Annotated in this window: 51 protein-coding genes and 1 other RNA gene (2 of these 52 running past the window's edge); 41 read left to right on the top strand and 11 right to left on the bottom strand. The window is 63.4% G+C overall.

From position 1 onward, the window contains the following. Positions 1–549, top strand: the 3' portion of a protein-coding gene (locus OQE56_RS08100; RefSeq protein WP_267223247.1) for a DUF899 family protein. It extends 162 nt beyond the left edge of the window; 549 of the gene's 711 nt are visible here — the last part of the coding sequence; its start codon lies off the left edge, out of view; its stop codon occupies positions 547–549. A 47-nt stretch (positions 550–596) separates the two neighbouring features. Here the strand turns inward: OQE56_RS08100 and OQE56_RS08095 are convergent, their stop codons facing one another. Beyond that, on the bottom strand, positions 597–1,007 hold the full coding sequence (locus OQE56_RS08095) for a VOC family protein (RefSeq protein ID WP_267223244.1): 411 nt from the start codon (positions 1,005–1,007) through the stop codon (positions 597–599). 415 nt (positions 1,008–1,422) lie between these two features. On the opposite strand from OQE56_RS08095, the gene OQE56_RS08090 reads away from it, so the two are divergent. From OQE56_RS08090 to OQE56_RS08080, 3 genes are all read left to right on the top strand, one after another. Then, positions 1,423–2,232: a class I SAM-dependent methyltransferase gene (locus OQE56_RS08090; RefSeq protein WP_267223243.1), complete on the top strand. Its 810-nt coding sequence runs from the start codon at positions 1,423–1,425 to the stop codon at positions 2,230–2,232. 156 nt (positions 2,233–2,388) lie between these two features. After that, a complete protein-coding gene (locus OQE56_RS08085; RefSeq protein ID WP_267223240.1) occupies positions 2,389–3,231 on the top strand; it encodes a class I SAM-dependent methyltransferase in 843 nt (280 codons plus the stop codon). 92 nt (positions 3,232–3,323) lie between these two features. After that, positions 3,324–3,605, top strand: a complete 282-nt coding sequence (locus OQE56_RS08080; RefSeq protein WP_267223238.1) for a hypothetical protein — start codon at positions 3,324–3,326, stop codon at positions 3,603–3,605. Between the two features lie 194 nt (positions 3,606–3,799). On the opposite strand, the gene OQE56_RS08075 is transcribed toward OQE56_RS08080, so the two are convergent. The 3 genes from OQE56_RS08075 to OQE56_RS08065 all read right to left on the bottom strand — a co-directional run bounded on the left by OQE56_RS08075 (position 3,800) and on the right by OQE56_RS08065 (position 9,966). Further along, positions 3,800–4,168 (bottom strand): HigA family addiction module antitoxin, encoded by a 369-nt coding sequence (locus tag OQE56_RS08075; RefSeq protein ID WP_267223235.1) that lies wholly within the window; start codon positions 4,166–4,168, stop codon positions 3,800–3,802. A gap of 471 nt (positions 4,169–4,639) precedes the next feature. Next, positions 4,640–8,797 carry a response regulator gene (locus OQE56_RS08070; protein ID WP_267223234.1) on the bottom strand — a complete coding sequence of 1,386 codons (4,158 nt, stop codon included), beginning with the start codon at positions 8,795–8,797 and terminating at the stop codon, positions 4,640–4,642. Positions 8,798–8,832: 35 nt separating this feature from the next. After that, entirely contained in the window at positions 8,833–9,966 is a 1,134-nt protein-coding gene (locus tag OQE56_RS08065; protein WP_267223232.1) for a response regulator, read from the bottom strand. Between the two features lie 437 nt (positions 9,967–10,403). Between OQE56_RS08065 and OQE56_RS08060 the strand changes: the two genes are divergently transcribed. The 4 genes from OQE56_RS08060 (at position 10,404) to OQE56_RS08045 (ending at position 15,819) form a co-directional block, all read left to right on the top strand. Next, positions 10,404–11,321, top strand: coding sequence for a LysR family transcriptional regulator (locus OQE56_RS08060; RefSeq protein WP_267223230.1), 918 nt, complete (start codon positions 10,404–10,406; stop codon positions 11,319–11,321). A 155-nt stretch (positions 11,322–11,476) separates the two neighbouring features. Beyond that, the gene (locus OQE56_RS08055; protein WP_267223228.1) at positions 11,477–12,241 is read left to right on the top strand and encodes an SDR family oxidoreductase; all 765 of its coding nucleotides are present in this window, start codon (positions 11,477–11,479) and stop codon (positions 12,239–12,241) included. A gap of 228 nt (positions 12,242–12,469) precedes the next feature. Beyond that, positions 12,470–13,849, top strand: a complete 1,380-nt coding sequence (locus OQE56_RS08050) for an Hsp70 family protein (protein WP_267223227.1) — start codon at positions 12,470–12,472, stop codon at positions 13,847–13,849. Between the two features lie 404 nt (positions 13,850–14,253). After that, a complete protein-coding gene (locus OQE56_RS08045; protein WP_267223225.1) occupies positions 14,254–15,819 on the top strand; it encodes an MBL fold metallo-hydrolase in 1,566 nt (521 codons plus the stop codon). Between the two features lie 19 nt (positions 15,820–15,838). On the opposite strand, the gene OQE56_RS08040 is transcribed toward OQE56_RS08045, so the two are convergent. The 6 genes from OQE56_RS08040 to OQE56_RS08015 form a co-directional block, all read right to left on the bottom strand. After that, the gene (locus tag OQE56_RS08040; protein ID WP_267223224.1) at positions 15,839–16,951 is read right to left on the bottom strand and encodes a glycosyltransferase family 4 protein; all 1,113 of its coding nucleotides are present in this window, start codon (positions 16,949–16,951) and stop codon (positions 15,839–15,841) included. Further along, on the bottom strand, positions 16,948–17,655 hold the full coding sequence (locus tag OQE56_RS08035; RefSeq protein WP_267223421.1) for a polysaccharide deacetylase family protein: 708 nt from the start codon (positions 17,653–17,655) through the stop codon (positions 16,948–16,950). Before OQE56_RS08035 ends, OQE56_RS08040 begins: the two co-directional genes overlap by 4 nt. 832 nt (positions 17,656–18,487) lie before the next feature. Continuing rightward, positions 18,488–19,159, bottom strand: coding sequence for a glutathione S-transferase (locus OQE56_RS08030; protein ID WP_267223223.1), 672 nt, complete (start codon positions 19,157–19,159; stop codon positions 18,488–18,490). Between the two features lie 649 nt (positions 19,160–19,808). After that, on the bottom strand, positions 19,809–23,276 hold the full coding sequence (locus OQE56_RS08025) for a methylmalonyl-CoA mutase family protein (protein ID WP_267223221.1): 3,468 nt from the start codon (positions 23,274–23,276) through the stop codon (positions 19,809–19,811). Between the two features lie 231 nt (positions 23,277–23,507). Continuing rightward, complete coding sequence (locus tag OQE56_RS08020) at positions 23,508–24,443, bottom strand: alpha/beta hydrolase (protein WP_267223219.1); 936 nt, start codon at positions 24,441–24,443, stop codon at positions 23,508–23,510. Next, positions 24,440–25,069 (bottom strand): TetR/AcrR family transcriptional regulator, encoded by a 630-nt coding sequence (locus OQE56_RS08015; protein WP_267223217.1) that lies wholly within the window; start codon positions 25,067–25,069, stop codon positions 24,440–24,442. The genes OQE56_RS08020 and OQE56_RS08015 overlap by 4 nt, the downstream gene beginning before the upstream one ends. Positions 25,070–25,241: 172 nt before the next feature. Here OQE56_RS08015 and OQE56_RS08010 point away from each other — a divergent pair, with 172 nt between their 5' ends. Next, positions 25,242–25,565: a YXWGXW repeat-containing protein gene (locus OQE56_RS08010; protein WP_267223215.1), complete on the top strand. Its 324-nt coding sequence runs from the start codon at positions 25,242–25,244 to the stop codon at positions 25,563–25,565. 247 nt (positions 25,566–25,812) lie between these two features. Beyond that, positions 25,813–26,175, top strand: coding sequence for a hypothetical protein (locus tag OQE56_RS08005; protein WP_267223214.1), 363 nt, complete (start codon positions 25,813–25,815; stop codon positions 26,173–26,175). A gap of 59 nt (positions 26,176–26,234) precedes the next feature. Here OQE56_RS08005 and OQE56_RS08000 read toward each other — a convergent pair whose 3' ends face one another. Continuing rightward, the gene (locus OQE56_RS08000) at positions 26,235–26,981 is read right to left on the bottom strand and encodes an AraC family transcriptional regulator (RefSeq protein WP_267223212.1); all 747 of its coding nucleotides are present in this window, start codon (positions 26,979–26,981) and stop codon (positions 26,235–26,237) included. 141 nt (positions 26,982–27,122) lie between these two features. On the opposite strand from OQE56_RS08000, the gene OQE56_RS07995 reads away from it, so the two are divergent. The 31 genes from OQE56_RS07995 to OQE56_RS07845 form a co-directional block, all read left to right on the top strand. Next, positions 27,123–28,064 carry a 4-hydroxyproline epimerase gene (locus OQE56_RS07995; RefSeq protein ID WP_267223419.1) on the top strand — a complete coding sequence of 314 codons (942 nt, stop codon included), beginning with the start codon at positions 27,123–27,125 and terminating at the stop codon, positions 28,062–28,064. An 8-nt stretch (positions 28,065–28,072) separates the two neighbouring features. After that, positions 28,073–29,173 carry an NAD(P)/FAD-dependent oxidoreductase gene (locus OQE56_RS07990; RefSeq protein WP_267223210.1) on the top strand — a complete coding sequence of 367 codons (1,101 nt, stop codon included), beginning with the start codon at positions 28,073–28,075 and terminating at the stop codon, positions 29,171–29,173. Further along, positions 29,170–29,415, top strand: coding sequence for a (2Fe-2S)-binding protein (locus OQE56_RS07985; protein WP_267223209.1), 246 nt, complete (start codon positions 29,170–29,172; stop codon positions 29,413–29,415). The genes OQE56_RS07990 and OQE56_RS07985 overlap by 4 nt, the downstream gene beginning before the upstream one ends. Beyond that, positions 29,408–30,685, top strand: coding sequence for an FAD-dependent oxidoreductase (locus tag OQE56_RS07980; protein WP_267223206.1), 1,278 nt, complete (start codon positions 29,408–29,410; stop codon positions 30,683–30,685). The genes OQE56_RS07985 and OQE56_RS07980 overlap by 8 nt, the downstream gene beginning before the upstream one ends. An 11-nt stretch (positions 30,686–30,696) precedes the next feature. Beyond that, positions 30,697–31,602, top strand: coding sequence for a dihydrodipicolinate synthase family protein (locus OQE56_RS07975; RefSeq protein WP_267223204.1), 906 nt, complete (start codon positions 30,697–30,699; stop codon positions 31,600–31,602). Between the two features lies 1 nt (position 31,603). Next, positions 31,604–33,202, top strand: coding sequence for an aldehyde dehydrogenase family protein (locus tag OQE56_RS07970; protein WP_267223203.1), 1,599 nt, complete (start codon positions 31,604–31,606; stop codon positions 33,200–33,202). A 2-nt stretch (positions 33,203–33,204) separates the two neighbouring features. Further along, positions 33,205–34,407 carry a M24 family metallopeptidase gene (locus tag OQE56_RS07965; RefSeq protein WP_267223418.1) on the top strand — a complete coding sequence of 401 codons (1,203 nt, stop codon included), beginning with the start codon at positions 33,205–33,207 and terminating at the stop codon, positions 34,405–34,407. A gap of 40 nt (positions 34,408–34,447) precedes the next feature. Then, a complete protein-coding gene (locus tag OQE56_RS07960) occupies positions 34,448–36,199 on the top strand; it encodes a DUF885 domain-containing protein (RefSeq protein WP_267223201.1) in 1,752 nt (583 codons plus the stop codon). 65 nt (positions 36,200–36,264) lie between these two features. Continuing rightward, a complete protein-coding gene (locus OQE56_RS07955) occupies positions 36,265–37,671 on the top strand; it encodes an amino acid permease (protein WP_267223198.1) in 1,407 nt (468 codons plus the stop codon). A 225-nt stretch (positions 37,672–37,896) separates the two neighbouring features. Then, on the top strand, positions 37,897–39,000 hold the full coding sequence (locus tag OQE56_RS07950) for a Glu/Leu/Phe/Val dehydrogenase dimerization domain-containing protein (RefSeq protein ID WP_267223196.1): 1,104 nt from the start codon (positions 37,897–37,899) through the stop codon (positions 38,998–39,000). A gap of 395 nt (positions 39,001–39,395) precedes the next feature. Further along, positions 39,396–39,665, top strand: a complete 270-nt coding sequence (locus OQE56_RS07945; protein ID WP_267223194.1) for an acyl carrier protein — start codon at positions 39,396–39,398, stop codon at positions 39,663–39,665. A 16-nt stretch (positions 39,666–39,681) separates the two neighbouring features. Next, positions 39,682–40,470: a glycosyltransferase family 2 protein gene (locus tag OQE56_RS07940; protein ID WP_267223192.1), complete on the top strand. Its 789-nt coding sequence runs from the start codon at positions 39,682–39,684 to the stop codon at positions 40,468–40,470. After that, on the top strand, positions 40,458–41,066 hold the full coding sequence (locus tag OQE56_RS07935; RefSeq protein WP_267223191.1) for an outer membrane lipoprotein carrier protein LolA: 609 nt from the start codon (positions 40,458–40,460) through the stop codon (positions 41,064–41,066). Before OQE56_RS07940 ends, OQE56_RS07935 begins: the two co-directional genes overlap by 13 nt. Beyond that, entirely contained in the window at positions 41,063–43,423 is a 2,361-nt protein-coding gene (locus OQE56_RS07930; protein ID WP_267223189.1) for an MMPL family transporter, read from the top strand. The genes OQE56_RS07935 and OQE56_RS07930 overlap by 4 nt, the downstream gene beginning before the upstream one ends. 31 nt (positions 43,424–43,454) lie before the next feature. Further along, on the top strand, positions 43,455–44,681 hold the full coding sequence (locus OQE56_RS07925) for a beta-ketoacyl-ACP synthase (protein ID WP_323748568.1): 1,227 nt from the start codon (positions 43,455–43,457) through the stop codon (positions 44,679–44,681). Then, positions 44,678–45,934, top strand: coding sequence for a beta-ketoacyl-[acyl-carrier-protein] synthase family protein (locus OQE56_RS07920; protein ID WP_267223187.1), 1,257 nt, complete (start codon positions 44,678–44,680; stop codon positions 45,932–45,934). Before OQE56_RS07925 ends, OQE56_RS07920 begins: the two co-directional genes overlap by 4 nt. Continuing rightward, on the top strand, positions 45,931–46,671 hold the full coding sequence (locus OQE56_RS07915) for a beta-ketoacyl synthase chain length factor (RefSeq protein WP_267223185.1): 741 nt from the start codon (positions 45,931–45,933) through the stop codon (positions 46,669–46,671). The genes OQE56_RS07920 and OQE56_RS07915 overlap by 4 nt, the downstream gene beginning before the upstream one ends. Then, on the top strand, positions 46,632–47,441 hold the full coding sequence (locus tag OQE56_RS07910; protein WP_267223183.1) for a lysophospholipid acyltransferase family protein: 810 nt from the start codon (positions 46,632–46,634) through the stop codon (positions 47,439–47,441). Before OQE56_RS07915 ends, OQE56_RS07910 begins: the two co-directional genes overlap by 40 nt. After that, positions 47,438–47,707, top strand: coding sequence for a phosphopantetheine-binding protein (locus OQE56_RS07905; RefSeq protein ID WP_267223181.1), 270 nt, complete (start codon positions 47,438–47,440; stop codon positions 47,705–47,707). Before OQE56_RS07910 ends, OQE56_RS07905 begins: the two co-directional genes overlap by 4 nt. Further along, positions 47,695–48,240 carry a COG4648 family protein gene (locus OQE56_RS07900; protein ID WP_267223179.1) on the top strand — a complete coding sequence of 182 codons (546 nt, stop codon included), beginning with the start codon at positions 47,695–47,697 and terminating at the stop codon, positions 48,238–48,240. Before OQE56_RS07905 ends, OQE56_RS07900 begins: the two co-directional genes overlap by 13 nt. Then, positions 48,237–48,857 (top strand): ApeI family dehydratase, encoded by a 621-nt coding sequence (locus tag OQE56_RS07895; RefSeq protein ID WP_267223177.1) that lies wholly within the window; start codon positions 48,237–48,239, stop codon positions 48,855–48,857. Before OQE56_RS07900 ends, OQE56_RS07895 begins: the two co-directional genes overlap by 4 nt. Then, positions 48,850–49,818, top strand: coding sequence for a lysophospholipid acyltransferase family protein (locus OQE56_RS07890; RefSeq protein ID WP_267223174.1), 969 nt, complete (start codon positions 48,850–48,852; stop codon positions 49,816–49,818). The genes OQE56_RS07895 and OQE56_RS07890 overlap by 8 nt, the downstream gene beginning before the upstream one ends. Next, positions 49,808–50,275 (top strand): acyl-CoA thioesterase, encoded by a 468-nt coding sequence (locus OQE56_RS07885; protein WP_267223172.1) that lies wholly within the window; start codon positions 49,808–49,810, stop codon positions 50,273–50,275. Before OQE56_RS07890 ends, OQE56_RS07885 begins: the two co-directional genes overlap by 11 nt. Beyond that, entirely contained in the window at positions 50,272–50,994 is a 723-nt protein-coding gene (locus tag OQE56_RS07880) for a class I SAM-dependent methyltransferase (protein WP_267223169.1), read from the top strand. Before OQE56_RS07885 ends, OQE56_RS07880 begins: the two co-directional genes overlap by 4 nt. Further along, positions 50,991–52,181: a beta-ketoacyl-ACP synthase gene (locus tag OQE56_RS07875; RefSeq protein ID WP_267223168.1), complete on the top strand. Its 1,191-nt coding sequence runs from the start codon at positions 50,991–50,993 to the stop codon at positions 52,179–52,181. The genes OQE56_RS07880 and OQE56_RS07875 overlap by 4 nt, the downstream gene beginning before the upstream one ends. Further along, a complete protein-coding gene (locus OQE56_RS07870; RefSeq protein ID WP_267223167.1) occupies positions 52,178–52,627 on the top strand; it encodes a hotdog family protein in 450 nt (149 codons plus the stop codon). The genes OQE56_RS07875 and OQE56_RS07870 overlap by 4 nt, the downstream gene beginning before the upstream one ends. A 12-nt stretch (positions 52,628–52,639) precedes the next feature. Continuing rightward, positions 52,640–53,368 carry a 3-oxoacyl-ACP reductase FabG gene (fabG, locus tag OQE56_RS07865; RefSeq protein WP_267223166.1) on the top strand — a complete coding sequence of 243 codons (729 nt, stop codon included), beginning with the start codon at positions 52,640–52,642 and terminating at the stop codon, positions 53,366–53,368. Positions 53,369–53,439: 71 nt separating this feature from the next. Beyond that, the gene (locus OQE56_RS07860; RefSeq protein ID WP_267223165.1) at positions 53,440–53,883 is read left to right on the top strand and encodes an excinuclease; all 444 of its coding nucleotides are present in this window, start codon (positions 53,440–53,442) and stop codon (positions 53,881–53,883) included. Positions 53,884–54,007: 124 nt separating this feature from the next. Then, positions 54,008–56,158, top strand: a complete 2,151-nt coding sequence (gene yccS / locus OQE56_RS07855) for a YccS family putative transporter (RefSeq protein ID WP_267223164.1) — start codon at positions 54,008–54,010, stop codon at positions 56,156–56,158. A 61-nt stretch (positions 56,159–56,219) separates the two neighbouring features. Continuing rightward, a non-coding RNA gene (locus tag OQE56_RS07850) (sX9 sRNA) lies at positions 56,220–56,295 on the top strand. A 95-nt stretch (positions 56,296–56,390) separates the two neighbouring features. Continuing rightward, positions 56,391–57,325 carry the 5' portion of an isovaleryl-CoA dehydrogenase gene (locus tag OQE56_RS07845; protein ID WP_267223163.1) on the top strand. The gene runs 223 nt beyond the window's last position, so only the first 935 of its 1,158 coding nucleotides appear in the window; its start codon is at positions 56,391–56,393; the stop codon falls past the right edge of the window.

Here is a 57,325-nt window from a genome sequence, read left to right as displayed (position 1 = left end):
GCGTTACCACCCGGCCCCACCGTGGAAGGCGACTACCGCTTCATGGGCGAAGACGGCCCGGTGGATTTTGCGGGACTGTTTGGCGATAAGCAGTCACTGGTCACCTACAGTTACATGTTCGGCCCGCAGCGCGAACGGCCTTGCCCCATGTGCACTTCGTTGCTCAGTGCGTGGGATGGCGAAGCACGGGACATCGAGCAGCGCGTGGCGCTGGCTGTCATCGCCCGCTCGCCCATCGAAAAACTGGTGGCCTTCAAGAAAGAACGCGGCTGGCGTCACCTCAAGCTGTATTCGGATCTCAACGGCCACTTCAGCCGCGACTATCACGCCACCGATGGCAACGGCAGTGATGACCCCGCGTTCAATGTATTCACCCGTCGTGATGGCGTCGCTCGCTTGTTCTGGGCAGGCGAAATGGGTTTCGCCACCGCCGACCCGGGACAGGATCCGCGCGGCGCGCCAGACCTCATGCCCATCTGGACCATTCTGGATTGCGTCCCCGAAGGGCGCGGCACCGACTGGTATCCCAGGCTCGACTACGGCCACTGACACCGGGTGGACTGGCGGGCTGCGTTACACGCAGCCCGCCATCACCATCACTCGCCCATCGTCTTAAGGCAATTGACCATCCAAGGCTTGCCGTAACGATCAGTCAGCATGCCGAAGCGATGCGCCCAGAACGTTTCGGCGATAGGCATCTGCACGCTGCCACCTTCGGCGAGTGCCTTGAAGATGCGATCGGCTTCGTCCGGCGTGGCGACATCCACGTTGACCATGCCGTTGTCGGTGCGTGTGTGCGGCGGGCCGTCTGCTCCCATCAAAATGCCCTGCCGTGTTTCCAGCTGTGAATGCATCACACGGTCACGCGCATCAGGCGGTGTGTCATTGGCCAAGGGGGATTCGCCAAAGGTCATACGCATGGTGACCTTGCCATGGAAAGCCCCGGCATAGAAGTCAAAGGCCTCCCTGCAGTTGCCATTGAAATTGAGGTACGGAATAAACCGCATAGCAGTGCTCCTCCAGAGTAAGAACAACGGGTAACCCAGGTCATCCATGACAACACGCCATGGACGTAACGCTTCGTGATAACGACGTACAGATGGCTTAAGGAAGCTCTGATCTATTCCCCATACCCGTCACCGCACGGTATGCGCGCATAGCGTGCGGCCCCAACGTTTTGAATTTAGATGCTGGGGTGACGCCCAGAAGGCCCGCAGGGCGTGCCACGCGGCTTGAACAGACGGCCAGTCTGCCCTGCGCCACGCAGCACACCCTGCGGGCCTTCTGGACGTCATGCCGGGTATGGGGAATAGATCAGAGCTTCCTTAAAAATCGACCCCGATGCCCGCATTCATCAGCAGTTTTTCTCCGGACCCGTTTTCGGCGTAGGCTTAAAGTCCTCATCGCCAGGAGGGTCGAACCATGTTCAAGCGCACGTGCAAGTCGCTAGTCCTGCTCCCTGCCCTGCTTTTATTTGCTGCCGCCGCTCAGGCGGCCGACACCAAGCCTCCTGCTGCGGAGGTTTCGCTGCAGCAGGCCGTCAACGGCAGCTGGCGCTCCGATGCCAACAAGGCGCGCGATGTGTACCGGCACCCCGTGGAAACCCTGCAATTTTTCGGCATCCAGCCGGGTATGACCGTCATCGAGCTGTCGCCGGGCGGTGGCTGGTATACCGAAATACTGGCACCTTACCTTGCAGCGCATGGCCAACTGATCGAAGCGGCGTCACCCAAAGCCGAAAAATTCAACGCCAAGCTCAAGAGCAATCCGGCGGTATTCGGCCACATCACCAAGGTCATTCCGTTCGCGCCACCTGACCAGGTAAATCTGGGCCCTGGCGGATCGGCCGATATGGTGCTGACCTTCCGCAACACCCACGACTGGCTGATCAACAGCCCGGACACACTCGCAGCCGTATTCAAGGCGTCCTACGACGTGCTCAAACCAGGCGGCGTTCTCGGCATTGAAGAACACCGTGCCAAACCCTTCTCCGACGGTCAGGCCACCGCCGGCGCACTGCACCGCATCTCCGAGGACTACATGATTTCGCAGGCGATCAAGGCGGGCTTCCGTCTGGCCGACGTCTCGCAGATCAACGCCAATCCGAAAGACCCTGAGGACATCAACATCCATCGCTTGCCGCCGGATTTATCAGGGCCTGAGAGCGAACATGCAGGGATGAAAGCGATCGGCGAGTCGGATCGCATGACCTTGAAATTCGTCAAACCCTAGTGCGATAGCTCCGCCGTCCAGCCATCCAAACCAAACGCCCGGTGACGAATCGGGCGTTGTTTTACGTGGATTTTCGGAAAATCGCGCCAGGCTCAGGTATCAATCCGTTTCCGGTTGTACAAGAATCCCCACCCGCTCACCCCCAAGATCCCGCTCATGTCGCATTACTCTGGCCCGCTACTCACCCGCCCTGTCGCCGATACGTTGCTGGCCAGGCGTGATGCCGGTGCGAGTGAATGGACGGGATCGCTGGATCTGGCCCGCACTCAAGGCAGCGCACTGCTTCACGCCGATAGCTGGGAGTGGAACGGACAGCACTATCCGTACCCTCACAAGCTGAAAGATCGCACGATCTACTATTGGGACGGCGACGAGTTCGTGGTGGTGTCGCGCTTTTCCGGATCCCTGATCAAGCTGGTGCCTACGGAATGGGGCGCTCCGACATTTGAGATCGACGGCATCAAGATGCTGCCGACGGCGAAGGAGTCGCCGTTTGAGGACGCGCGCCGCAAAGTGGCATTGGTGGAACCGCGCGGCAAGGTGCTGCTCGATACCTGCGGTGGCCTGGGCTACTTTGCTGCCTGCTGTCTGGAGGCGGGTGTGGGCCGCATCCACTCGTTCGAGAAGAATCCCGACGTGTTGTGGTTGCGTACGCTCAACCCATGGTCGCCGGATCCGGATGCACCTGATAGTGGCGGACGGCTGCAGCTGACGCATGCCGACGTGTCGGAGGCTATCGCGCAAATTCCTGACGCTTCAGTGGACGCTTTGCTGCACGATCCGCCGCGTTTTGGCATTGCCGGCGAGCTCTATTCGCAAGTGTTCTACAACCAGCTTGCGCGCGTGCTGCGTCGCGGCGGCCGCTTGTTCCATTACACCGGCAGCCCCAACAAACTCACCAGCGACCGCGACGTGCCCCGCGAAGTAGCCAGGCGGCTGGAAAAAGCGGGCTTCAAGGCAGAACTGGCGCTCGACGGGGTACTGGCGATACGCCGCTGACCGAAAGGTGTGTGAACCACCCCGCAACGAACCCGCTTGCAGTCCCCTTGGGCGCCGGGCAAGCTTCGCTGTTTAACCAACGCGGAGCGGTCATGTCCAAGCAAGAAACCATCATCCAGATCATGCCGGCTACCGGCTGGGTTGCCGTCTACGACGAAGCCGGCGAAGAAACCGCCGAGTCGCTGGTCTGCTTTGCCCTGGTGGAATCCGACGAAGCGGGCGGCAAGCGCCGCGACGTTCGTCCGATGCGCGCCGATGGCAAGCGCATCAGCTTTGCCGACGAAGCGGCCAACTTCCAACGCGTGGAAGAGCTTGCCGAATTCGAAGAGGACGAAGAAGAGGAAGACGAGGAAGAGGAAGACGGCGAGGAGTAATCTCGCTTCATCCCTTGAACTTGTTTGCCGCAGGCGGGTGCATTCGTGCCCCGCTTGCCGCACCGGCCAGGCACGATGCCCGCCACTTCATAACGCCATGTCTTCAATCGTCAGCCAGGATCTCTGGGTGATACCGATCAAGGCAGGCTCTTCGCGAGACGCCACCGGCTGAGTGGTGCTATGCCACGCTCGCACTATCGCGCGTGGTCAATCTCAGTCCGGCCAGCGCCACCTTGCATCGCCTCGTCGGGCAACCACACTCTTTCTCGCTCGGAGTGCTTGCGGTCAAGGTCATAACGGGCCTGTAGCGCCAGCCAGTACAGTGCACTGGTGCCAAATACGGCAGCCAGGCGCAGCGCGATCCCCGGGCTGATGGGACTTACGCGTTGACCTGATGCAATACGCCTGACACTGGCGATGGGGATGCCCGACATCCGCGCCAGTTGCGCGAGCGAAATGCCGCGCGCCCGAAGATAGTCCTGTTGAAGTACCTCGGCGGGCGAACGCACGGGGAGTGTACGTGTCACTTCCATCTGCGGATGCAGGGGTATCCATACGATCATGCAACTGATTTCCCTGTAAGTCGTGCTAAAGCCAGGGATCGGCGCCGATAGTGATCCCTATCGGCATATGCCCTGGCGATATGTCAGCCCATATCGGGTTGCGGCGCACGGCCGGAATGACCGTTACGCCATGCGGCGGTCACCGGGAAGGCGGCGGCGCGGGAGAGACCCTGAGGGTGCCTCCGTGGGAATTCGGCGAGCGCGTGGGTGCCGTATGATCCGGTGTAGCCATGATCAACTCCTAGCAAGCTGCTTATGGTCAGCGGGTCGCGTGAGCTGCAACTCACGCGATCCGCGTTACTTCACTGCGGTGCTGCAATGACCACCGGAAAGTAACCAGCCATCCCTCCGCTGTCTGTCAGAGGATGCCGCGCCACTTCATGCGCCGCCGTCCCGATTCGGGTCGCCTTTTCGAAAGTGGTCTCCGTTCCATGAGACGGTCACTCCTTGTACGTGTGGAAGCAACATCGACTAAATCGGCGTAGCTTCGAGCGTCCTCAGACCATCGATCACGGGCTGCAGCGCCGCACTGACGGCAGCGAGCAAACGATCGATGTCTTCCCGCGGCGCGTTGGCGTTGCAGGCCTGTTCAAGCTCGGCAGCAGACGCAGCCACATGCAAGGCGCCGATATTGCCCGCGGCGCCCCGCAGCGTGTGTGCGAGCCGCGATGCCGCCTTCTCGTCAGTGGCCTGCCTGGCCTCGTTGAACGCATTCGCGAAGTCGGCATACGTGTGCAAAAACATCGACAACAGACGCCCGTACAACGGCTCGATGTTGCCGCAAGTGGCCAACCCTGCTCGCTGGTCGATGCCCGGCAACTCGGGCATGCCAGTAGCTTTCGTGAGCTCCGTTGAAGGTAGCCCTTCACCCTGACGCTTCTTCGGATGGATCCAGCGCGCCATGGTGGCAAACATCGCATCCACATCCAGCGGTTTGGATATGTGGTCGTTCATGCCTGCCGCGATGGCTTTATCGCGATCGCCGGCCATGGCATCCGCCGTCATCGCAATGATCGGCAGATCAACCAGTGCCAGCTGATCCCGGATTGCGCGCGCGGCCGTGTAGCCATCCATGACCGGCATCTGGCCATCCATCAACACGCCATCGAAATGCGAATCTCGCATCAGCAGGTCCAGTGCCTCCTGCCCATCGCGCGCCAACACCGTCTCGATACCGGCACGACGCAACAGCTCAATGGCGAGCTCCTGATTCAGCTCGTTGTCCTCCACGAGCAACACGCGGCAGCCTACCAGCGATGCGACCACCCGATCGCGTTCGGCACGCTGAGGCGCCATCGATAGCGATGGCGCGCCTTCCTCGCTCAATGCCTGCCATACCGCTGTCGACAAGACATAAGGCGTCACTGGCTTGGCGAGCACACCATCGAGCCGCACGCCTTGCCGGTGCGCTTCTTCCAGCGCCTGCTCCCGGCCATAGGCGGTCACCATGATCACCGCTGGAATAGGTGCGCGTGGACTGGATTGAAGACGCCCCACGGTTTCGACACCATCCAGGCCAGCCATTTTCCAGTCCATCAGAAGGAGCTGGTACGGGTGACCCGCGCGCTGAGCATCGTCGATGCGCCGCAGTGCTTCTTCTCCGCCAGGGGCTACGTCCGCCTGAAGCCCGAGGCTGGCGATCATGAATGAAAGTATTTCGCGAGCCTCCGCACTGTCGTCAACCACCAGAACGCGCAATCCGCCAAGCCCTTCAAGATGCGCGAGGCGCGGCTGCCGATCACCCGGCTGCAGACCGAAGCGGGCGTGAAAGTGGAAAGTAGAACCTTGCTCTGGTTCGCTCTCTACCCAGAGTCGGCCGTCCATCAATTCGACCAGCCGCCGGGATATGGCCAGACCAAGCCCGGTGCCACCGTAACGCCGCGTGGTAGACGAGTCCGCCTGCACGAAGGATTCAAAGATGCGGCTGCACTGATCCTTGGTCATGCCGATGCCGGTGTCTTTCACCCAGAAGTGGAGTTCCGCGCCATCGTGCGTTACAGGCACGCGTTCGACGCCCACCACAATCGAGCCATGCTCGGTGAACTTCACCGCGTTGTTGCACAGGTTGAGCAAGATCTGGCCCAGGCGCAGCGGATCGCCGATGAGCCCCGCCGGCGTGTCGGAAGCCAGCCGGAACAGCAGCTCCAGCCCCTTCTCCTCCGCCTTGAAGCCCACCATGCTTGCCAGCTGATCGAGCACGTCCTCCAGCCAGAAATCGACACGCTCCATATGCATCTGGCCTGCCTCGATCTTCGAAAAATCGAGGATGTCGTTGATGATTCCCAACAGGTTGCCCGCCGAGCGATGAATTTTCTCAAGGTAACCGCGCTGTTTCGCCTCCGGCCCGGACTCCAGCGCAAGCTGGCTGATGCCAATGATGGCGTTCATGGGCGTGCGGATTTCGTGGCTCATGTTGGCCAGAAAATCACTCTTTGCCCTGGTGGCTTCTTCGGCAACGTCTCTGGCCCGTTGCACGGCATCTGCCGCCGCCTTGCGATCGGTCATGTCCACGGCCCAGGCAAGTGCACCCGATTCGCCGTCGTAATTGATCGGCAGATAAGTCACCAGCATGTCCCGCTCGCGGCCAGCCCGGTCGTACATCCTGACTTCGCGTTCGGCAACGATGCCGTCGGCTTCAAGGCTCGCCCAGATCTGTTCGCGCTCGCCCCGGTTGACGTACAAGTCGGTGGTCTCTTGCCCGGCACCGACGCCAAACATCTCGACAAATTTCGGATTGGCGAACCGCAGCCGCCCGCCGGTAGACACCGCAATGCCGATGGGACCGCTATCCAGAATGTACTGAAGCCGCTCTTCGCTCTTGAGGATGGCAGCCTCCAGGGCGCGCCGCTCACTGATGTCGCGCACCGATGCACACACGCATCGTCCGCGCCCTTCCAGATCGGGCAGAAACGACAGGCCGATTTCCACGGAAAACTCCCGGCCATCTTTTCGCACGCCATGCAGATCGGCGTTGCCACTGCCCATCTGCCGGCTGATGTCATGGTCGAAGAACTCACGGCGAAACAAAACGTGGCTGGCGCCAGCGGCGTACGGCACGAGACGCTCGACCGGCGTGCCGATCAGCTCGCCGCTTGCGTAACCGAAAATGGCCTCCAGCTTGGGGTTCACCAGCAGAATGCGGCCATCCTTGTCGACGATCAGGATGCCATCTGGCGCCGAGTCAATAATGCCCCGGTACCAGGCTTTGGCCGCAGCGATGGTTTCTTTTTGGGCTTCCAGCTCGATGGTCTGCTCTTTCAGATCGACCGCCTGTTGCGCGGTCAGTTCGGCCTGCCGGCTGGTCTCATGCAGAAGCTGCTGCGTGCACATGGCCCGCTCGAGAATCTCCATATTCATCGCCAACAACGGCACGAGTTCATCCAGCAACTCACGTTCACCTTCGGAGAGCGGCGCCAGCGTGGCCAGCTCCATCACGCCATACAGGCGATGGCCTCTCGCTACAGGCAACACCATGATCTCGGCCGGGGCACCCTCCCCCAGACCTGTGGTCACCCTCAGAAAGTCGGTAGCCGGTTGTTTCACCGACACGGCCAGGCGATCCACCGCACACTGCCCCACCAACCCCTCTCCCAATGAAATGGTGGCCTTTGCACCGCTGGCGGCATAGCCGCCACACCATTGCAATTGCTTTGCTGACTCCTCGTAGACATAGAAAACGCCCTGCCCCAATTGAATGAGTAGCGCCAGGGCCGAGAGGAAGCGCTGGGTCAGCTGGTCGGCGTCGCTCGCGGACTGCAGCGCGGCGGAGATGGACGCCACGTGGGTCTTCACCCAACGCTGCCTTGCCATATTTCTGGCTTCGTTCTGCAGGGTCACGATGCTACGGGCGAGCTCACCGGCTTCGTTCGGATAGTTGGTAAATGGCACGGTCGTATCGAGCGCGCCGGAGCTCAGCGCATCGAGTGCATGGCGCAGGTCCTCCGTCGGTCGCCTGATGGATTGACTGACCAGGCGCGCGAACAGCACACCCCCCATAACACCCAACACCAGCAGCCATATCGTGAGCTGCACGCCATGATGAAAGCGCACGGTTGCCGCTACGACTTCCTGATCAGCGCCGTCACGCTTCATCTGCTCCACACTGGCCAGCAGACCTTTCGCTGCCGCATCACTTCGCCGGAAGGCCGGCGAGGTCATGCTTGCGATGGCCGCATCCTGGGCGGCCGCCGATCCTGCGGCATTTCTGAGCTGCGTCTCGATGTCTTGCACCTGTTGCCAGTAACCGGCAAAGGCGAGCTCGAACGCCGCGAGTTTCTGCTCGATGTCGTCGCGGTAGATGAGAGGCCTCGCCTGCGCGATCTCCTGGTGCAGCACCGCTTCCGACGCCGCCAACTGACGCAATGCTTCGGCACGTTCGTCCAGACGATCGACCAGTACGGCCTCCCGCAGGTTTTGTCCGATATCGCCCAGCGCTGTCCTGGCCTCCTCCAGATGCACCAGCCCCAGCATGTCCTTCTGGTACAGGCTGTCCATCCGCTCCTTCTGCAGCCGCTGAACATTCAGGCCATACGCACCCAACAGCACCGCCAACAGCAACGCGCCGCCAAAGCCGATCTGGATTCGGCGGCGCAGCGGTAGTCGCACCAATCGCTCGAACAGGGCATTCATGCCAACAAGGCTCACCCGTCAGGAGGAACGAGACGCTACACGCCCAACCGTTCGTCTTGCGCGTGTACGTCAGCATCGGCAAAGCGCCTGGCAATCGCCTGAAACTCGCCCTGCAGCACCAGAAAGGCGTCGACAATATCGGGATCAAAGTCGATACCTCGCCCGTTCTTGATCAGCTGCATGGCCTGCTCGTGCGGCATGCCCTTCTTGTAGACCCTTCGGCTGATCAAGGCGTCGTAGACGTCAGCCACCGCCATCAAGCGGGCGGAAAGCGGAATGTCTTCTCCGGCTCGCCCCTCGGGATAACCCGTTCCGTTCCATCGTTCCTGATGGCAATAGGCCATTTCCTTGGCGAGCCGCAGGAAGGGAACATTGATGCCCAAATGATCCTCCGCATTCTGGATCGCATCACGGCCTATCGTGGTATGGGTCTTCATCACCTCAAACTCTTCCGGCGTCAGGCGCCCCTGCTTCAGAAGAATGCTGTCGGGAATACCGACCTTGCCGATATCGTGTAACGGTGCCGACTGGTACAGCAGGCGCCGCTTCTCCTCATCCAGCTCGCCCGCGAACCTGGGGTGATCCTTGAGATGATCCGCCAACACTTTCACGTAGTGCTGTGTGCGACGTATGTGATTGCCGGTCTCGTTATCCCGCGCCTCGGCCAGTGACGTCAGCGCGAGAATGGTCACTTCCTGCACGACCATCACCTCGTGCGTGCGGCGCGCCACTTCCTGTTCCAGATATTCGTTTTTGTCCCGGAGGAAATCCGAGACCGCTTTCAAACGAAGATGGGTGGCGACGCGCGCCATCAGCACAGGAGGATTGATGGGTTTGGTGACGTAGTCGACCGCACCAAGCACCAGCCCTCGCGTCTCGTCTTCTGTCGCGTTCAATGTGGTCAAAAAGATGACCGGGATGGCACGGGTTTCGAGTCGCGACTTGAGTTGCCTGCAGACCTCAAAACCCGAGATGCCTGGCATCACGACATCCAGCAGAATCAGATCGATCTTTTCAGGTGCCAGCGCGATGCGCAGCCCTTCTTCGCCGTCGGAAGCCGTCAGGACGTTATAGAGCGGCTTGAGCAACTCCGACAGAAGCATCCGGTTATCCGGACCATCGTCCACCACAAGTATCGTGGGACGCTTTGTAACGTCATTCGCCACCATGCCCACTCTCCTCGCGTGTCGCGTGCGTGAGTCGTGCTATCTGGAGCGCTGCGGATGTGATTGCTCCCAACAGTATATAAAGCGAATGACAAAGCGATACGGCTATGCGCGATACGGATTCAATCGTTCACGCGGAATTGACGTTTGTTCACTGGCCAGTCCCTGGCAACCCTGTGCCTCAAGCACGCTGTCTGAGCGAAACCTATGTTTCGCCGATGGCTCCATGACGCCTCACACAACTCCGCGCCCATCGGCATCGTTACCGTCTTCAGCGGTGTGGTGCATGAAGCGATTGCCGCCCACCTCAACGCCGCCGAGGCGGTTGTCCGCCTTGGGCAAGAACGGCGCACCGGGTCAGTCTGTGAAAGCGCGATCTTGGTGAGATGCAGGGATACGCCCTACCATGCCTGCCACGCCATCGTTGGAAAGGATCACCTATGTTGTCCGAGGACGAACTGGCCCTGCTCGCAGCGATTCGCGATAGCGGAAGTCTCTCCGGTGCAGCGGCACGTCTGGGCAAGGCGCCATCGACTATTTCGCATGCGGCACGTCAGTTAGAGGCACGGTTCGATGCCCTGCTGTTCGATCGCCGTCGCTACCGTCTGCAACTCACACCCGCTGGCCAGTTGCTGACCAAGGAAGCCATGCGGCTCAGCATGGACCTTGAGCGACTGACCCAACGCGTCAAGCAAGTAGCCAGTGGCTGGGAAGATCGTCTGTGGATCGTGACGGATGAAATCATTGAGTATGAGCTGCTGATGCCGGTGATCCGTGCCTTTGATGCGCTCCATTCCGGCGTCGCGCTACGCATCACGCATGAAGTACTGGGCGGCACATGGGAGGCACTACGCGACGGACGCGCGGACCTGGTGATCGGCGCGACCAACGAGCCACCCTCTACACCCAATCTTCGCTGGTTTGAACTGGGTGTTATCGAATGGGTTTTCGCTATCTCGCCGCGCCACCCGCTCGCCAAGGTCAAAGAGCCGCTGACGCGCGAGATGATTGCCGCCCACCGTTCGGTGGTGGTGGCGGACACCTCCCACCGGAACGAAGGCCGGGCCTATGGCGTCATCGGCGGCCAGACCACGCTCGCGGTGCCAAGCATCCGGGCCAAGGCGTTGACCCAGCGCGATGGACTCGGCGTTGGTTGGCTACCCCGCCAACGCGTCAGCGCCATGCTTGCCAGCGGTGAGCTGGTGCAACGCCGTGTGGCCGACCCCCGCGAGCCTAATGTTCTCTATGTGGCATGGCGCGGTGACCAGGAAGGGCGTGCACTTGCCTGGTGGCTCGAGCAATTGCGTCAACCGCGGCTGGCGAAACGCTTTATCCAGGGGCGAAACATCGTTGAGTAGCCGGGGGTGAGCCCTCCCGAACGACTGGCGCCAACACGTTCGATGAATTCGAACGTGAGCGCCAACGCGGTGGTAAGTCATTTCAGTGGCGAGGGATCAAGGTATGTCCATCACATGCCGCGGGCATGTGTCCCAACCTATCTGGAGATACCAACATGACACGTCTGACCAACAAAGTGGCGCTGGTGACCGGCGCCAGCTCGGGCATCGGCCGGGCAACCGCAAAGCTCTTCGCGAAAGAGGGTGCCAAGGTCGTTGTGGGTGCACGCCGCGAGTCTGAACTCCAAACGCTGGTGAAGGAAATTGAAGCGGACGGTGGCGTGGCCGTAGCGCTGGCGGGCGATGTCCGTTCGGAGGCTTACGCCAAAGCCCTGGTCGATCTTGCCGTGGCAAAGTTCGGGCAACTGGATGTGGCGTTCAACAACGCAGGCACCTTGGGCGAAGGTGGCGCCAGCACCGACGTCAGCGAAGAGGGCTGGAACCAGACGCTGGCCATCAACCTCACCGGCCCGTTTCTGGGCGCGAAGCACCAGATTGCCCAAATGCTCAAGAACGGCGGCGGCTCGGTGATCTTCACCTCCACCTTTGTCGGCTACTCCTTTGCCTTTCCCGGCACGGCAGCCTACGCAGCAAGCAAGGCTGGTCTGATCGGCCTTACCCAGGCGCTGGCTTCGGAGTTTGGCCCTCAGGGCGTGCGCGTCAATGCGGTGCTTCCCGGCGCCGTCGATACGGAGATGTACCGGGACAAGAACGACACGGAAGAGACCCGCACGTTCATCACCAACCTTCATGCGCTCAAGCGCGTCGCCACGCCCGAGGAACTTGCGCGCTCGGTACTCTACCTGGCATCCGACGATTCAGCGTTTGTGACCGGCACGGCCTCGCTTGTCGATGGCGGTGTCTCGATCACGCGAACCTGACGGCTATTGAGTGAACCCGCCCCTGGCCGCCTCGGCTGCCAGGGGATTCGATCCAGCGACGGGTGACCCCACCCTTCACGTCACGCGGAACGATGGAATCAAGGGCACGGATGACGAAGGGTGCCTGCTACTCGGGTTCATCCATCTCAATGCAGCGCGCGATTTTCCGGGCAGTCAGCGGCAGGACCTGAGATAATGGCTGATTGCCCATCCGCGCGCGGCCTCTTTATGCATATCGGCATCGACTTCGGCACCAGCTATTCGGCGGCGGCTGCCATCATCGACGGTGAACTCACCCTGGTTCGTTTCGGCGAGGCGGAGCAGTTCCGCACGGCCGTGTACTTTCCCGAACTCGTGCCCGACCCGAACGATTTCGAGCTGACGCCCGAGCTCGAGGCTCAGCTGGAGGCGCACATCCGCTCGGCCCGCACGGAATTACGCCGGCAGGCGGCGACAGGCGTGACGACTTCCCGTTCCGACGAGGAGCTGCGCCGCGACGCGTTGCGCGTGGTACGGCGCCAGTGGATGGAAGAACAGGCGCGCGCCGCCACCTCATCGGTCGCCAGCTTCCAGCACGCGCTGTTCGGCGAAGAAGCGGTGGAGGGTTATCTGGAAAGCGGCGGCGGCAACCTGATCGAATCGCCCAAATCCATGTTCGGCTATCGCCTGGATCCACAGGTGCGCAAGGTCATCGTGCATATCGCCACGCACATTCTTGAGCACATCCGCCTTACGGCGAGCCGCCAGTTCGGCCAGCCGGTGCGTGGCGCGGTGATTGGCCGCCCGGTCGAGTTTCGCAGCTCGATGGGGGCTGCCGGTTCCGAACAAGCGATCGAGATTCTGCGCGAAGCCGCGTCCGCTGCAGGTTTCGATGAAGTCAGCTTTCTGGAAGAACCCGCTGCCGCCGCGATGCACTATCACAAGAGTCTCGACGACCGGCAGCATGCGCTGATCGTGGACATTGGCGGCGGCACCACCGACGTCACTCACGCGGAACTGGGTGGCGATGCGTCGCCGCTGATCGCGCGCAACTGGGGCCTGCCCAAGGGCGGCACGGATCTGGATGTGGGCGTGAGCCTGCACAGTTTCATGCCGCTGATGGGCAAGGACATCGTGCGCATACCGCAGCATCAATTTGTAGAAGCAGCCAGCGTGCACAACCTGCCCAAGCAGCGCGAGTTCCGCAAACAGAACTATCGCCTCGTTGCAGCACCTTATGGCCCGCGACTGCGCGCCCTGCAGGAGCTGGGCGCGACCACGCGCCTTAACCAGGCCGCCGAACGCACCAAGATCAGGCTGAGCGCTGACGCAATCCATCGCGCCGAGCTGAATTTCATCGAGCACGGTCTGGTAGTGGATGCGAGCCGCGATGATCTCGACACAGCGATTGAGCCGTTTCTCACGCAATTGGAGCGCACGCTGACCGTGGTGCGCGACGACCTGCCTGCCCTGCCCGCCAGCGTGTTCCTTACCGGCGGCACATCACGCTCACCGCAAGTAAAGGCCCGGGTGGCCGCCTGTTTCCCGGAGATTCCTCTGGTCCATGGCGATCCTTCGCTGGGCGTGGTGTCCGGCCTGGCGGTCGCGGCGAGCGAGACGGTCTACTAGGGCCTGTTCACACTATCCGTGTAGCCCGCGTTGCTTGTGCGTGGCCGTCAGGTGGTAGTGCGTGGCGCAGGCCTGGCTGGCTGCCAGGTCAAGCCGCGCGCTGCCGCATGGCGGCCACGCACAAGCAACCCGTAGGGCCGGGTCTTTTTGCCCGCCATCCCGCGTCATCGCTCGGTCGTGTATCGACATACAGTCCCTCACTCTTCCTTGTCTGGCGGGCAAAAAGCTCCCGGCGCGGGCCACACGGATAGTGTGAACAGGCCCCAATCACTACGAACGATCCAAACCCGCCGCACAGAGCGAGTGGGCCAAAAGTCACCCCATGACTTCTCACAGGCGGCACCCCTGCAACGGCCCCGTAGGCTGCGCGACACCTCACTTCACGCGCGATAGGGTGACCTCACATGGATCGTCGCAAGCGCAGTCGCAGCACCGCCTTCGTATTGAGCAGCCTGGCATTCGCCATAGCCACATCGGCCCTCGCCACGGATGTACCTCGTGATGGTGAGACCATACCCGGAAGCGCGCATGAAGGATGCGCCAACCTGGATGTTCACGCCTGCGTCGAACAGGCCATGGCAGCCATGGGCGGCCATCAGCAGCTGACCAGCATCGCCAACGTGCATTACCAGACCACCGGACACGTGGCACTCACAGAGCAGTCGTACCGGCAGCAGCCTTTCATCACCGCGTATGAGCGCGATGAGCTAACCCTGGATTTCGCGAGGCAACGCCTGCTGAGCTTCGCGACCGTCACCTGGCCCGAATCCGATCCGCACCAGTTTGAATCAACGCAAACATTGGTCGCCACACCACAGGGCGGCGTCAATCGTGCGGAGAAGGCTGACCGCCCCTGCTCACTGGCAGATCTGGACGCCACCCGCGACGCATTGGCCCTTGGGCCCGAACGATTGCTTCTCACGGCAGCGGCCGCACCTGATCTGCACTATGCGCCCTCGCAATGGCTGCGCGGTACACCGCACGCGGTAGTGGCATTCACATGGCAAGGTGTACCCATCCGCGTGCTGCTCAATGGCTATAACCATTTACCCGATGCCATGGAGAGCACGCGCACGTTCAACGACTTTTGGTTTGCCTGGGGCGATGTCCACCAGCGCGTGTATTTTGACAACTGGCATCTGTTCCAGGGCCTGTTGTTGCCGACCACCATCGTCGAGCAACGTAATGGCATCGACTGGCGTTCGACTCAACTACTTGACGCCACGTTCAACGACAAACTGGATGATCAGCGATTCGCCATGGATGCGGACGCAGCATCCAAAAGCGCGCAATCCAAGGGGTGGAACCGCAGTTTTAGCGACAAGGCCCGCTCGGAACTGGCGCCAGGCGTGCAGCTCTACCAAGGTGCGTGGAACACCACGCTGATCAAGCAGGATGATGGCGTACTGGTGCTCGAGGCCCCGATTTCGCCTTCCTACACACAGGGCATTCTCACCAAGGCGCGCAGCGAATACCCCAACCAGCCGATCAAGGGCGTACTCACTACCTCCGACTCCTGGCCACATCTGGCCGGCGTGCGCGAGGCAGTCGCCGAAGGCATGACGGTGTACGCACTCGACCTTAACCGGCCGCTGCTTGAGCGCCAGATATCAGCGCCACACCACTTGCGCCCCGATGCGTTGCAACAGCATCCGAAAGCACCGCACTGGATCGACGTGGCCGGCAAACTGGAAGTGGGCCATGGCAGCAATCGCGTCGTGCTCTATCCGCTGCGCGGCGCCTCTACCGAGCGCCAGTACATGGTGTATTTCCCTGAGCACCACCTGCTTTATGCCAGCGATACGCTCGCCCTGAACCCCGACCACAGCCTGTACGACCCGCAACTCATGCACGAAGTCGTGCAGGCGGTGGAACGCGAACAGCTGAAGGTGGACACGGTGTACGCCATGCACGAGGGTCCCACGCCATGGAGTGACGTGGTGAAGCTCGTCGACGCGGCAGGCCGGTAGCACGCCCTGGCGATTGCTGTCAGGTGGCAGCGTGATGGTAGTGATGCATATGAGCGCTACCCTCACGCAGCAGCTGCTCGAAATCACGTGCCACGGCGGCATTACTGAAATGCTCCGCGATATAGGTGCGCGCCGCCGAACCCATCGAATTGCAGCGCGCTTCATCGCACAGGGCCAGGATGCGATCGCGCCAGGCGGGGATATTGCCGGGCTCGATCAAATAACCCGTCACGCCATCCAACATGGTTTCAGGGATACCACCGATATTGCTGCCAAGTACCGGCACGCCGCAGGCTTCGGCCTCGATGGCGACGCGACCAAACGTCTCCGGCTCCACGGACGGAAACGCAAGGAATGAGAACGCGCAGTGGTAGCGGGCGGTATCGGCCACCCAGCCCGTGAAATGATGACGGGTGGACATGCCACTCCGGTCCGCCATCCCATGCAATACATGCTCTTCGGGGCCATTGCCCACCCAGAGCGCCTGCAGTTTCGGTTGCACCGCCATGGCCTCATTCACGGCTTCCATCAATTGAGTGACGCCCTTGCCGCCATGCATGCGCCCTACAAAGCCCATGACCACAGCGTCATCGTCGATACCGAACTCGCGCCTTACCTGGGCGCGGCGTTGCGGGTCAGGCCTGAAGGCCGCCATGTCGACCGGGTTATAAGAAATGCTGACGCGTTCCGCTGGAACACCCCACGCCAGATAGGTATTACGTGCATATTCGGACACGGCAATAAAGCGCTGCGCCAGGCGAGGCACGCCGTACTCGGACAGCTTGCTCATGCGTGGATGGCGATGCCGAAACAGCGCCACAGGCGTGTGCGTAAGACGGCTACACGCGATAAGCGGCCAGTACTCTTTTCCGAAATTGCCGACCAGCCAGTCGGGGGAAAATCTCCCAATACGCTGCAACACCGTCTTGTAGCCGCGCACATCGTAGACATTGCGAAAGGTGCTGTAGTACGCAGGAAGGTGGGCCGCTTCTACGCCTTTGCCAATCAACCCTTTCCTGGACACCACGCACTCGACCTGGTGACCGGCCTCCGCCATGGCACGCGCCAGTGCGACGAAGTGCGTGGCAGCGCCCGTGTTTTCCGGATTGGTACCGACAAAGAGTAGCTTCATGACCGCTGATCTTCGTAACCGGTGAGTACCTTGGCCGCCACCTGCGGCAACAGGTGATGGCGCGCCACCTGGATGCGCGGAAGCCGCCAGAAATCGGTAGCGGGACCCGCGGAGGCGCGGCCTCGATGCGTTGTGGTCGCCGCTGCGAAGCCAGCGTTACGCGTCGCCTCGACGGCACGCTCATCGCAATCACCGTACGGATAGCAGAACTGCGTGACGGCGATGCCGAGGCGATCTTCCAGCTCCGCCCGGGAGCCGCCAATTTCATCAACCTGCTGCTGATCGGTACATTGACTAAGGCGCACGTGCGTACGCGTGTGCGCACCAATTTCCATACCGGCGTCGTGCCACGACCGCAACTGCTCGGTCGTCATCAGCGGTTTGCGTATACCGAGTTTCTCGTCATCCCACGCGTTGTACTGACCGATGCGGCCACTGACGACATAGCATGTCGCCGTGAAGCCATAGCGCTGCAGAATGGGCGCCGCCGATTCCAGGTTATCGACATAACCATCGTCAAGCGTAACCACCGCGACCTTGCCCTGCTGTTCACCCCGTAGATAAGGCATGGCATCGCCCATCGATACGCCGCGATAGCCCAATGTGCGCAGCAAGCCCATCTGCCGCGCAAACGACGCAGGCGACACATAGAGGCTGCGATAGACGCTGATGCCAGACGGCACTCGAGCGATGTTGTGATACATCAAAATCGGTATCTTCACGAAGCGCCCCAAAACCCTGATCGCGACCCGGATGCCAACCATCGTACGCCGCCATAGCTTGCGCAAAGATGCATGCAGCGCCGTTTCACCACGTTTTTTCCTATCTCTTCACGCTTTATTGAACAAACACGGCGCGAAGCTGACGCACGACTTACATCGTGGTGCGTACCTGACGCACTCCTGACGTAAAGATGGGCGCGAAGCGCCGGATAGCCATCCAAAAGTGGCGGACGTATGTCGCCCAAGAAGCGCCTTCAAAGACGTCCGGAGGGGCGGTTCGCGCTGAAGTTTTTACACGTTCTATATGGCGAAGCCGATCCGCCGCATCGCTTCTTTACGTGGGCGCTCCGCACAATGGCGGCATGAAGACGATGACAAGCACCCTATGGCGCCCACTGCCTGTGCGGGGCCTCTGCATGGTGGCGGCGGCCCTGCTGTTTGCATTCTCGGTGTACGAGCTCTTGCTCCATCCCCATGCTGATAACGGCACATGGCGAGGGCTGGCACTAAGTTCGCTCTATCTCGTGATGTGCCTGACGCAACGACGCCTGTTCGCCATGAGCAAGCGCTCACATCTACGCATCGGGCCGCGGTAGCCGCAATGCGGCATCCCCTGATGACCCGACGCGCATAGCGGGGACCACGATGTCCAGAAGGCTTGCAGCCGGAGACCGCAGGTCGGATAAGCGGGCAGCGATCGCGTGCCTGCGGCTCCGGTTGCAAACCTTCTGGACAACGAAGTCCACAGCTTTTCCAAGGGGCGCATCATGGGCGCCTGGGCGATGAAACACTGCCCTAGCACTGTGTTGTCCCGTCAGTCGAGCAATGTGTACGGGCCGCCGCGTTCAAGCGCACGGCGATACGCAGGCCGTTTGTGAATGCGCTCCACAAAGGCAGCAATGTGCGGCAGCTTCGCATTCATGCCGCTGCGGGCCATGGCCGCTTCCAGCGGAAAACTCATCTGGATATCCGCAGCGCTGAATTCGCCACCGACGAACCAGCCGGTAGCGGCCAGTTCGTTGTTGATATAACCAAGGTGCAAGGCCAGCTGAGGATCGACAAAGCTCCGCTGAAGCGTCGTCGCAATCTTGCGTGCAATCGGCTTGGCGAAGAACGGCATCGGCGCATTGGCGATGCGCGACGCCACCAGCTTCAGCAACAGCGGCGGCATGGCAGAGCCTTCCGCGTAATGGAGCCAGTACGTGAAGCGCTGCCGCTCAGGCATGCCGGACAACGGCGCGAGGCGCCCGGTGTCGTAGCGATCCACCAGGTATTCGATGATGGCGCCAGACTCCGCCAGCACCTGCCCCTCGTCCTCGACCACTGGCGACTTGCCCAGCGGATGGATCGCCCGCAACTCCGGCGGCGCCAGCAGGGTCTTCGGGTCGCGCTGGTATCGACGGATCCCGTACGGCACACCGAGCTCTTCCAGCAACCAGAGCACACGCTGGGATCGCGAGTTGTTGAGGTGGTGGACGATAAGCATGCGGCACCGGGTCGGCAGGAGTCAGCCGAGGCTAGCACGGTGCGGTGCTGGCGAGGTTTCAGCGGGATGCGTGGATAGGCAGGGTAGCGGCGAGCACCCGCCCCTCACCCCAGCCCTCTCCCCGGAGGGGAGAGGGAGAAGTGGAGTGCCTCGCAAAATACCCAAAGCGCCAGCAAAGAGGACGCGAAGCGACGTTCGGCTTTAAGCCCTCTACGCGAAGGCGCGTTGCGAAGCGCCTGGAAGTACCCGCTGTGTAGCGGCGGAGGTTGCCAAGCAACAACGCGCCTCGAGCGTTCGGGCTTATTCCTGCGCAATGCTGCCAGCTCCTAAGGCCATTTTCTTTGGGTTACTTTTCTTTTGGGCCAGCAAAAGAAAAGTGACTCGAGCGTCGGCAGACGATCGAAACGCCCGCCGCGTAGGCGGCACGCTGGCAGGAACGCCAAATCAAGAGCGAAAGTCACTGGATGACTCGCTACGCTCGCCCCTTCGGGGCCGCCCTACGGGCGTTCTGCGCGCTTCGCGCTTGTCCTGCCTTCGCAGGGATGACGGTGAGGGGATTGAACGCTACCGCGAGCACCCACCCCTCACCCCAACCCTCTCCCCGAAGGGGAGAGGGAGAAAACGCGCGAGCGCTTTGGGTGGAGAGGTATTACATGTTCCGGCGATACTCGCCGCCCACCTCGTACAACGCATGGCTGATCTGCCCAAGCGAGTTGTACTTCACCGCTTCCATCAGCTGCTCGAAAACATTCTTGCGGTCGCGAGCGGTGTTCTGCAGCACCTTGAGGCTCTCCGGTGCCAGGCTATTGCGCATCTTGCCGAAGGCCTGCACGTTGTCGATCTGCTGACCCTTTTCGCCTTCAGTCGAACGGATGAGTTCAATCTCCGTAGCGATTTCGCCGCCATGATCCTTCGGCAGGAAGGTATTCACGCCGATCAGCGGGAGGCTGCCGTCGTGCTTCTTCTGCTCGTAGTACATCGACTCTTCCTGAATCTTGCCGCGCTGGTACATGGTGTCCATCGCGCCGAGCACGCCACCGCGTTCGCTGATCGCCTCGAACTCCTTGTACACCGCCTCTTCGACGATATCGGTGAGCGCTTCAACGATGTGGCTGCCCTGCCACGGGTTTTCGTTGAAGTTGAGGCCAAGCTCTTTGTTGATGATCATCTGGATCGCCACGGCGCGGCGCACGCTTTCTTCGGTCGGCGTGGTGATGGCTTCGTCGTACGCATTGGTGTGCAGGCTGTTGCAGTTGTCGAACAATGCATACAGCGCCTGCAGCGTGGTGCGGATGTCGTTGAACTGGATTTCCTGCGCGTGCAGCGAGCGGCCGGACGTCTGAATGTGGTACTTCATCATCTGGCTGCGTGCGCTGGCACCGTAGCGCTCACGCATCGCGCGCGCCCAGATGCGGCGGGCCACACGACCGATCACGGTGTATTCCGGGTCCATGCCGTTGGAGAAGAAGAACGACAGGTTCGGCGCGAAGTCGTCGATGTTCATGCCTCGGGCGAGGTAGTACTCGACGATGGTGAAGCCGTTGCTGAGCGTGAAGGCCAACTGGCTGATCGGGTTCGCACCGGCTTCGGCGATGTGGTAGCCGGAGATGGACACCGAGTAGAAGTTGCGCACCTTGTGGTCGACGAAGTACTGCTGGATATCGCCCATCATGCGCAGTGCGAATTCCGTCGAGAAGATGCAGGTGTTCTGTGCTTGATCTTCCTTCAGGATGTCCGCCTGCACTGTGCCGCGCACGGTCTGCAGCGTTTCTTCCTTGATGCGCGCGTAGGTGTCGGCGTCCACCAGCTGATCGCCGGTGACGCCGAGCAGGCCGAGGCCCAGACCTTCATTACCCTTCGGCAAATCGCCCGAGTACTGCGGGCGACCGTTCGGGAACATCGTGGCGATCTTCTTTTCGGCCGCGGCCCAGCGCGCCGGATCTTCTTTCAGGTGCTTCTCGACGTTCTGGTCGATCGCGGTGTTCATGAACATCGCGAGGATGATCGGCGCGGGACCGTTGATGGTCATCGACACGGAGCTGCTCGGCGCACTGAGGTCGAAGCCGGAGTACAGCTTCTTCATGTCGTCCAGCGTGGCGATGTTGACGCCGGAATTACCGATCTTGCCGTAGATGTCCGGGCGCGGCGCCGGATCTTCACCGTACAGCGTCACCGAGTCGAACGCGGTGGACAGGCGCGTGGCCGCGCCGCCCTGGCTCAGGTAGTGGAAGCGGCGGTTGGTGCGCTCCGGCGTGCCCTCGCCCGCGAACATGCGGGTGGGATCTTCACCGGTGCGGCGATACGGATACACGCCACCGGTGTACGGGTAATGGCCCGGCAGGTTCTCGCGCTGCAGGAAGCGCAGCAGGTCGCCCCAGTCCTTGGTCTTGGGCGGCGCCACCTTCGGGATCTTCTGGTGGCTCAGCGATTCGCGGTAGTTCTCCACGCGGATCACCTTGTCGCGCACTTTGTATTCGTTGACCTCATCGGTCACCGACTTGTAGCGCGCCGGCCATTCGTGCAGAAGGTGGATGGCGTGGTGGCTGAGTTCCTTGATGGCTTCGTTGTAGCGCTGACGCAAGGTGAGCAGCGTGCGGTCCACGCCCTCTTCGTGCAGCGCGGACGATTCGTAGCGGGCCAGCGGACGCGGCAGATGGGCGTCGCCCAGATCCTTCAGCGACTCGTAGTAGTGCTGCGCCTTGCTGGCGAACTCGGCCTCGTGCTCGATTTCCTTGTTGATGCCGCGCCCCTGCTCGGCGATCTCGGCGAGATAGCGTACGCGGCTGCCCGGGATCAGCACCGTGGCGCGCGGCTCCTTCAGCGTGGTGTCGAGGCTGGGCGTCCACTTCTCCGCCTGCAGGCCAAGCTTGTCGCGCAGCAGACGGCACAGGTTGGTGAACATCCAGGTGACACCCGGATCGTTGAACTGGCTGGCAATGGTGGGATACACCGGCACCTGCTCGTCGGTGAGCGAGAAGGCGGTGCGGTTGCGCTTCCACTGCTTGCGCACGTCGCGCAGTGCGTCTTCCGCGCCACGCTTGTCGAACTTGTTGAGCACGACCAGCTCGGCGAAGTCGATCATGTCGATCTTTTCGAGCTGGCTGGCGGCGCCGTAGTCGCTGGTCATCACATAGGTGGGGAAATCCACCAGATCGACGATCTCCGAATCGCTCTGGCCGATGCCGGCGGTTTCGACAATCACCAGGTCGTACGGCTGGGCTTTGAGGAAATCGATGCAATCGCGCAGCACGGCACTGGTCGCGGCGTGCTGGCGGCGCGTCGCCATCGAGCGCATGTACACGCGATGGCTGCGCAGCGAATTCATGCGGATGCGGTCGCCCAACAGGGCACCGCCGCTGCGGCGGCGGGTCGGATCGACAGCAAGCACGGCAATGCGCATCTCGGGGAACGCGTGCAGGAAACGCAGCAACAGCTCGTCCACCACGGACGACTTACCCGCGCCGCCGGTACCGGTGACGCCGAGCACGGGCGTCTGCTTGCCGGCCATCTTCCATTGCTTGCGCAGATGATCGAGCTCGGCCTCGGCGATACCGCCTTCCTCAATGGCAGAGAGCACCTGGCCCACGGCAATCTCGTTGCCGATATCGACCAGCGGCGTCACGGTGGAAGACGGCTCTTCCTTCGCGCGCTTCACTGCCGCGGCGCGCGTGCGATGCATCACGTCCTCGATCATCTCGGTGAGGCCGAGCTTCATGCCGTCATTGGGGTGATAGATGCGCTCGACGCCGTAAGCCTGCAGCTCGCGGATTTCCTCCGGCGTGATGGTGCCGCCGCCACCGCCGAACACCCGGATATGGGAAGCGCCATGCTGCTTGAGCATGTCGACCATGTACTTGAAGTACTCGACGTGACCGCCCTGGTAGGACGACAGCGCGATGGCATCTGCGTCTTCCTGCAGCGCGGCGCGCACCACGTCTTCCACGGAACGGTTATGGCCGAGGTGAATCACCTCGGCGCCCTGCGACTGGATGATGCGCCGCATGATGTTGATGGCGGCGTCGTGGCCGTCGAACAGGCTGGCGGCGGTGACAAAGCGCAGGGGGCGGGTCTCCGCCTGGGCGGCGCTGGCGGGAACGTGCTGGGCGGGGGAACTCATGGGGACTCCGAAACTGCGTAAGCGTCGAACTCCCGATTTTAATGGATGGTTACGTTCGGAACATGTTGCGGCGCGATCTCAATGTGGTTTTTCGCCGAAACCGTGCGCGGCAGTACTGTCTGTCCCGTCGCGTGCACTGCCATCTGGCGCACGGATTTCGGCAGGAGCGCACCCTGTGGGCGGCCGTAGCGCACAGGGCGCGCTCCCACAGGGAAGTCCGCTCGCTGTCGGTCAGCTGTCGCCAAACGGCAAGTTCGGCGAAGACACCACCCGCTCGCCCACCAGATCCCCGCGCAGGAATGCCAGCGACGCCTCGATCACTTCTGGCGCGTCGAGCACACGGTGATGCCCCAGCCCCTGCGTGCTCAGCAGGCGGGCACCGCTCCAGTGCCGCGCATAACGCTCGCCCTCGCTCCAGGGCACGTCGCGGTCGTCCACGTCGTGCACGATCAGGGCCGGTTGCCCCAGGCTGTGCAGGTGGCGATGCACCTGCAGGTCGTGGATGTTCACACCGGTCATCGACTGCAGACTCTCGTGAAGCCGGCCGAAGAGATGCTGGCCAAGGCGCACGAAACGGCTGAACCGGCGGGTGGCGTCGACCGGATCAGCAGCCGGCGCAATCAGGATGAGCTTCTGCGCATGCCACGCCTCACCCTGCGCAAGCGCAGCGGCCGCGCCGCCCAACGAGTGGGCAACGGTGAGCGCAGCGTCGCCGAAGTGGCGGCCCACCTCACGCACAGTGTCGATGAAGTCGGGCAAGGTGCAGAAGCGCCCTTCGCTGTTGCCATGGCCCGGCTGGTCGAACGACACCAGCGCATAGCCCATCTTGCGCAGCGAATCGACCCAGGGCAGATATCGAAGACCGAAGCTGGACCAGCCATGCACCAGCAACACATATGGCTGGCGCGAGGGGTCGCCCCAGACATAAGTGGCAATGCGCCGGCCGTGGATGGTGAGCTCGCCACGCTGCATGGCCGCATCGGGTTGTGCACGTTGTGCACGCGTACGACTGCTGGCGAATGGCGTGACGAACAGGCGCACGGCCTGATTGACCGCTCGCGTCGGCACCAGCCGGCTGGCGAGCGCGAAGCCGGCGCGCACAGCGCCAATCTTGAAGGCGCCATGGCGGTGATGTTGTTGCACAGCAGGCGTGGCGTAAGCGGTCATGGCGCGGTCCTCTGGCCCGATTCCGGGCGATAGCTGACGAGCAGACGGTCAAAGGCGGCCAGCGCGTGCTGACTCGCTTCTTCAAAACCAAACAGGCCCGCGTCGTGATGCAGGGCCAGCATCAATGCGTAAATCTCAAAGGCGAGCAGCGCCGGCTTGGTGGTCTCGCTCAACTCGCCGTTCTCGATGGCGTGGCCGATGGCGCGGCACATTTCCTGTCGCCAGCCCGCCTGCTGCCGGGTCACGGCGTCGTGCAACGGGCCTTCGCGGCCGTCGTACTCGCTGGCAGCGGTAACCAGCACGCAGCCGCTCTGATACTCGCGTCCCCACTCCACCCAGTTGGCGACGATGGCACGCACACGCGGCAAACCACGCGGCAGCTTCAGGGCGGGCCACTTCACCCGCTGCAGAAATCGCAGCTGTGCGGCGTCCAGCACCGCTAGCTGCAGATCTTCGCGGGAGCCGAAGTGCGCGAACAAGCCACTCTTGGACATGCCCACGTCCAGCGCCAACGAGCCGATGGAAAGGCCTTCCAGCCCATCACGCCGAGCCAGCTCGAAAGCGTGGTCAAGGATCAGTTCGCGGGTGGCCGCGCGCTTGCCGGTAACGGTCGGTGTGCTGTTCATGGGGCATAAAATAGCACGACCGTTCGTTCTTTTGTCGTCAAAGAAAGCTGAACAAATGGCGGTGGTTAGCCCAAACGAACCTGAACAAGCCCGCGTGTAGGCGTCAACACGTGCCAGAACGACCCGTTCACCGACACAAGGCCGCCTGGTGCGACCACAGGAGGAGAACCCCATGCTGCACACCACCCGTAGGCTCGCCCTGCTAGCGGCACTCGGCATCGCCAGTGCTGGTGCGGTCTACGCCCCATCCGCGGCAGCCCAGGTATCGGTCTCGGTGGGCATCAACGTGGCCCCGCCTCCGCCGCAGTACGAAGTGGTGCCGCCGGCGCGCGAAGGCTTCGTGTGGGCACCGGGCTACTGGCGCTGGGAAGGCCATCGCCATGTCTGGGTCGACGGCTACTGGGTTCCGGCCCGGCCCGGCTACGTCTACCACCCGACGCGTTGGGAGCATGAGCACGACGGCTGGCGGCTTCATGAGGGTCACTGGGAGCGCTGAGGCAACAACTTGCGACCGCGGTGGCCATCGCCGGCAGACGCCGGTGGCCACTCCCCCAGCCAGGTCAATCACATAGCGTCGACATCGGCGAAAGAGCCACCGAAGGAGGCCCAAGGGGCATCGCAAGTCCTTGCCATCAAAGAAAAAATAGATGGAAAAAAGGTCAGTAATAGAAAGGTACGCCTAAGCCAGGCACGTCATCGTTCCTCCGTCACACTCACATTTCTTTCACAAAGGCACTTCATCTATGTCGATCCGTTTCCGTCTCATCGCTCTGTCTGGTTTGACCCTGCTTGCCAGCGGCTGCGTCGTGGAGCAGCCGGCTCCCCGTCCGCGCCCGGTGGTGGTCGAGCGTGAGCAGGTGGTGCAGCGCGAATACGTCGAAGTGATCGCTCCGCAGCCGCCGCCGACCGTGCTGGTCGAGGAAGAACCGCCGCATCGTCCGGGCTATGTCTGGGCTCGCGGCTACTGGCACTGGAATGGCCACCAGTACGTCGCGGTCCACGGCCACTGGGAAGGCGAGCGCGAGGGCTATCACTATGTGCACCCGCACTATGAGCACCGCAATGACGGCTGGCACCTCAATGTAGGTGTGTGGGTGGCCGGCTGATCGCCCCCTATCCAGCCATACGGAAAAAGCCCTGCGTTCGCAGGGCTTTTTTTATGGGCTCATGTCGCAGCGTCAATGGACGGCATGCGCCGCCCCTCTGACGATGCCGCGGCCATGGCCCGATAGTCCCGCGGAGTCATGCCCACCGTGGCTTTGAACTGCCGGGCGAATGCGCTCTGATCGGCAAAACCGCAGGCCAGGCCAATCGCCGCCACGCTCTCGTCACCGTGCAGGCGACGCATGGCTTCCTCGATGCGCAACTTGGTCTGCAGCTGCTGTGGCGTGAGCTGGAACACCTTGCGGAAATGACGCTCGAGCTGCGCCACCGAAAGATCGGCAAGCCCGGCCAGCGTGCCAACACGAACGTTCTCGGCGTAGTGCTCCTGCAGGTACGCGAGTACGCGGCCAAGCCGCAGATAGGTGGGATGTCTGCCGTCTGGCTTGCCCAGATCACGCGAGATGCCTACGACGCCGCGCACTTTGCCGCGCACCACCAGCGGCCGCTTGCAGGTAAGACACCAACCCGGCGCGCGATTGGGCGAAATATGGACTTCCAATTGGTTGTCGATGACCTCGCCTGACAGCACGCGGCGGTCCTGGGTGGCATAGGAGCCGCCCATTGCGGCGGGAAACAGCTCGGTCACGCTGCGGCCGATGACGTCGCTGCGCTGCTTGAGCCCCAGGCGCCGCACCAGTGTCTGATTGGCGTGGGTGTAGCGGCCGTCGCTGTCTTTCACGAAGAACACCACGTCCGGCAACGCGTCGAAAAGCACTTCCAGTTCGTCGGCTGAAATCTTCATATCCATCGATAGTACTGGTAACGGGCAAGTCCTTGCTGCACCTGCAGCAAGGATGGCAACCGGTGTCTTCCATTGTGCCGAATTCCGCATCGAACCCGGGCAAGGATCTCTAGACCGTTGACGGCTCCCGGCGCGAGCATGACCACCATGCACACCATCGACGTCATCGACTCCCATACCGGCGGCGAACCCACCCGGGTCGTCGTCTCTGGCTTCCCCGACCTCGGCCACGGTACGCCGATGGACAAGCGCGAGCGCTTCCGTCACCAGTTCGATCGATGGCGCAGCGCCATCGCCTGCGAGCCGCGCGGCTCCAGCACCGTGGTCGGCGCTCTGCTGCTGCCGCCGCAAAGCGAGCAGGCCTGCGCCGGCGTGATCTTCTTCAACAACGTCGGCTATCTCGGCATGTGCGGCCACGGCACCATCGGCCTGGTACGCACGCTGCAACACATGGGCCGCATCGCCCCGGGTCACCACTGGATCGAAACGCCGGTGGGCATGGTGGGCGCACAGCTCCACGAGGATGGACGTGTTTCCATCGACAACGTGGAGAGTTATCGCCACGCCAAAGACGTGCGCGTCGACGTGCCGGGCTATGGCGAAGTCACCGGCGATATCGCGTGGGGCGGCAACTGGTTCTACATCACCAAACACACGCCTGTGCCGCTGGTGATCGAGAATCACCGCGAACTGACCTCGTTTACCGAAGCTATCCGCCGGGCTCTGGAGGCCAACCGCATCACCGGCGCCGAGGGCGGCGAGATCGACCATATCGAGATCAACGCCGATTCGCCGGTCAACGGCATGCATGGCCGCAACTACGTACTGTGCCCCGGCTTCGCCTACGACCGCTCGCCTTGCGGCACGGGCACCAGCGCCAAGCTGGCCTGCCTTGCCGCCGATGGCAAGCTGGCCCCGGGTGACGTGTGGCGGCAGGAAAGCATTCTCGGCAGCGTGTTCGAGGGTCAGTATCAGCCCGGCACGCACGGTGTACTGCCGCGCATTACCGGCACCGCGCACGTCGTGGCGCGCGCCACGCTGTTGATTGACGAAGCCGACGAATTCACCTGGGGCAGCGGCGCGGAATGAGTGGCCCGATGGCCCACTATGACCTGATCGTGATCGGCGCCGGCATGATCGGCGCCAGTTGCGCTGACGCGGCCAGCGCCGAAGGCATGCGTGTCGCCTTGATCGAACCCGGCCCGATCGGCGGCGGCGCGACCGCCGCCGCGATGGGGCATCTGGTGGCGATGGATGACGATCCGGCCGAGCTGGCGCTGGCGCGCTACTCACTGCATCACTGGGAAGCGTTTGCGGATCTGAAAGAAGCGGAATTCAGCCGCTGCGGCACCTTGTGGGTGGCACGCAGCGATGCCGATCGCAACGCCGCCGCAGCGCGTGCTGCGCGACTCGGCGCCGCGGGCGTCGAAGCCCACCTGATCGATGCGGCGACCCTCTACGAACTGGAGCCTGCGCTGACACCGGGTTTGAGCGGCGGCATGCTCGTGCCTCGCGAGGCCGTGGTGTATCCGCCACGCATGGCGCGCTATCTGGTGCAGCGCGCGCAATCGCGCGGCGCACGCCTTTATGCGGGCCGCCGCGCACAGGCATTGCTGAGCAGTGGCGTGCAACTGGATGACCGCACACGATTGAGCGGCCCCGTGCTGGTGGCGACCGGCTGTGCCATACCGGAATTGCTGCCGATGTTGCCGATGCGTGCGCGCAAGGGGCATCTGATCATCACGGAACGCTATCCGAACTTGTTGCGCCACCAATTGTTGGAACTGGGCTATGCCGACAGCGCGCATGGCGATGCCGACAGCAGCGTCGCTTTCAATGTGCAGCCACGTCCCACAGGGCAAATCCTGATCGGCTCGTCGCGCGAGTTCAGCGCGATCGACGCCTCTGTTTCGCCTGCCATGGTGCAACGCATGCTGGAGCGCAGCTTTGCATTTGTGCCCGCGCTTCGCCGCCTGCAGGCGCTGCGCATCTGGACCGGCTTTCGCCCGACCACGCCCGACGGCCGCCCGTACCTTGGCGCCGTGCCCGGTGCGACGAATCAATGGGTGGCGGCAGGTCACGAAGGCCTTGGCATCACCACCGCGTTGGGCAGCGCGCGCTTGTTGATGGATCTGATCCACGGCCGCACGCCGGCCATCGATCCCGCGCCTTATGCCCCATCGAGGATGGCGGCATGAGTGCCACCGTCCGACTCAGCGTGAACGGGCAGCCGGTGGAAGTCCCGGCGGGCGCCAGCGTCGCGGCGGCCATGGCACATGTCACGCTGCACTTTCGTCGTTCGGTCAGCGGCACCGCGCGTGCGCCACTGTGCGGCATGGGCGTCTGCTTCGAGTGCAGGGTGAACATCGATGGCGTACCGCACGTACGTGCGTGCATGACGCCGGTGATCGAAGGCATGCAGGTGCGCACCGATGACTGAGCGCTATGACATTCTCGTGGTGGGTGCAGGTCCCGCAGGTTTGACTGCCGCGCGTACTGCCGCCGCGCATGGCGCACGCGTCGGCCTGATCGACGCGCAGGCGCAACCCGGTGGACAAGTGTGGCGCCATGACGTGCGCCACCATGCCCCACGCGAAGCACGCGCCGCCATCAGCGGCCTGGGCCAGGTAGAACTGCTTTCGCAACATACCGTGGTGGCGGTGGAGCCTTCCGCGTTGCGCGTTGAGATGCCACGTGGCGCCAGCGAGTTGCGCTACGACGCGCTGGTGCTTGCCACGGGCGCACGCGAATTGCTGCTGCCCTTCCCCGGCTGGACTTTACCGGGCGTCACCGGCGCTGGCGGCCTGCAGGCCCTGGCGAAACAAGGCTGGCCTGTCGCAGGCAAGCGCGTCGTCATTGCTGGCAGCGGACCGTTACTGCTTGCCGCCGCCGCCACGCTACGCGCGCACGGTGCCCATGTTCTTGGCATCTACGAACAGGCAGCCGCGGCCAGCGTGCATGCGTTTGCGCGTCAGCTGGTGCATTGGCCTGCCAAGGCGATGCAGGCGTTGGGCCTGCGCACACGCCTGGCGGGTGTGCCGTATCACTTCGGCAGTTTTATTCGCGGTGCGTCCGGCGATGACACCCTGAGTCGAGTGGACATCGAAGGCCCACGCGGCAGCCAGAGTATCGAGTGCGACATGCTCGGCGTGGGTTACGGGTTGGTGCCCAACGTCGAACTGGCGCAACTGCTCGGCTGTGCGCTGGTGCATCAGGGAGCGCACCCGCGCGTTCAGGTGGACGCGCTGTTGAGAACCAGTGTTTCCGGTATCTACGCCGCCGGCGAAGCGGGCGGCATCGGTGGTCTTGCCGTAGCACGTATCGAAGGCGAGATCGCGGGACACATGGCGGCTGGACAGACGCAAGCCGCTACCGCACTACTTCCAATGCGCGGCAAAGAGCGGCGCTTCGGCGCACTGCTCTCGCACCACTTTGCGCTCGACCCGCGCCTGCTCTCGCTGGCCAACGCACAAACGCTGATCTGCCGTTGCGAAGACGTCACGCTCGGCGAACTGGACGGCTTCAGCGATGCACGCTCCGCCAAGCTCGTCACACGCTGCGGCATGGGCGCCTGTCAGGGGCGCATCTGCGGTACCGCACTGGCGGAGCTTGGGCGCTTTCCGCGCAACGGCGCGCGCCCGCCTGTCTTTCCCACCCGGCTGGCCACCTTGGCCGGTCTCACGACGTTTCCTTCTTCCGACGATTATTGAGGTAGCTGATCATGAGTAACGCATCCATCTGGCGCGGCGTGATTCCCGCCATCACCACGCCCTTCACTGCCGATGGCCAGGTCGACCACAGCTTTCTCGCGCAGCATGCACGCACACTGATCGACAGCGGTTGCAAAGGCATCGTGCCGCTGGGCTCGCTGGGCGAGGCCGCCACGCTGAGTTTCGATGAGAAGCTCGCGATCATCCGCACTTTGGTGAAGGCGCTCGAAGGCCGCGCTCCGGTGATTCCCGGTATTGCAGCGCTTTCCACCGACGAGGCCGTGCGCCTGGCGCGCGAGGCGAAGGCGTTGGGCGCATCGGGCCTGATGGTGCTGCCGCCGTATGTGTATTCCACCGACTGGCGCGAGATGGGCGCGCATCTGCGTGCGGTGATCGCTGCGACCGATCTGCCGTGCATGCTTTACAACAACCCCATTGCGTACAAGACGGACTTCTCGCCCGAGCAGATTGCCGAGCTGGCGCATGAATTCCCGAACGTGCAGGCGGTGAAGGAATCCTCCGGCGACGTGCGCCGCTTTGCCGCGTTGCGTTCACTGCTCGGCAACCGCCTGGAACTACTGGTGGGCATGGACGATGCCATCGTCGAAGGCGTGGCCATGGGTGCACGCGGCTGGATCGCCGGACTGGTCAACGCGTACCCCAAGGAGTCGGTGAAGCTGTTCGAGCTGGCACGCGATGGTGGTGCGGATGCCGCCGCCGAACTGTACGCGTGGTTCCTGCCGCTGCTTCGTCTCGACACCGTGCCCAAGTTCGTCCAGCTGATCAAACTGGTGCAGGAAAAGGTGGGTCTGGGCAGCGAACGTGTGCGCGCACCGCGTTTGCTCATCACGGGCACCGAGCGTGAGGCCGCCATGCGCGTGATCGATCACGCCATCGCCAACGCGCCGGTGATCTGACATGGCCACGCAGCCTCTGTTGATCAACGGCGAGTGGCGCGCGGCGCGGCAGCCGGTGGGCGAGTTCCGCGCGGAAGACCCCACCACCGGCGAACCGATCGGCCCCGCGTTTCCCATCTGCGGCGAGGCCGATGTGGAGGCCGCGCTCGCTGCCGCAACAGCGGCTGCCGCTGCCTTGGCGGACACACCTCCCGAACGCATCGCCGCTTTTCTGGAGGCCTATGCCGCCGCCATTGAAGCGGACGCGGAAACGCTGGTAGCGCTGGCCAACGCCGAGACCGCGCTGCCCAAGCAACCGCGTCTTTCGGCGGTGGAATTGCCACGCACCACCAACCAGCTGCGCTTGGCCGCCAAGGCCGTGCGCAGCTACGCGTGGACGCAACCGGTGATCGACACGGCTGCGAATCTGCGCGCGCATCGCGCTCCTTTGTCCAAGCCGGTGCTGGTGTTTGGGCCTAACAACTTCCCCTTCGCCTTCAACGCCATCGCGGGCAGCGACTTCGCGTCGGCGATCGCTGCGCGCAATCCGGTGATTGCGAAAGCTCACCCTTCGCATCCCGCCACCAGCGAGCGGCTGGCTCAACTGGCGCTGACGGCCTTGCAACAAGCCGGGCTTCCACCGGCTTCCGTGCAAATGCTCTATCACTTCGACCATGCCATCGGTGCCCGACTGGCGGGTGACGCACGCCTGGGCGCGATCGGCTTCACCGGCAGCCGCGCTGGCGGCCTCGCCCTGAAGGCCGCCGCCGATGCCGCTGGTATTCCGGCTTATATGGAACTGTCCAGCGTCAATCCGGTGTTTCTGCTGCCAGGCGCGCTGGCGGAGCGTGGCGCGGCGTTGGCACAGGAGTTCTTCGCATCCTGCACGATGGGCAGCGGCCAGTTCTGCACCAACCCCGGCGTGGTGATCGTTCCGCGTGATGCCGCTGGCGATGCGTTCGTTGAAGCGGCAACCGCGCATTTCGCGGGCGCGGCACCCGGCGTACTGTTCTCGCGGGGTGTGCTTGACCATTTGCAGCATGGTGTTGCCACGTTGCGTTCCGCGGGTGCCGCATTGTTGGCGGGTGGCGATGCCGGTGCGCCCGGCTATCGTCATGCGCCGACCTTGCTCAGCGTCGATGCATCGCAGTTCCTGAGTCAGCCGAACGCACTGCAAACCGAAGCGTTTGGTCCGGTCAGCCTGTTGGTGCGAGCGGATGATGTGGCGCAGATGGTTGCCGTAGCCGCAGCGTTCGAAGGCAATCTCACCGGCACGCTCTATACCGCAGCTGATGGCAGCGATGACGATGCGTGGTCAAAGGTCGCCTCCGCCTTGCGCTCACGCGTCGGACGTCTGATCGGCAATCGCATGCCCACTGGCGTGGCGGTGAGTCCGGCCATGAATCACGGCGGTCCCTATCCAAGCACCAGCCATCCGGGCTTTACTGCGGTGGGCATGCCGGCGGCCATGCAACGTTTCACCGCCCTGCACTGCTACGACAACGTACCGGAACATCAGCTGCCGGCGGAATTGCGCGACCGCAACCCCGGCGGCGTGGCACGCTGCATAGATGGTGTCTGGTGTATCGACGATATCGATCTCGGAGCGCAACGCGGATGAGTTTGAACGGACAGATTGGCGGACTGGACCTCGCCCAGGCACGTGCTTCCCTCGCGCCATGGTCGACTCCCGCACGCCCGATCGGTGCAGGCGAGTATCAGCAGCGACTGGAGCGCGCCCGTTCCCTGCTGCGCAACCTCGGTGCCGATGCAGTGCTGATCACGGCGGGCACGTCGCTGCGCTATTTCAGCGGTGTGCCGTGGGGTGCCAGCGAGCGTCTGGTAGCTCTGCTGATCACGCAGCGTGGCGCACCGATCGTCATCTGTCCGGCCTTCGAAGCCGGCTCGCTGGAACGCGTATTGCTGGTTCCCGCGGACGTGCGCCTGTGGGAAGAGCACGAAGATCCGCAGCAGCTGGTCGCCGATGCGCTGCGTGAGCGTGGCGCCGGCAATCTCGCGCTGGATCCTGCGGCACCGTTTGTCGTCGCCGAACGCCTGCGCGCGGTGCTGGGCGGCAAACCCCTGATGGATGCCAGCGCCATCGTCGATGGTTGCCGTATCTGCAAATCACCCGCCGAACTGGCGCTGATGAAGCAGGCCACCGCGATGACGCTGCAGGTGCATCGACTTGCGGCCGGTCTCATGCGCGAGGGCATCAGCCGTAGCGAACTGGTGCGATTTATCGATGAGGCGCATCGCACCATGGGCGCGGACAACGGCTCCACCTTCTGCATCGTGCAGTTCGGCCAGGTCACCGCCTACCCGCACGGCGTACCCGGTGAGCAGTATCTCGCGCAGGACGAGCTGGTGCTGATCGATACCGGCTGCACCGTGCAGGGTTACCACTCCGACATCACCCGCACTTACATCTACGGCAACCCCACCGCCGAGCAGGCGCGAATCTGGGAGCTGGAACAGGCAGCGCAACAAGCCGCCTTCGATGCTGTTCGACCGGGTGTGACCTGTGAGTCGGTGGATAGCGCCGCGCGCGCCGTGGTGGAAAAGGCAGGCCTTGGCCCCGACTATCGCCTGCCCGGCATCCCGCATCGCACGGGTCACGGCTGTGGCATGAGCATCCACGAAACGCCTTATCTCGTGCGCGGCGACCAGACCGCGCTGGCGCCCGGCATGTGCGCCAGCAACGAACCGATGATCGTGGTGCCGGATCGTTTTGGCGTGCGGCTGGAAGACCACTTCTACGTGACCGAAGAAGGCGCCGCGTGGTTCACCCCACCCTCGCCGGCGATCGATCGACCCTTCGCATGACTTTGCTTTCTTTCTGTGAGAGCGCACCCGGGACAACTGCATGAAGCCACTCTTCCTCGCCCTCGCCTGCACGCTCTGCCTCGCGGCTTTGCCGGCACACGCAGAAGACGACGCCACCACCCGCTTCCACGCGATCTACACCAAGGAATGGGCATGGCGGCAAGCGCAGTTCAAGGGCGAGGATGATGAGGACAGCCACGACCAGGCATTAGCCGATCACCTGCCCAAGGTTGATGCGGACACCCAGGCCCTGCGCGAGCGCTACTGGGCTGATGTACTCAAGCAGCTCGACGCGATCTCGCCCCGTCAGTTGCGCGGCGACGATCCGGTGAACTACGCGGTCTATCGCCATCAGATCCAGACGTTGTTGGCCGATCAACAGTTCCACACCTGGGAAATGCCCTTCAACAGCGACACGGCGTTCTGGACCAATCTCGGCTTCACCGCACGCCGGACGCTGCGCACGGCAGAGGATTACCGCCACTACATCCTCCAGCTGCAGGACATGCCACGCTACTTCGACGAACAGACCGCAAACATGCGCGCGGGACTAGCTCGTGGCTTCAGCGTACCGCGCGTGACATTGACCGGGCGCGATCAATCCATCGCCGACGTGGTGAACGCCAAAGGCGACGACAATCTGTTCTACACGCCGTTCCGCAAGATGCCTGCCACCATCCCTGCGAGCGTGCAGGCGCAGTTGCGTGAGCAGGGACGCGACGCCATTCAGCACTCAGTGATGCCTGCCTACGCGAAGCTGCTGGACTTCATGCGCAACACCTATATGCCGCAGGCGCGCAGCACGCTGGCGGCGGAAGCCATGCCCCAAGGCAAGGCGTTCTATCAATCGCAAATTCGCGAATTCACCACGCTGGACATGACGCCAGACGCCATCCACCAGCTGGGTCTCAAGGAAGTGGCACGCATTCGCAAGGAGATGGATGCGGCCATTCACGACAGCGGCTTCAAGGGCAGCTTCCCTGAATTTCTGCACTACTTGCGTACCGATCCGAAGTTCTACCCCAAGACGCCGGATGAACTGTTGAAGGACGCGGCGTGGATCGCCAAGCGCGTCGACGGCAAGATCGGCAACTATATCGGCCGCCTGCCGCGCCAACGCTTTGCCATCGAACCAGTACCGGCGGATCTGGCGCCCTTCTATACCGGTGGCCGCGGCGGCCCTGGCATCTATCTGGTCAATACCTACGACCTACCATCGCGCCCGCTGTATTCGCTGACAGCCTTGACTCTGCATGAGTCCGCACCCGGCCATGCCATGCAGATGCCACTGGCCGCCGAACATGAAGGGCTGCCCGATTTCCGCCGCTACACCTATATCTCGGCCTACGGTGAGGGTTGGGCTTTGTACGCCGAGCGGCTGGGCGTGGACATGGACATGTACGACACGCCGTACGACCGCTTCGGCTACCTCAGCTACCAGATGTGGCGTGCGTGCCGTCTGGTGGTGGATACCGGCCTTCATCACCAGGGTTGGACGCGCGAGCAGGCGCAAGCCTTTATGCGCGACAACACCGCGCTGAGCGAGCACGAAATCGAGACGGAAGTGGATCGCTATATCGCCTGGCCGGGACAGGCGCTGTCCTACTACCTGGGCGAACTGGCCATCGTCGATGCACGCGCGAAAGCCGAGAAAGCGCTGGGCGAACGTTTCGATCTGCGCGCCTTCCACGACACCGTATTGTCGCTTGGCTCCGTGCCGCTACCGGTGCTGCAGCAGCAGGTGGACAAGTTCATTGCGGACGGCGGCAAATCGCCCTACGCCAAGGAGTGATGCACTCATCCGCCGGGACGCGGACAACACCATGAAATGACACGCTGCACGAGGGGGAGAAACCGATGAGTCTGATCAACGACATGCTGCGGCGAAAGCCGGTGGAGGCCTTGCAGAGCGAAGCGGCCAAGGGCGGCAGCGGCCTGCGGCGCGTGCTGGGGCTCTGGCAGCTCACCGCCATCGGCCTTGGCGGCATCATCGGCGTAGGCATCTTCGTGCTCACCGGTACGGTGGCCGCTACTCAGGCCGGCCCCGCCGTGCTGCTGTCCTTCATCATCGCGGGCATCGCCAGCGCCGCCGCCGCGCTGTGCTATGCCGAGTTCGCCGGGCTGATTCCCGTTTCCGGCAGCGCGTACACCTACGGTTATGCGGTGCTGGGCGAGTTTGCGGGCTGGATCATCGGCTGGGATCTGTTGCTGGAATACGCGCTGATCGCCGCCGTGGTCGCGGTGGGCTGGTCGGGCTATATGCAGGCCTTGCTGGACGCCGCGGGGCTGCCGCTGCCCGTGTGGGCGCAAGGTGCATGGGGCAGCGCGCCGGGCTGCGTGGTGAATCTGCCGGCCATCCTTATCTCGCTGGCCATCACCGCCCTGCTCGCCGTCCGGATGGAATGGGGCGCACGGTTCAATACGCTGATCGTCGCGATCAAGATCGCCGGCGCCGCGCTCATCGTGATTGCCGGGGCCGCCTACGTGAAGCCGGAACGCTGGCATCCGTTCATGCCGTTTGGCATGCATGGCGTGGTCACTGGCGCCGCCGTCGTGTTCTTCGCCGTGTTTGGCTACGACATGCTGACTACCGCGGCGGAGGAATCCCGCAACCCGCAGCGCGACCTCCCCCGCGCGGTGCTGCTGTCACTGGGCATCGCGATGCTGCTCTATATCGCCATCTGCCTGGTGCTGACCGGTATCGTGCCCTATACCACGCTGGATAACGCCGCACCGGTGGCTGGCGCGTTCATACGCATCGGCCTGCCGTGGGCCATGGTGGTGATTTCGCTGGCCTCGGTGTGCGGCATCACCAGCGTGATCTTCGCCAACCTGATGGCCGGGGCCCGCATCGGCTTCAGCCTGGGCCGCGACGGCCTGCTGCCCGGGTGGTTCGCCGGTATCCACCCCCGCTGGCGTACGCCACACCGCTCCACCCTGCTGCTGGGTACCGTCACCACGGTGGCGGCCGGCCTGTTTCCGCTGGATGAGTTGGCCAAGCTGGTGAACATTGGTGTGCTGGGCGCCTTCATCGTGATCTGCAGCGCGGTGACGGTGCTGCGCTGGCGCCAGCCGGAGCTGCATCGCCCGTTCCGCACCCCGCTGGTGCCGCTGGTTCCGCTGATCGGGGTGGGCTTTTCCTGCTGGCTGATCTGGGGCCTGCCCACCATTACCTACCTGCGTTTCACCATCTGGCTGCTGCTGGGCTGCGCCCTCTACCTGACCTACGGGCGGCGCAACAGCCGGCTCGCCGCCCCGGCGTGACCGGCAAATCCTCCATACGTCAACGACTTGCGGCGACGCAGCAAGCGCCATTCCGGGGACGTACTAAACTATCCAACTAAATTCACCGCCCCGACCACTCGTCGGGGCTTTGACTTTAAGGCTTTAGTTAGTACGCCCTGGCGGGGCCGCACTGGATCGAACCCCGCCTCCATCCTGCGGATGCCCGTCCCCAACGGCACCGCCAAACGTGGAGTCTCCGTTCCAATGATTTTCGAAACCATCGCCAAAACGGGTCACGAAGAAGTCGTCTTCTGCCACAACAAGGACGCTGGCCTCAAGGCCATCATCGCGATCCACAACACGGTGCTGGGCCCTGCGCTCGGCGGCCTGCGCATGTGGCCGTACAAGAGCGAGCAGGACGCGGTGAACGACGTGCTGCGTCTGTCCCGCGGCATGACCTACAAGAACGCCGTGGCCGGCCTGAACCTGGGCGGCGGCAAGGCGGTGATCATCGGCGATCCGAGCAAGGACAAGTCCGAGGCGCTGTTCCGCGCGTTCGGCCGCTTCGTCAACTCGCTCAACGGTCGCTACATCACGGCTGAAGACGTCGGCATCGACGTCAACGACATGGAATACGTGTTCCGTGAAACCGAATACGTGACCGGCGTGCACCAGGTGCACGGTGGCTCGGGCGACCCGTCGCCGTTCACCGCATTCGGCACCCTGCAGGGCCTGATGGCCGCGCTGCAGGTCAAGCACGGCAACGAAGACGTGGGCAAGTACAGCTACGCCGTGCAGGGCTGCGGCCACGTGGGCAGCGAGTTCATCAAGCTGCTGCGTGAGCAGGGCGCCAAGGTGTTCGTCACCGACATCAACAAGGATGCCGTGCAGCGCTGCGTGGACGAGCTGGGCTGCGAAGCCGTGGGCCTGGACGAGATCTACGACGTCGACGCCGACGTGTACTCGCCGTGCGCGCTGGGTGGCACGCTCAACGAGCAGACCATCGACCGCATCAAGGCGAAGATCATCTGCGGCGCCGCCAACAACCAGCTGGCCACCGACGCCATCGGCGACGAGCTGCAGCGCCGCGGCGTGCTGTACGCGCCGGACTACGCGGTGAACGCAGGCGGCGTGATGAACGTGTCGCTGGAAATCGACGGCTACAACCGCGAGCGCGCCATGCGCATGATGCGCACGATCTACTACAACCTGGGCCGCATCTTCGAAATCTCCAAGAACGATGGCGTGCCGACCTACAAGGCGGCCGATCGTCTGGCCGAAGAGCGCATCGAGGCCATCGGCAAGATCAAGCTGCCGACCATGGGTGACCACGGTCCGCGCTTTGCTGGCCGCATGCGCGGTCAGTAAGCCTTGCGACCGGTTGCTTACCGGTTGCGGTGAAAACGAGGCCGCCAGCTTTGCTGGCGGCCTCGTTTTTTTATGGAGTCTCGCTGTGGGCGGTCGGCTTACGATCGAAAGAACAGCTCACTGACACCTTCTTCTGCTACACTCCCTCAGCCTCAATGCTCTTGTGTAAGGCATTGCCTACAAACGCAATTGAGGCATATCAAGGGGGCCGGTATCGCCGGCGCATCACAATATATGGAACGCTCCAGCCACGGTGACGTGGCTCGCTGTCGTCGTCGTTTGTTGCGCGGTGTCGCGTCAACAGCGGCGACAGTAGGTTGCCGAGTTCTTGTATCGCAAAAACATGCGATACACAACGACTCGCCAGGGCGCAGGAATTAAGGATTTCAGGATTTATGAGCACCATCTTGGCCAATGGCATCAGTGACGAGGACATCCTGTCCCGCCTGAGAGGCGTGCTGCACGACACCTTCGAGATCGAGCCGGCACGTGTGAATCCGGACGCGCATCTGTTCACCGACCTTGAGCTGGACAGCATCGATGCCGTTGATCTGGCCATCCAGGTGCAGGAAATGACCGGGATGCGCATCAAGCCCGAGGACTTCAAGAGCGTGCGTACGGTGGGCGATGTGGTAGCCACCGTGCAGGCTCTGCTCCACCGCTGACACGGCGGCCACTGACATGATGGCCAGCGCCACGGCAGGCGGGGTCGCATTTGCGCCTTGCGCACTGATCCCGATTTACAACCACAAGGACACCATCGTCCGTACCGTGGCAGACCTGCGCGCCCATGGCCTGCCGGTGTTGATCGTGGACGATGGCAGCGATGCCGCCACCCGCGAGGTGCTCGACACGCTCGTACAGGCGCAGCCAGACGTGCGCCTGCTGCGCCTGCCCTGCAACCAGGGCAAGGGGCGCGCGCTTAGCGCCGGACTTGTAGCCGCACATCAGGCGGGTTTCAGCCATGCGCTGCAAATCGACGCCGATGGGCAGCATGACGTCAACGATGTACCGCGCTTCCTCGCTGAGAGCGCTGCGGACCCGAAAGCGATGGTCTGCGGCCGGCCCATCTATGACGACAGCGTGCCGCGCGGACGTCTATACGGCCGCTACATCACCCATTTCTTTGTGTGGCTGGAAACGCTGTCCATGGAGATTCACGATTCCATGTGCGGCTTCCGCCTGTACCCGCTGGCTGCCACCTGCGCCGAGCTGGCACGCAAACCCTTCCCTGCACGCATGGATTTCGACACCGAAGTGGCCGTTCGCCTGGTGTGGCGCGGCGTCCCCGTGCGCAATCTGCCCACCCGCGTGATCTACCCGGAAAACGGGCTTTCCCATTTCCGCATGTGGCACGACAACGTGCGCATTTCGGCGATGCATACACGCCTGCTGATCGGCATGCTGCCGCGCGCGCCGCGCCTGCTGTGGCGCCGTCTGCGTGGTGCGGAGGTTGTATGCGCGCACTGATAGCCGCCCTGCTCTGCCTGCTGGCAGGCAGCCTGCATGCGCAGGACGCCGACCTGCTCAAGCACGTGCTGGACGAGCTCGCCACCCATGCCCGCGTACGCGCGGACTTCGTCCAGAGCCGCGAGAATCCCGCGCTGGTGCAACCCCAGGTGAGCAAGGGGCAACTGGTGTTCGTCACCGGGCACGGCATGCTTTGGCAGGTCACCCAGCCCTACCGCGAAACGCTGGCACTCACCGGCGCACGCACGGCACGCATCGACGAACAAGGCCAGCTGCAGGTGTTGCGCAACGGTGACCGTGGCGTGGCCCAGGTCACCCAGATGCTGCAGTCGATGCTGTCTGGCCAGCCCGATGAGGCATTGCGCCAGTTTGACGTGCAGACCCGAGGCAATGCCGCGCACTGGACTTTGCGCTTCACCCCGCGGCAGGAACGCATGTCCCGCGTTCTGCGCGCCATCGAGCTGAGTGGCGACACCTTCCTGCAATCGATCCAGGTCGAAATGCAGAGCGGCGAAATCACGGATATCGCATTCAGCGGTACGCGCGATGCCGGCGCGCTGAGTCCGATCGAATCGCGAGCGCTGGGCATGCCATGAACACTCGCGGCCTGACCCTGCGTGCACTGCTGTTTGCTGGCTTCGCGCTGGGCATGGTGCTGCTGGGTGCCTGGCAACTGTTCGGGCGCGGTCCGCTGCCGATCCAGACGGACCTGCTGGCAATGTTGCCCGTCACCGAACGCCATCCACTGGCCGAAGCCGCAGTAGAACGCCTGGCACACGCCAACGGCGACCGCATGGTGCTGGTGGTCGTCGATGCGGACGATGCCAAGGCGAAGGACGCTGCCCGCGCACTCGGCAAGGCGCTGACTGCCACCAACGCGTTTTCATCGGTTATCGCCGAGCTGCCGGATTTCGATCTCAACCAGTTTATTGCCCCTTACCTGCCCTATCGTTTCAGCCTGCTCAGCGATGCGGACCGGGCGAACCTCGCACACCCCCAGTACAACGCAAGCCAGACACTGGCGCGCCGATTGAATGAACCATTTCTCGCCGGCGTTGGCACTCGTGTGCAGGACGATCCGTTCGGCTGGCTCCAGCGCTGGATGGATCAGCAGCCGTGGAGCCGCTCGCCGCTGGTCCCCGAAGACGACCTGCTCACTGCCCATCGCGACGATCTCACCTATGTGATGGTGATCGCCAACCTGCGCGGCTCGTCCTATGACGATGGTGTGCAACGCGTCGCGCTCGAAGCGCTAGACCGTGCGTGGCATGGCGTTGAGCGCGACTATCAAGGCGTGCAGTTGCTGCGTACCGGCGCCGTGTTTTATGCGGCAGCAGCGCGTGCCGGCGCCGAGCGCGACGTGCATGTCGTTGGACTGGCCTCGACCCTCGGCATTGCACTGCTGCTGTTGTGGACCTTCCGCTCGCCACGGCCGCTGCTGGTGGCCTTTCTCTCCACTGCCATCGGCGTGGTGAGTGCGCTCGCGGTGACGTTGCTGGTGTTCGGCCAGATCCATCTGCTTACGCTGGTGTTCGGTGCCGCCTTGCTCGGCGAAGCGGTGGATTATTCCATTCAGTACCTCTGCGCACGCGCCTATGCGGGTACCGGCTGGCAACCACAACGTGGCGCCCGGCAGGTACGTCCGGCGCTGCTGCTGGCGTTGGGTACCTCACTGCTGGGCTACGCCCTGCTGGGATTGGTGCCGTTCCCGGCGCTACGCCAGATGGCCTGTTTCGCCATGGTGGGCATGACCGTGGCCTGCCTTAGCGTGTTCTGGCTGCTGCCCGCCCTCGCCGCCAGCCCATCCACCCGAGCGCTCACCCCGGCCCTGATAACCATCTCGTGGGCGTGGCAACGGCGTGTGGCACGCCTCGCACAAGGACGCACCGGCGCCGCGCTGTTTGTGCTGGTTATCGCCCTGGCCATCCCCGGCTGGTTGCGCCTTGGCCACGATGACGACATCCGCCTGCTGGTCACGCCACCGGCCGCACTGACTCAGCAAGAAGCGCGCATCCGGGACATCACCGGTATCGGCAACGTCAGCCAGTTCTACCTGGTGACGGGCGACACCCCTGAGCAGACCCTGCAACGCGAAGAAGCACTGGAACAACGCCTGCAGGCACTCGTCGCGCAACAGCAGCTCGATGGCTGGACCGGCGTGGCCAGCATGGTGCCGTCCGCAGAACGCCAGCACGACAACCAGTCGGCGCTGGCGCCGCTGTTCGCACCGGGTGCCGCGCTGGATGCCACCCTCCAGCAGGCCGGTATCAAGGCATCCATCGCCGAAGCCTATCTGGCGGGCTGGCCCGGTCGCGTGCTCAAGATTGACGACTGGCTGTCGATGCCCTTGTCCTTACCCTTCCGTTATCTGTGGATGAGCCAGAGCGAACACGGCTACGCATCGATCGTGCTGCCGCAAGGCCAGAACGATGCCGACATTCTGCGCAGCGCGACAAACGGCCTGCAGGACACGCATCTGGTCGACAAGCCGGCAAGCGTGTCGGCGCTGTTCGGACGCTATCGCGAGTACGCCAGCCTGTGGCTGTTGGCGGCACTCTTGCTGGTCGGCGCCGTGTTCGCGTGGCGCTACGGCCGCAGCGCCGTGCGCGTCATGGTGCCGCCGCTGCTTGGCATCGGCCTGACCATGGCCACGTTCGGCTACCTCGGTGAGCCGCTGACCTTGTTCCACTGGATGGCGCTGATGCTGGTGCTTGGTGTTGGCGCCAACTACGCGGTGTTCCTGCGCGAGGGTGAGCCTCACACGGCACATCTGCCGGGCGCCAGCTACGCCAGCGTGCTGCTTTCCGCCGTGACGGCACTGCTTTCGTTTGGACTGCTGGGCCTGAGCACCATGCCGGCGCTGCAGCATGTCGGCATCACCTTGTTGCTGGGCATTGGCATCACGGCGCTGTTTGCGCCGGCGAGCCTGTCCGCCTCCGAGACGTATTCATGAACCGAATTTCCCATCTGCAGGACGCGTACTGATGAAGCGCGTCGTCATCACCGGCATCGGCGGCATCACCCCGCTCGGCCATGACTGGGCCACCATTTCCGCGCGCTTGCGCCAGTATCGCAATGCGGTACGCCGCATGCCCGAATGGGACTACTTCGACGCGCTCAACGGGCGGCTCGGCTGCCCGGTCGACGATTTCACCTTGCCGCCCTGGCCACGCCGTCACCTTCGCTCGATGGGGCGCGTGTCGCAGCTGGCCGTGGCTGCCAGTGAGCGAGCGCTGGCCGATGCCGGCCTGCTCGGCAACGACGCGGTGAGCGACGGCCGCATGGGTGTCGCTTACGGATCATCCGGCGGCAGCGTGGAGCCGATCCGCGTGATGGGTCACATGCTCGACACCGGCTCCATGCACGGCGTTACGGCGACCAGCTATATCCAGATGATGGCGCACACCACGGCGGTGAACGTCGGTGTGTTCTTCGGCCTGAAGGGGCGCATCATCCCGACTTCCAGCGCCTGCACGTCGGGTAGCCAGGCGATCGGCTTCGGCTATGAGGCGATCCAGCAAGGCAAGCAGACACTGATGCTCTGTGGCGGCGCCGAAGAACTCTCCGGCCCCGGCGCGGCCGTGTTCGATACGCTGTTCGCCACCAGCACGCGCAATGACGAACCGGCACTGACGCCGCGTCCATTCGACCGCGCCCGCGATGGACTGGTGGTCGGCGAAGGTGCGACGACGCTGGTACTGGAAGAGTACGAACATGCGCGCGCACGCGGTGCCCGCATCTATGCCGAGGTGGTTGGATTCGGCTGCAACTCCGACGGCAGTCACATCACCCAGCCGACTCGCGAAACCATGGCCGTCGCGATGCGCATGGCACTGGACGATGCCGGCCTGGCACCCGAAGCCATCGGCTACATCAGTGCCCATGGCACGGCGACCGATCGCGGCGACGTGGCCGAAAGCCACGCAACGGCCTCGGTGCTGGGCACCGCAACGCCGATCAGCTCCATGAAGGGCTACGTGGGCCACACCCTCGGCGCCTGTGGCGCGCTGGAATCCTGGTGGGCCATCGAGATGATGCGCGAGGGTTGGTTTGCTCCCACGCTCAATCTGCAGCAGGCAGACCCGGAGTGCGCGCCGCTGGATTACATCGTCGGCGAGGGGCGCACGCTCCATACGCGTTATGTGATGAACAATAACTTTGCCTTCGGCGGCATCAACACGTCGCTGATCTTCAAGGCAGCCGACGCATGAACGCTGCCGCCGCGCCTCGCCGGACAATGCCCCGGGTCGTTGTGACCGGCATGGGCTCGGTGTCGTGCGTGGGTGTTGGCAATGATCAGCTGCTGGATGCATTGCGCCACGGGCGCAGCGGCTTGCGCCATATGCACCAGCTCGAGGCGTTGGGCATGCGCTGCCAGGTTGGCGGCCCGGTCGACGAGAGCCTGCTGGAAGAGCCGCCACGCAAACTGCGTCGTTTCCTGCCGCCTACGGCCTGGTACGCCTGGCACGCCGCGAAGGAGGCGATTGCGCAAGCGGGACTCACCTCTGCGCAGCTCTCCTCGCCTTCGTGCGGACTGGTCATCGGCGGCGGTGCCGCCTTGAGCGAGCACCAGACGGCGCTGGAAAGCTTTGCCACGCGCGGCATCGCGCGACTGTCGCCGTACATCGTTACGCGGGGGATGAGCAGTTCGGTGGCCGCCAATCTCGCCCACGCCTTCGGCATCGGTGGGCGTAGCATGGTGATTACATCGGCCTGTACCAGCGGCGCGCATGCCATCGGCCAGGCCATGGAGTTGATCCAGCTGGGCAAACTGCAGCAAGTAATCTGCGGCGGCAGTGAAGAATTGCACGACACCACCGCGCTTTGGTTCGATGCGATGGGTGCCCTGTCGACCAACAGCAATGCACAACCGGACCGCGCATCACGTCCCTATGACGCCGAACGCGATGGCATCGTGCTTGCCGCTGGCGCAGGCGTGCTGGTACTGGAATCGCTCGAGCACGCACAGGCGCGCGGCGCCTGCATTCTCGCCGAAGTGTGCGGTTACGGCGCCAGCACCGATGCGGCCAGCATGGTCGGTCCCGGTCCGGCCGGCATCGCCGATGCGATGCGGCAGGCCCTCTCGCAAACCGATGCCCTGCCCGACTACATCAACACCCATGCCTGCTCCACGCCGCTGGGCGATCTGGCGGAGTGGGAGGCGATTGCCACCGTGTTTGTCGAGCTCGAGTCCAGCGTGCCTGCGCTGTCATCCATCAAGGGGTTGATCGGTCATGCGCCAGCCGCGGCCGGCGCACTGGACGCCATCGCCTGCCTGCTGATGATGCAGCACGGCTTTACCACCGGCACCGCCATCGGCAACCGCGATACCGCGTTCAGTCAGGCACCGCTGCTCGATGTCACAACGCCCCATCGCATCGACGGTGCGCTGTCCAACAGCTTCGGCTTCGGTGGCAGCTGCGCGTCGCTGATGTTCCGCCGCTACACCGGAGGCGATGCATGATCGACCTGCGCATCGCCGACTGGCGCGCCTGGGCACCAGGATTGGATAGCAGTGAAGCCTGGCAGTCCTGGGCCAACGCGCCGTGGACGCCCGACGAACACGATGAGCAGCCGGACTGCGGCTTCCTGCCAGCGATGCAACGCCGCCGCCTCAGCCGTATGGCGCGCATCGCGCTGCACGTGGCGTGGCCGCTGTGTGGCGACGAGGAGCAGTTGCCGTTCGTATTTGCCTCGCGTCATGGCGAAACCACGCGTACCTACGCCATGCTTGGCGACGTTGCCGATCAACAGCCGCTTTCACCCACCCAGTTCGGATTGTCGGTACACAACGCCATCGCCGGACAGTGGTCCATCCTGCGCGGCCAACGCGGCGAAGCGGTGGCAATCGCTGGCGAGGGCGATACGTTCGAGCACGCCATGCTCGAGGCGGCCACGCTACTGGACCAGGGTGCGCCCGCCGTCATCGTGGTGATCGCCGAAGAGCGCCCGCCCGCGCCCTATGCGGGCTGGATCGACGATATCCCCTTTTCCTATGCGGTCGCGCTGCGCGTGGGTGCCTCACGCACCGGGACTGCTCCTGCTTCACGCTGGCAGCTGCAGCTCATCAGCAGCACCAACGAAGTTAAAACCGACTGGCCGTTTGCACTCGACTTTGTTCGACGGGCGTTGCACGGACCAACCACCTCTCTCGTGCATACATGGAAGACACGTCAATGGATCTGGCAGCCGATCCCGTAGGCCTGCGCCGCGGCGATTTCTATCTCTGGCGGCTTATCGCCACCGGCTTGAGCTTCGCGTTCTTTGGTGTCGGCGGCGTGCTGCTTTATGCACTGGTGTTCCCGCTGCTGTGGCTGTTGCCAGGATGCCGCCTGACGCGCCGCCGCCGCATGCGGGCGGCGATCAGCTACGCGTTCCATCTGCACGTGCAGTTTATGTACCGCACGGGCGTGCTCACGTTCGAGGTGATCGGCGCCGAGCGCCTCGGCCGGCCCGGCCAGATGATCATCGCCAACCATCCGTCGCTGATCGATGTGGTGTTTCTGGTATCCCAGATTCGCGACGCCAATTGCATCGTCAAGCAGAGTCTGTGGCGCAATCCGTGCATGCGCGGACCGATCAGCCGTGCCGAGTACATCGCCAACAATGGCGACCCCGACATGTTGGATCACGCGGCCGGCGTGTTGCGCGACGGTCAGACCTTGATCGTTTTTCCCGAAGGTACGCGTACCACGCCCGGCGAGGCGCCGGCGTTTCATCGTGGCGCAGCGGCGATTGCCCTGCGCGGCGCGCAAGTCATCACGCCGGTATTCATTTCGGTGGCCCCCACCACGCTGACCAAGGCCGAGCCCTGGTACAGCATTCCGCATAAGCGCATGCACGTGCGATTGCGCGTGGGCGCCGATATCGATCCGGCGGCATTCAACGCTGAGGCGCCGCTGCCCATCGCCTCGCGCCGGCTCAACCAACATCTGCACACCCTCTATCTCAAAGAGCTCTTGCTGCCATGAACGATCTTGAACGTGATATTGCCCAACTGATCATCGACACGCTGAGCCTGGAAGACATCGAGGTCAGCGACATCACGCCTTCCATGCCGCTGTTTGGCGAGGGCCTGGGTCTGGATTCCATCGATGCGCTGGAATTGGCGCTGGCGCTACAGAAGCGCTACAGCATCCAGATCGCCTCCGATTCGCGCGACGCGCGCCAGCATTTCACCAACGTGGCGAGCCTGGCGGCGTTCGTCGAAGCGCAGCAGACTGCATGCGCAAGCTGAGCTCCATCCTGCTGCCCGTGATCGGGCTGCTGTACCCCTTCCTGGTGTATTTCGGCATGGAGCATGTCGATACGCCGATGTTCGCGCTCATCCTTGGCGCTGTCTGGCTGATTCGCGCTCCGGGCTTGCTGAAGCAGCCGGGTGGACGCTGGATGGTGGGGGCGGCGCTGGCCTATTGCGTGATCCTGGCCTTCAGCGGCGAGGCGACGCTGTTGCGTTGGTACCCGACGCTGATCAGCGTGCTGCTGCTGTCAGTGTTTGCATTCAGCCTGCGCTTTGGCCCTCCTATCGTGGAACGCATCGCGCGCCTGCGGGAGCCGGACCTGCCTGACGCCGCCATTCCCTACACCCGCAAGGTGACCTGGGTGTGGGTCGGCTTTTTTGTGTTCAATGCCCTCACCGCCAGCGTGCTTACGCTATGGGCGCCGCTTAGCTGGTGGACGCTTTACAACGGCCTGATCGTGTACTTGATCATGGGCGTGCTGTTTGCCGGCGAGTGGTTGCTGCGGCAGCGCCTGCGGGCAACGGCATGATCGATCCCGGCGCCGCCATGAACGAAGCCTTGTGCAGCCACTCCTGGGTGGCGCAAGCACAATGGTCTGCGGCAGGCGTCGTGCTGCAGCCAACTGGCGAAGGTGTGTCCGCGCTCTGCCAACGAGGACGCCGCGCCTTTGTTCAGGCGCTGACCGATTCATTGGCAAGCCAAGGCCTGAGCACACCGGCGTCCTGGTGCTTGATTGATGCATGGCCTGTCGATGCCGGGAAGGACTGGGCAGACGCTCTGCTCGCGCAGCCGCGGCCAACCGAGGCCGAGCTGCTCGGCGAACAGGCGGATGGCGACACCACCCTGCTTACCCTGCGCATTCCCCTCGATCTTCAGCACTTCGATGTGCACTTTCCCGCTCTGCCGATCTTGCCAGGCGTGGTGCAGGTGGCCTGGGCGCTCGCGTATGGCGCTGCGCGGTTCGGCACGCCAGGCAGCTGCCGTCGCGTGGAGATGCTGAAGTTCCAGCGACCGTTGCGACCCGGCGAGGTAGTGCAACTCCGCTTGCGGCACGACGCAACGCTGCGGCGCCTGCAGTTCGGCTACGCGAACGATGACGTGCAGTTCTCCTCGGGCCGGCTGCAGTGGGAGCACACCGATGGCTGAGCCGCACACCCCCAAACACCACTGGGCGCGCAAGAAGGAGCGCGGCAGCTTCATCCTGATGCGGTTCACCGCACTGATTGCCCGCCACCTGGGCCGCAGGATTCTCGCGCCGCTGCTGTACATGATTGTGTTTTATTTCTACGCCTCGGATCGGCGCGGGCGCGCCAGCATCCGCCAATATCAACGCTCTCTCGCCACGTGGAGCGGACGCGCCGAGCTGCAGCCCAACCACCGCAGCGTGTTTCGCCAATTCATGGCGTTTGCCGATTGCTTGCTTGACCGTCTGGACGTCTGGAGCGGCAAGCTCCGGCTTGATCAGGTCAGCCTCGATGACCCGCACGACATTCGCACACGCCTGTTGCAGAGCCGCGGCAACGGTCGCGGCCAGATCCTGGTATGCACTCATATGGGCAACCTCGATGTGAGTCGGGCCATGGCCGAGCTTGGCGACCAGGTGCCGCTCAACGTTCTGGTGCACACGCATCACGTGGGCCATTTCAATCGCCTGCTGGACGAGGCTGGCGAGCGCCGCATGCGCCTGATTCAGGTGAGCGAACTGGACACGGCGCAGATGATGGACCTGTCTCAGCGCATCGAGCGCGGTGAATGGCTGGCGATCGCCGGCGACCGTGTGCCCTTGCATGGCGACCGTTGCGTGGAGGTGGATTTTCTGGGCCACACCGCACCGCTGCCCCAGGGGCCGTGGTTGATGGCCGGCCTGCTGCGTTGCCCGGTGAACCTGATGTTCTGCCTGAAAGTGGACGGCCGCTACACCATCCATCTTGAGCCCTACATTGAGGGCGAGAGCTGGGCGCGTGGCCAGCGCGACGCCACCATCCAGCGCTGGGCCCAGGGCTATGCCGATCGCCTGGCGCAGCGATGCCTGGAAGCGCCCGCGCAATGGTTCAATTTTTACCCCTATTGGAAGACACCTGCGACGGAGACCGAGCATGCGCGCTAAGGGTGTATTGCGCACCGACACGGAAATCACGGTGCCCTTCTTCGACGTCGACTCGATGGACGTGGTCTGGCACGGTCACTACGTGAAGTATCTCGAGGTAGCGCGGTGCGCGCTGCTCGACGCTATCGGGCACAACTACCAACACATGAAAGCCGCCGGCTGGATCTGGCCCGTGATCGACGTGCAGCTGCGTTACGTCGGGCCTGCACGTTTCGGCCAGCGTCTGGTGGTCAGCGCCGAACTGGTCGAGTGGCGCAACCGGCTCAAAGTGAATTACGTGATTCGCGACGCGGCCACGGGCCAGCGCCTCACCCGCGCCAGCACCATTCAGATCGCCGTCAATCTGCAGGGCGAAATGCAGTTGGTATCGCCGCAAGTATTCGTCGACGCAGTCGAGCAACACCTGCAGAAGCGGGACACCTCGACTCCTTATCTCCTCACGGCCAATCCCGCATGACCTACGCCAGCAGCACCTATGTTCCGGAAACCCGCATTGGCTTCCGTTTCCTGCGCACGCACACGTGGCAGCACCACGTGCTGCGCGTAGCGATCAAAGATCTCAAGCGCATGATCGGCGAGCCGCTTCCGCCCGTCGCCACGCTGCTCGACGTGGGTTGCGGCCAGGGCCGGTCGTTCCGCCTGCTGCGCGACGCTTTTCAGCCGGCGCGCCTGATTGGCCTCGACGCTGACCCGCACAGCATCGAGCTCTCTCGCGAAGAAGCTGCGCGCGAGAATATCCCCGTCGAACTGATCACCGGCGACTGCGCCAAGATCGCCTTGCCGGATGCCAGTGTCGATGTGATTTTTTGTCATCAGACTTTCCATCACCTGGTCGAACAGGAGCGTGCATTGGATGAGTTCTGGCGCGTACTGAAGCCCGGCGGGATGTTGCTGTTCGCCGAATCCACCAAGGCCTATATCGATACCTGGGTGATTCGCTGGTTCTTCCGTCACCCAATGGATGTGCAAAAGAGCGCCGACGAATATCTCGCCATGTTGCAGCAACGAGGCTTCCGCTTCGGCACAGAGCGCGTCTCGCTGCCCTACCTCTGGTGGAGCCGTTCGAAGGATTTCGGCCTGCTCGAACGCTGGGGTCTCCGCGCGCCGCCGCCACCGGGCGTTCGCGAAGAAACCCTGGTGAACGTCGTTGCGCAGAAGCCTTTCGCTACCGCATGAACACGTACCTCAACGCGCTTGGCGTGGTATGCGCGCTCGGTGCCGGCAAGGCGGCCGTAGCCGAGGCCTTGTTTGCGGGCATGGATGAGGGCATTCGCCACGAGTCCGGCTGGGTACCGAACCGGGACGTACCGCTGGGTGCTGCTCGCAGCGAGCTGCCACCCATGCCATTCGCGCAAGCGGCGACCCGCGACAACCGCAACAATCGCCTGTTGCTGCTGGCCGCGTTGGAAATCGAAACCGATATCCGCGCCGCCATCGCGCGTTACGGCAACGCACGTGTGGGCGTCATCATCGGCACCAGCACCACCGGCATCGACGAGGCGACGCAGGGCATCGGCGGCTACCGGCGCGACGGCGTCTGGCCGGCCGATTACCGCTATGCCCACCAGGAACTCGGCGCACCGGCGGCTTTCCTTGCCGAATGGCTGGACCTGGCCGGTCCGTGCTACGGCATTTCCACCGCATGCACGTCGAGCGCGCGCGCTTTGCTCAGCGCGCGGCGGCTGTTACGGGTGGGCATCTGCGACGCCGTGTTGTGCGGTGGCGCCGATACCTTGTGCGGACTACCCATCAACGGCTTCCACGCACTGGAGGCGGTCGATTCGGCGCGCTGCAATCCGTTCTCGCAGCATCGTGGCGGCATCAATGTCGGCGAGGCAGCCGCGCTGTTCCTCATGACGCGCGAGCATGGTGCTGTGCAGCTGTTCGGCGGTGGTGCCAGCTCGGATGCCCATCACATGTCATCGCCCGACCCGCAAGGGCTGGGAGCGCAGGCAGCCATGGTCGCCGCGCTTGCCGATGCGCGCATGGACGCCTCGCAGATCGATTACCTCAATCTGCACGGCACGGCCACCGCGCACAACGACGTCATGGAAAGCCTGGCCGTTTCCACCCTGTTCCCCAACGGCGTTCCCTGCTCCTCCACCAAGTCGCTTACTGGCCATACACTCGGTGCTGCGGGGGCGCTTGAGGCGGCCTTCTGCTGGCTCAGCCTCGCCGATACGCATGGCCACCGACGCTTACCTCCTCATGTATGGGACGGTCACCCCGACCCCGCCCTGCCCGCGCTCGATCTGGTGGCGCCCGGGCGCCAACTGGCCGGAGGAAAGGGACGCCATCTGATGAGCAACTCCTTCGCGTTCGGCGGCAACAACGCCACCCTTATTCTGGGAGACGCGGCATGACGTTGCGGCCCATCGCCGAGGTATTGCCGCACGACGGCAGCATGATCCTGCTCGACCGCATCGAGCGCTACGACGCGGAAAGCATTGTGTGCCTGCGGCGGGTTGCGCCCGATGCTCCGTTTACCGATGCCGACGGCCATCTCCCGGCCTGGGTGGGCATTGAACTGATGGCGCAGACCATTGCGGCCTGGTCCGGCAGCCATGCACTCGACGCCAACCAGGGTATACGACTAGGTTTCTTGCTCGGTTCGCGTGTGTATCGAAGCAGCGCTGATGTGTTCCCCGCCGGCAGCGAACTGATGGTCGAGGCGGTGCGCACGTTTCACGACGAGAGTGGCATGGGGGCCTTCGCCTGCCGCATAGACGCTGACGGGGTACATGCCGAGGCCCAGCTCACTGTCTTCAGCCCCCTCGATCCGACTACCTTTCTTGCTTCCATCGCTTAGGAAAACCGTCCCATGTCCGAGACCATCCTGGTTACTGGCTCCAGTCGCGGTATCGGCCGCGCCATCGCCATGCGCTTGGCCACGGTCGGCCATGACATCGTTCTGCACTGCCGCTCACGTCGCGACGAGGCGCTCGCCGTGCAGGAGGCCATCCATGCGCTGGGCCGGCAGGCGCGCATCCTGCAATTCGACATCGCGGACCGGGCCGCTTGCGCTGCGGCACTGGAAGCCGATGTCGCCGCACACGGCGCCTACTACGGCGTGGTGTGCAACGCCGGCCTGACCCGGGACGGTGCGTTTCCCGCACTGACCGAAGACGACTGGGACCAGGTACTGCGCACCAACCTCGATGGGTTTTACAACGTGCTGCATCCGCTGGTCATGCCGATGATTCGGCGCCGCGCGCCGGGTCGCATCGTGTGCATCACCTCGGTCTCTGGCCTGATCGGCAACCGCGGGCAAGTCAATTACAGCGCATCGAAGGCTGGCGTCATCGGCGCCGCCAAGGCGCTGGCCGTTGAACTGGCCAAGCGGCGCATCACCGTCAACTGCGTGGCACCCGGCCTGATCGATACCGACATGCTCGATGCCGAACTGCCGCTGGATGAGATTCTCGCCATGATCCCCATGCAACGCATGGGCACGCCTGACGAAGTCGCAGGCGCCGTTCAATACCTGATGAGTCCCGAAGCGGGCTATGTCACCCGCCAGGTGCTGGCGGTGAACGGCGGGCTGTGCTGAGTGGCTTCGGTACGGGCCACTTGTGCCGATAACCCTCTCTCGACACTCACCATCGCAAGGAGAATCAACGCATGAAAGCAACGTCACTCGGCCTCGCCGCCCTGGTTCTGTTCGCCGCCCCCGCCCTCAGCATGGCGGCCGACAAAGTCGTGCACCTGCCCTTTGCGCAGGTCGTGGCCCAGGCCCAGAAGGACGGCCGCCTCGATCCGAACATCAAGTTCTACCTGGCTGGCAATGCGCCGTCGGGCACGGTGAACGTGGTCAACGACAACGTCACCACCAACCGTAAGACCAATGCCTTCGGCAAGAAGGATCAGGTCACCTGCGACTGGGTGCTCGAGTCCGCGCTGATCGCGCTGCAGGACGACGCCAAGGCGGCCGGCGCCAACGCCGTGATCGACATCGTCAGCAATTACAACGATGTCGTGTACAGCGACGCCAGCAACTATGAATGCCACGTCGGCTTCCTGATGTCGGGTGTGCAGCTGAAGGCGAAACTGGCCAAGGTGCAGTAAGCCCACCGACTCCACTCCGAACGCCGGCCGCAAGGCCGGCGTTTTCTCTTGGATGCCCCGCCTGGACCATGTCGCGCACAAGTGCGCTCCTACAAAAGGTGCGGCGGCATCGTATGCTGATGGCATGTTCGATTCTCTCAGCTACCGCTGGCGCCGCCTCCGCGGCTCCGACCGTTACGCCGAATGTCTGCGCGTGCTGCTTGCGCTGGGGGGCGCTGTGGCATGGTGTTTCGGCACGGGACGCAGCGGCGATCTGGTTTCCATCCTGCTCGGCGTGATTGCTTGTGCCCTGGCGGAAACCGAGGACCACTGGCGCAATCGCCTCACCACCTTGTTGATGACGTTGGTGTGCTTCGCCGTGTCGTCTTTCGCGGTGCAGTGGCTGTTTCCGTACCCACTGCTGTTCGCCATCGGCCTGCCGCTGTCCACTTTCGTACTGGTCATGCTCGGCGCGGCCAGCGAACGCTATGCCACCGTCGCAGGGGCGGCCTTGCTGTTGGCGGTCTACACGATGATCGGCGCCGATCAGGCCGGCGCCTCCGCCGAACCATGGCGCCAGCCTTTGCTGTTGCTGGCAGGTGCTGCGTGGTACGGCGCGCTGTCCCTGCTCTGGAGCGTACTGGCGCCACAACAGGCGCTGCGACTGTCGCTGGCTCGACTGTTCGATGCGCTTGCCGATGTCCTCGACGGCAAAGCCGCGCTGTTCACCCCGGTACATGGCGTGGATCGCGAGGCGCTGCAACTGTCGCTGGCCATGCAGAACGAACGCGTGGTGGAAGCGCTCAACGATACGCGCCTGGTGCTACTTGATCGCATCGGATCGCGGCGGCCGCGTGGCACCACGGCGATACGGCTGCAGCAGTACTTCATGGCGCAGGATATCCACGAGCGGATCAGTTCCTCGCACTATCCGTACGATGCGCTTGCCGAGGCGCTGTTCCACAGCGACATGCTGTTCCGCTGTGAGCATCTGCTGCGCCTCGAAGCTCGCACCTGCCGCCAGCGCGCCGACGCTTTGCGTTTTCGCACACGCGCGCCTGTCAACGACAACAGCGCATCCGTGGAGGATCTGCACGGTGCGCTTGATGCGCTCCGCGAGCAAACGCATCCGCCGGCGGCTCACCTGCTGCGCTCGCTCGAAGCGCTGGTGCGCAATCTTTCCGACATTCATCGACAACTCGCCGGAGAGTCGCCGGTTGCTCTCCCGCTTACGGGCGATGAAAGTGCATTGCAGAACCCAGCACCTCAATCGCTGACGGAGGCCTGGGAGCGCATTCGCATGCAGCTCACCCCACGCTCTTTTCGCTTTCGTCACGCGCTGCGTCTGGCCATCGCGCTTTTGGTGGGCTACGGCGTACTGCATCTGGTGCATCCACGTAATGGTTACTGGATTCTTTTAACCACACTGCTGGTCTGTCAGCCAAGCTACGGCGCGACTCGCCTGCGGCTGGTGCAGCGCGTTGCCGGCACGGTCATCGGCCTGCTGCTCGGCTGGGTGACGCTGCGGCTGGTGCCTTTCGGCCCCTGGCAGGTACCGCTGATCGTCGCCTCCGGTGTTGCGTTTTTCGCTACGCGCCTGCGGCGTTACCCCACGGCCACGGCGTCGATCACGCTGTTCGTCGTGCTGTGTTTCAATCAGGTCGGCAGCGGTTACGACGTCATGTGGCCGCGTCTGCTCGATACGCTGATAGGCGCGGTGATCGCCGCGCTGGCGATGCGTCTGATCCTGCCCGACTGGCAAGGCCGGCGTTTCGACGATGTGCTGGCCGACATGGTACGCAGCGACGCGCGCTATCTCGCACATATCGTGGCGCAGTACGCCAGCGGCCGCCGCGATGATCTTGGCTATCGCATCGCACGGCGCGACGCCCACAACGCCAACGCCACGCTGAGTACCGTCCTGACTAACATGTTGCGCGAGCCCGGTGGGCACCGGCGCGGCACCGAGATGCTGTTGCGCTTTCTCGCAGCAGCGCACACCTTGCTGGGGCAACTCTCCACACTCGGCGTGCACCGGCAGACCATCGTATCGGCGCCTGCGCGCGACGTTGTCACGCAAGCCGGTGCGCTGACGGTTCACGCGCTCGAACAATTGGCCGATGCTCTGGCAGGCGGACTCAACGCCATTCCCGCGGCCGATGACGAAGCGCTTCATGCGGCGCTTGTCGTGCAGGAACGCGATGACACCGCACGCCTGGTGCTGGGTCAGCTAGCGCAGGTGCTTGCCCAGCGGGATCGTCTGGCAACGCTCGCCAATGCGCTGCACGAACGCTGAGAGGCGCTGACAATACGACTGCGCGACCGTCTGGCGGGCGCGTTCGGTGCCCGGAATCCTCATGGCCGACCAGTCCACTCCGGTTCCTGCGCGCCGCCCACGCCCGCCAGCCGGCCGCTCGCTACGTTTTTTTAGCGGCGCTGAATGCAGGCTTGCGTTGTGCGTCGCGCAACGGGTTGTCATGGGCAGCGCGGTAACATAGCGATCTCACGTTTCTCCGGAGTTTTAAGGCATGCGTCCGTTTCCGCTGGGTGAAGACATCGATCTGCTGCGCGAAAGCGTGCATGCGTTTGCCGAGAAGGAGATCGCCCCGCGTGCCGATCACATCGACCGTGAAAATCAGTTTCCGGCCGATCTGTGGCGCAAGTTCGGCGACATGGGACTGCTCGGCATCACCATCCCCGAGGAGTACGGCGGCAGCGGTATGGGTTTCCTGGCCCACCTGGTGGCCATGGAGGAGATTTCCCGCGCTTCCGGCTCGGTAGGCCTTTCCTATGGCGCGCATTCCAACCTGTGCGTGCAGAACATCTTCCATAACGGCAACGAAGCGCAGCGCCGCAAGTACATTCCCAAGCTGTGCTCGGGTGAGTACGTCGGCGCACTGGCGATGAGCGAGCCCGGTGCAGGCTCCGACGTGGTCGGCTCGATGAGCTGCAAGGCGGAGAAGAAGGGCGACGTATGGGTCGCCAACGGCTCCAAGATGTGGATCACCAACGGTCCCGATGCCAACGTTTTGCTGGTGTATATGCGCACCGCGCCGCGCGCGGCCGGCAGCCGCTGCATGACCGCCTTCATCGTCGAAAAGGGCATGAAGGGTTTCAGCACCGCGCAGAAGCTCGACAAGCTGGGCATGCGCGGCTCCAACACCTGCGAATTGGTGTTCGAAGATTGCGAGATTCCCGCCGAGAACATTGTCGGCGAGGTGAATGAAGGCGTGCGCGTGCTGATGAGCGGCCTGGACACCGAACGTCTGGTGCTGTCGGGCGGCCCGATCGGCCTGATGCAGGCTGCCGTGGACATCACCCTGCCCTACGTGCGCGAGCGTAAGCAGTTCAACGCGCCGATCGGCACGTTCGGCCTGATGCAGGGCAAGGTAGCCGACATGTACACCGCGCTGCAGTCATCGCGCGGCTACGCTTATATGGTCGCGCAGCAGTTCGACAACAA

It is taken from the genome of Dyella silvae (assembly GCF_026421305.1).
Taxonomy (GTDB): domain Bacteria; phylum Pseudomonadota; class Gammaproteobacteria; order Xanthomonadales; family Rhodanobacteraceae; genus Dyella; species Dyella silvae.
Note: the sequence above shows the minus strand (reverse complement) of the source record. Positions and strands in the feature narration are given on the sequence as shown.

Coding starts and splice junctions, on each gene's coding strand:
- OQE56_RS07935 (WP_267223191.1), top strand. CDS start 40,458: ATGCGCGCACTGATAGCCGCCCTGCTCTGCCTGCTGGCAGGCAGCCTG.
- OQE56_RS08055 (WP_267223228.1), top strand. CDS start 11,477: ATGACACGTCTGACCAACAAAGTGGCGCTGGTGACCGGCGCCAGCTCG.
- OQE56_RS07995 (WP_267223419.1), top strand. CDS start 27,123: ATGCACACCATCGACGTCATCGACTCCCATACCGGCGGCGAACCCACC.
- OQE56_RS08065 (WP_267223232.1), bottom strand. CDS start 9,966: ATGGTGGCGAATGACGTTACAAAGCGTCCCACGATACTTGTGGTGGAC.
- OQE56_RS08040 (WP_267223224.1), bottom strand. CDS start 16,951: ATGAAGCTACTCTTTGTCGGTACCAATCCGGAAAACACGGGCGCTGCC.
- OQE56_RS07975 (WP_267223204.1), top strand. CDS start 30,697: ATGAGTAACGCATCCATCTGGCGCGGCGTGATTCCCGCCATCACCACG.
- OQE56_RS07955 (WP_267223198.1), top strand. CDS start 36,265: ATGAGTCTGATCAACGACATGCTGCGGCGAAAGCCGGTGGAGGCCTTG.
- OQE56_RS08005 (WP_267223214.1), top strand. CDS start 25,813: ATGTCGATCCGTTTCCGTCTCATCGCTCTGTCTGGTTTGACCCTGCTT.
- OQE56_RS07960 (WP_267223201.1), top strand. CDS start 34,448: ATGAAGCCACTCTTCCTCGCCCTCGCCTGCACGCTCTGCCTCGCGGCT.
- OQE56_RS08075 (WP_267223235.1), bottom strand. CDS start 4,168: ATGATCGTATGGATACCCCTGCATCCGCAGATGGAAGTGACACGTACA.
- OQE56_RS07905 (WP_267223181.1), top strand. CDS start 47,438: ATGAACGATCTTGAACGTGATATTGCCCAACTGATCATCGACACGCTG.
- OQE56_RS07870 (WP_267223167.1), top strand. CDS start 52,178: ATGACGTTGCGGCCCATCGCCGAGGTATTGCCGCACGACGGCAGCATG.
- OQE56_RS08095 (WP_267223244.1), bottom strand. CDS start 1,007: ATGCGGTTTATTCCGTACCTCAATTTCAATGGCAACTGCAGGGAGGCC.
- OQE56_RS07860 (WP_267223165.1), top strand. CDS start 53,440: ATGAAAGCAACGTCACTCGGCCTCGCCGCCCTGGTTCTGTTCGCCGCC.
- OQE56_RS07945 (WP_267223194.1), top strand. CDS start 39,396: ATGAGCACCATCTTGGCCAATGGCATCAGTGACGAGGACATCCTGTCC.
- OQE56_RS07885 (WP_267223172.1), top strand. CDS start 49,808: ATGCGCGCTAAGGGTGTATTGCGCACCGACACGGAAATCACGGTGCCC.
- OQE56_RS08070 (WP_267223234.1), bottom strand. CDS start 8,797: ATGAATGCCCTGTTCGAGCGATTGGTGCGACTACCGCTGCGCCGCCGA.
- OQE56_RS07925 (WP_323748568.1), top strand. CDS start 43,455: ATGAAGCGCGTCGTCATCACCGGCATCGGCGGCATCACCCCGCTCGGC.
- OQE56_RS07875 (WP_267223168.1), top strand. CDS start 50,991: ATGAACACGTACCTCAACGCGCTTGGCGTGGTATGCGCGCTCGGTGCC.
- OQE56_RS07880 (WP_267223169.1), top strand. CDS start 50,272: ATGACCTACGCCAGCAGCACCTATGTTCCGGAAACCCGCATTGGCTTC.
- OQE56_RS07970 (WP_267223203.1), top strand. CDS start 31,604: ATGGCCACGCAGCCTCTGTTGATCAACGGCGAGTGGCGCGCGGCGCGG.
- OQE56_RS08025 (WP_267223221.1), bottom strand. CDS start 23,276: ATGAGTTCCCCCGCCCAGCACGTTCCCGCCAGCGCCGCCCAGGCGGAG.
- OQE56_RS07940 (WP_267223192.1), top strand. CDS start 39,682: ATGATGGCCAGCGCCACGGCAGGCGGGGTCGCATTTGCGCCTTGCGCA.
- OQE56_RS08085 (WP_267223240.1), top strand. CDS start 2,389: ATGTCGCATTACTCTGGCCCGCTACTCACCCGCCCTGTCGCCGATACG.
- OQE56_RS07895 (WP_267223177.1), top strand. CDS start 48,237: ATGATCGATCCCGGCGCCGCCATGAACGAAGCCTTGTGCAGCCACTCC.
- OQE56_RS07950 (WP_267223196.1), top strand. CDS start 37,897: ATGATTTTCGAAACCATCGCCAAAACGGGTCACGAAGAAGTCGTCTTC.
- fabG (WP_267223166.1), top strand. CDS start 52,640: ATGTCCGAGACCATCCTGGTTACTGGCTCCAGTCGCGGTATCGGCCGC.
- OQE56_RS08000 (WP_267223212.1), bottom strand. CDS start 26,981: ATGGATATGAAGATTTCAGCCGACGAACTGGAAGTGCTTTTCGACGCG.
- OQE56_RS08060 (WP_267223230.1), top strand. CDS start 10,404: ATGTTGTCCGAGGACGAACTGGCCCTGCTCGCAGCGATTCGCGATAGC.
- OQE56_RS08035 (WP_267223421.1), bottom strand. CDS start 17,655: ATGTATCACAACATCGCTCGAGTGCCGTCTGGCATCAGCGTCTATCGC.
- yccS (WP_267223164.1), top strand. CDS start 54,008: ATGTTCGATTCTCTCAGCTACCGCTGGCGCCGCCTCCGCGGCTCCGAC.
- OQE56_RS07915 (WP_267223185.1), top strand. CDS start 45,931: ATGATCGACCTGCGCATCGCCGACTGGCGCGCCTGGGCACCAGGATTG.
- OQE56_RS08090 (WP_267223243.1), top strand. CDS start 1,423: ATGTTCAAGCGCACGTGCAAGTCGCTAGTCCTGCTCCCTGCCCTGCTT.
- OQE56_RS07920 (WP_267223187.1), top strand. CDS start 44,678: ATGAACGCTGCCGCCGCGCCTCGCCGGACAATGCCCCGGGTCGTTGTG.
- OQE56_RS07980 (WP_267223206.1), top strand. CDS start 29,408: ATGACTGAGCGCTATGACATTCTCGTGGTGGGTGCAGGTCCCGCAGGT.
- OQE56_RS08045 (WP_267223225.1), top strand. CDS start 14,254: ATGGATCGTCGCAAGCGCAGTCGCAGCACCGCCTTCGTATTGAGCAGC.
- OQE56_RS07990 (WP_267223210.1), top strand. CDS start 28,073: ATGGCCCACTATGACCTGATCGTGATCGGCGCCGGCATGATCGGCGCC.
- OQE56_RS08015 (WP_267223217.1), bottom strand. CDS start 25,069: ATGAACAGCACACCGACCGTTACCGGCAAGCGCGCGGCCACCCGCGAA.
- OQE56_RS08030 (WP_267223223.1), bottom strand. CDS start 19,159: ATGCTTATCGTCCACCACCTCAACAACTCGCGATCCCAGCGTGTGCTC.
- OQE56_RS08010 (WP_267223215.1), top strand. CDS start 25,242: ATGCTGCACACCACCCGTAGGCTCGCCCTGCTAGCGGCACTCGGCATC.
- OQE56_RS07900 (WP_267223179.1), top strand. CDS start 47,695: ATGCGCAAGCTGAGCTCCATCCTGCTGCCCGTGATCGGGCTGCTGTAC.
- OQE56_RS08050 (WP_267223227.1), top strand. CDS start 12,470: ATGCATATCGGCATCGACTTCGGCACCAGCTATTCGGCGGCGGCTGCC.
- OQE56_RS07930 (WP_267223189.1), top strand. CDS start 41,063: ATGAACACTCGCGGCCTGACCCTGCGTGCACTGCTGTTTGCTGGCTTC.
- OQE56_RS07890 (WP_267223174.1), top strand. CDS start 48,850: ATGGCTGAGCCGCACACCCCCAAACACCACTGGGCGCGCAAGAAGGAG.
- OQE56_RS08080 (WP_267223238.1), top strand. CDS start 3,324: ATGTCCAAGCAAGAAACCATCATCCAGATCATGCCGGCTACCGGCTGG.
- OQE56_RS08020 (WP_267223219.1), bottom strand. CDS start 24,443: ATGACCGCTTACGCCACGCCTGCTGTGCAACAACATCACCGCCATGGC.
- OQE56_RS07910 (WP_267223183.1), top strand. CDS start 46,632: ATGGAAGACACGTCAATGGATCTGGCAGCCGATCCCGTAGGCCTGCGC.
- OQE56_RS07985 (WP_267223209.1), top strand. CDS start 29,170: ATGAGTGCCACCGTCCGACTCAGCGTGAACGGGCAGCCGGTGGAAGTC.